54 protein-coding genes and 1 tRNA gene (1 of these 55 running past the window's edge) are annotated in these 55,886 nt (G+C 72.0%); 26 read left to right on the forward strand and 29 right to left on the reverse strand.

Features of this window, described 5'->3' with window-relative positions; genetic code table 11:
* Positions 1 to 37: 37 nt before the first annotated feature.
* Positions 38 to 1,279, reverse strand: a complete 1,242-nt coding sequence (locus tag ARTHRO9V_RS08440; RefSeq protein ID WP_159826608.1) for a glucose-1-phosphate adenylyltransferase — start codon at positions 1,277 to 1,279, stop codon at positions 38 to 40.
* A 47-nt stretch (positions 1,280 to 1,326) separates the two neighbouring features.
* Between ARTHRO9V_RS08440 and glgA the strand changes: the two genes are divergently transcribed.
* The 3 genes from glgA (at position 1,327) to ARTHRO9V_RS08455 (ending at position 3,674) form a co-directional block, all read left to right on the forward strand.
* Positions 1,327 to 2,511, forward strand: coding sequence for a glycogen synthase (glgA, locus tag ARTHRO9V_RS08445; protein WP_159826610.1), 1,185 nt, complete (start codon positions 1,327 to 1,329; stop codon positions 2,509 to 2,511).
* Positions 2,512 to 2,521: 10 nt separating this feature from the next.
* Positions 2,522 to 3,307, forward strand: a complete 786-nt coding sequence (locus ARTHRO9V_RS08450; protein ID WP_056045184.1) for an ABC transporter ATP-binding protein — start codon at positions 2,522 to 2,524, stop codon at positions 3,305 to 3,307.
* A gap of 118 nt (positions 3,308 to 3,425) precedes the next feature.
* Positions 3,426 to 3,674: a type B 50S ribosomal protein L31 gene (locus tag ARTHRO9V_RS08455; RefSeq protein ID WP_043594989.1), complete on the forward strand. Its 249-nt coding sequence runs from the start codon at positions 3,426 to 3,428 to the stop codon at positions 3,672 to 3,674.
* Between the two features lie 182 nt (positions 3,675 to 3,856).
* Here ARTHRO9V_RS08455 and ARTHRO9V_RS08460 read toward each other — a convergent pair whose 3' ends face one another.
* Together ARTHRO9V_RS08460 and treS are read right to left on the reverse strand one after the other, a co-directional pair.
* Complete coding sequence (locus tag ARTHRO9V_RS08460) at positions 3,857 to 4,579, reverse strand: 3'-5' exonuclease (protein ID WP_052505248.1); 723 nt, start codon at positions 4,577 to 4,579, stop codon at positions 3,857 to 3,859.
* A 54-nt stretch (positions 4,580 to 4,633) separates the two neighbouring features.
* Positions 4,634 to 6,373: a maltose alpha-D-glucosyltransferase gene (gene treS / locus ARTHRO9V_RS08465; protein ID WP_159826612.1), complete on the reverse strand. Its 1,740-nt coding sequence runs from the start codon at positions 6,371 to 6,373 to the stop codon at positions 4,634 to 4,636.
* Between the two features lie 70 nt (positions 6,374 to 6,443).
* On the opposite strand from treS, the gene ARTHRO9V_RS08470 reads away from it, so the two are divergent.
* Together ARTHRO9V_RS08470 and ARTHRO9V_RS08475 are read left to right on the forward strand one after the other, a co-directional pair.
* A complete protein-coding gene (locus ARTHRO9V_RS08470; protein WP_236556972.1) occupies positions 6,444 to 7,349 on the forward strand; it encodes an alpha/beta fold hydrolase in 906 nt (301 codons plus the stop codon).
* The gene (locus tag ARTHRO9V_RS08475; RefSeq protein ID WP_159826614.1) at positions 7,346 to 8,434 is read left to right on the forward strand and encodes a glycosyltransferase family 1 protein; all 1,089 of its coding nucleotides are present in this window, start codon (positions 7,346 to 7,348) and stop codon (positions 8,432 to 8,434) included. Before ARTHRO9V_RS08470 ends, ARTHRO9V_RS08475 begins: the two co-directional genes overlap by 4 nt.
* 48 nt (positions 8,435 to 8,482) lie before the next feature.
* Here ARTHRO9V_RS08475 and ARTHRO9V_RS08480 read toward each other — a convergent pair whose 3' ends face one another.
* Together ARTHRO9V_RS08480 and ARTHRO9V_RS08485 are read right to left on the reverse strand one after the other, a co-directional pair.
* A complete protein-coding gene (locus tag ARTHRO9V_RS08480) occupies positions 8,483 to 9,130 on the reverse strand; it encodes a histidine phosphatase family protein (protein WP_159826616.1) in 648 nt (215 codons plus the stop codon).
* 28 nt (positions 9,131 to 9,158) lie between these two features.
* A complete protein-coding gene (locus ARTHRO9V_RS08485; protein WP_056045171.1) occupies positions 9,159 to 10,001 on the reverse strand; it encodes an NAD-dependent protein deacetylase in 843 nt (280 codons plus the stop codon).
* A gap of 103 nt (positions 10,002 to 10,104) precedes the next feature.
* Between ARTHRO9V_RS08485 and ARTHRO9V_RS08490 the strand changes: the two genes are divergently transcribed.
* Entirely contained in the window at positions 10,105 to 10,932 is an 828-nt protein-coding gene (locus ARTHRO9V_RS08490; protein ID WP_159826618.1) for an RNA methyltransferase, read from the forward strand.
* Between the two features lie 8 nt (positions 10,933 to 10,940).
* Positions 10,941 to 12,173 carry a D-alanyl-D-alanine carboxypeptidase family protein gene (locus ARTHRO9V_RS08495; protein WP_158612832.1) on the forward strand — a complete coding sequence of 411 codons (1,233 nt, stop codon included), beginning with the start codon at positions 10,941 to 10,943 and terminating at the stop codon, positions 12,171 to 12,173.
* 8 nt (positions 12,174 to 12,181) lie between these two features.
* Here the strand turns inward: ARTHRO9V_RS08495 and ARTHRO9V_RS08500 are convergent, their stop codons facing one another.
* Entirely contained in the window at positions 12,182 to 12,970 is a 789-nt protein-coding gene (locus tag ARTHRO9V_RS08500; RefSeq protein WP_056045163.1) for an SGNH/GDSL hydrolase family protein, read from the reverse strand.
* A 22-nt stretch (positions 12,971 to 12,992) separates the two neighbouring features.
* Here ARTHRO9V_RS08500 and ARTHRO9V_RS08505 point away from each other — a divergent pair, with 22 nt between their 5' ends.
* The 4 genes from ARTHRO9V_RS08505 to ARTHRO9V_RS08520 all read left to right on the forward strand — a co-directional run bounded on the left by ARTHRO9V_RS08505 (position 12,993) and on the right by ARTHRO9V_RS08520 (position 17,698).
* Positions 12,993 to 14,195, forward strand: coding sequence for an acyl-CoA dehydrogenase family protein (locus tag ARTHRO9V_RS08505; RefSeq protein WP_236556974.1), 1,203 nt, complete (start codon positions 12,993 to 12,995; stop codon positions 14,193 to 14,195).
* 78 nt (positions 14,196 to 14,273) lie between these two features.
* The gene (gene dinB, locus ARTHRO9V_RS08510) at positions 14,274 to 15,557 is read left to right on the forward strand and encodes a DNA polymerase IV (RefSeq protein WP_159826622.1); all 1,284 of its coding nucleotides are present in this window, start codon (positions 14,274 to 14,276) and stop codon (positions 15,555 to 15,557) included.
* An 11-nt stretch (positions 15,558 to 15,568) separates the two neighbouring features.
* Positions 15,569 to 17,425 (forward strand): DEAD/DEAH box helicase, encoded by a 1,857-nt coding sequence (locus ARTHRO9V_RS08515; protein ID WP_159826624.1) that lies wholly within the window; start codon positions 15,569 to 15,571, stop codon positions 17,423 to 17,425.
* 18 nt (positions 17,426 to 17,443) lie between these two features.
* Positions 17,444 to 17,698, forward strand: a complete 255-nt coding sequence (locus ARTHRO9V_RS08520) for a hypothetical protein (protein WP_056045153.1) — start codon at positions 17,444 to 17,446, stop codon at positions 17,696 to 17,698.
* Here the strand turns inward: ARTHRO9V_RS08520 and ARTHRO9V_RS08525 are convergent.
* The 11 genes from ARTHRO9V_RS08525 to ARTHRO9V_RS08575 all read right to left on the reverse strand — a co-directional run bounded on the left by ARTHRO9V_RS08525 (position 17,647) and on the right by ARTHRO9V_RS08575 (position 30,060).
* Positions 17,647 to 18,210 (reverse strand): hypothetical protein, encoded by a 564-nt coding sequence (locus tag ARTHRO9V_RS08525; RefSeq protein WP_159826625.1) that lies wholly within the window; start codon positions 18,208 to 18,210, stop codon positions 17,647 to 17,649. The genes ARTHRO9V_RS08520 and ARTHRO9V_RS08525 overlap by 52 nt on opposite strands.
* 91 nt (positions 18,211 to 18,301) lie before the next feature.
* Positions 18,302 to 18,742: an adenylyltransferase/cytidyltransferase family protein gene (locus tag ARTHRO9V_RS08530; protein ID WP_056047412.1), complete on the reverse strand. Its 441-nt coding sequence runs from the start codon at positions 18,740 to 18,742 to the stop codon at positions 18,302 to 18,304.
* A 146-nt stretch (positions 18,743 to 18,888) separates the two neighbouring features.
* Positions 18,889 to 20,337 (reverse strand): hypothetical protein, encoded by a 1,449-nt coding sequence (locus ARTHRO9V_RS08535; protein ID WP_159826627.1) that lies wholly within the window; start codon positions 20,335 to 20,337, stop codon positions 18,889 to 18,891.
* A complete protein-coding gene (locus ARTHRO9V_RS08540) occupies positions 20,334 to 21,131 on the reverse strand; it encodes a CDP-alcohol phosphatidyltransferase family protein (protein WP_233568318.1) in 798 nt (265 codons plus the stop codon). Before ARTHRO9V_RS08540 ends, ARTHRO9V_RS08535 begins: the two co-directional genes overlap by 4 nt.
* Entirely contained in the window at positions 21,128 to 22,390 is a 1,263-nt protein-coding gene (locus ARTHRO9V_RS08545) for a glycosyltransferase family 4 protein (protein WP_056045142.1), read from the reverse strand. The genes ARTHRO9V_RS08540 and ARTHRO9V_RS08545 overlap by 4 nt, the downstream gene beginning before the upstream one ends.
* A gap of 77 nt (positions 22,391 to 22,467) precedes the next feature.
* Positions 22,468 to 24,039, reverse strand: a complete 1,572-nt coding sequence (locus ARTHRO9V_RS08550) for a sugar transferase (RefSeq protein ID WP_056045139.1) — start codon at positions 24,037 to 24,039, stop codon at positions 22,468 to 22,470.
* Between the two features lie 695 nt (positions 24,040 to 24,734).
* A complete protein-coding gene (locus ARTHRO9V_RS08555) occupies positions 24,735 to 25,748 on the reverse strand; it encodes a glycine betaine ABC transporter substrate-binding protein (protein WP_123570057.1) in 1,014 nt (337 codons plus the stop codon).
* The gene (locus tag ARTHRO9V_RS08560; protein WP_159826629.1) at positions 25,745 to 26,533 is read right to left on the reverse strand and encodes an ABC transporter permease; all 789 of its coding nucleotides are present in this window, start codon (positions 26,531 to 26,533) and stop codon (positions 25,745 to 25,747) included. The genes ARTHRO9V_RS08555 and ARTHRO9V_RS08560 overlap by 4 nt, the downstream gene beginning before the upstream one ends.
* Entirely contained in the window at positions 26,530 to 27,792 is a 1,263-nt protein-coding gene (locus ARTHRO9V_RS08565) for an ABC transporter ATP-binding protein (RefSeq protein WP_159826631.1), read from the reverse strand. Before ARTHRO9V_RS08565 ends, ARTHRO9V_RS08560 begins: the two co-directional genes overlap by 4 nt.
* Positions 27,779 to 28,429 (reverse strand): ABC transporter permease, encoded by a 651-nt coding sequence (locus ARTHRO9V_RS08570; protein WP_233568317.1) that lies wholly within the window; start codon positions 28,427 to 28,429, stop codon positions 27,779 to 27,781. The genes ARTHRO9V_RS08565 and ARTHRO9V_RS08570 overlap by 14 nt, the downstream gene beginning before the upstream one ends.
* Before the next feature lie 242 nt (positions 28,430 to 28,671).
* On the reverse strand, positions 28,672 to 30,060 hold the full coding sequence (locus ARTHRO9V_RS08575) for an LLM class flavin-dependent oxidoreductase (RefSeq protein ID WP_159826633.1): 1,389 nt from the start codon (positions 30,058 to 30,060) through the stop codon (positions 28,672 to 28,674).
* 82 nt (positions 30,061 to 30,142) lie between these two features.
* Between ARTHRO9V_RS08575 and ARTHRO9V_RS08580 the strand changes: the two genes are divergently transcribed.
* Positions 30,143 to 31,354 carry an MFS transporter gene (locus ARTHRO9V_RS08580; protein WP_233568316.1) on the forward strand — a complete coding sequence of 404 codons (1,212 nt, stop codon included), beginning with the start codon at positions 30,143 to 30,145 and terminating at the stop codon, positions 31,352 to 31,354.
* Here ARTHRO9V_RS08580 and ARTHRO9V_RS08585 read toward each other — a convergent pair whose 3' ends face one another.
* Positions 31,355 to 32,812: an MFS transporter gene (locus ARTHRO9V_RS08585; protein WP_201298925.1), complete on the reverse strand. Its 1,458-nt coding sequence runs from the start codon at positions 32,810 to 32,812 to the stop codon at positions 31,355 to 31,357.
* 80 nt (positions 32,813 to 32,892) lie between these two features.
* Here ARTHRO9V_RS08585 and ARTHRO9V_RS08590 point away from each other — a divergent pair, with 80 nt between their 5' ends.
* Entirely contained in the window at positions 32,893 to 33,465 is a 573-nt protein-coding gene (locus ARTHRO9V_RS08590) for a TetR/AcrR family transcriptional regulator (RefSeq protein ID WP_159826635.1), read from the forward strand.
* Between the two features lie 90 nt (positions 33,466 to 33,555).
* On the opposite strand, the gene ARTHRO9V_RS08595 is transcribed toward ARTHRO9V_RS08590, so the two are convergent.
* From ARTHRO9V_RS08595 to ARTHRO9V_RS08610, 4 genes are all read right to left on the reverse strand, one after another.
* Positions 33,556 to 34,887: an NAD(P)/FAD-dependent oxidoreductase gene (locus tag ARTHRO9V_RS08595; protein ID WP_056045118.1), complete on the reverse strand. Its 1,332-nt coding sequence runs from the start codon at positions 34,885 to 34,887 to the stop codon at positions 33,556 to 33,558.
* A gap of 120 nt (positions 34,888 to 35,007) precedes the next feature.
* Complete coding sequence (locus ARTHRO9V_RS08600; protein ID WP_043594967.1) at positions 35,008 to 35,295, reverse strand: hypothetical protein; 288 nt, start codon at positions 35,293 to 35,295, stop codon at positions 35,008 to 35,010.
* A gap of 97 nt (positions 35,296 to 35,392) precedes the next feature.
* A complete protein-coding gene (locus ARTHRO9V_RS08605; protein ID WP_056045111.1) occupies positions 35,393 to 36,370 on the reverse strand; it encodes an aldo/keto reductase in 978 nt (325 codons plus the stop codon).
* Positions 36,371 to 36,425: 55 nt separating this feature from the next.
* Positions 36,426 to 37,355, reverse strand: coding sequence for an alpha/beta hydrolase fold domain-containing protein (locus tag ARTHRO9V_RS08610; protein ID WP_159826637.1), 930 nt, complete (start codon positions 37,353 to 37,355; stop codon positions 36,426 to 36,428).
* Between the two features lie 177 nt (positions 37,356 to 37,532).
* On the opposite strand from ARTHRO9V_RS08610, the gene ARTHRO9V_RS08615 reads away from it, so the two are divergent.
* Positions 37,533 to 38,483 carry a ferritin-like domain-containing protein gene (locus tag ARTHRO9V_RS08615; RefSeq protein WP_043594964.1) on the forward strand — a complete coding sequence of 317 codons (951 nt, stop codon included), beginning with the start codon at positions 37,533 to 37,535 and terminating at the stop codon, positions 38,481 to 38,483.
* Positions 38,484 to 38,612: 129 nt separating this feature from the next.
* On the opposite strand, the gene ARTHRO9V_RS08620 is transcribed toward ARTHRO9V_RS08615, so the two are convergent.
* A tRNA-Leu gene (locus ARTHRO9V_RS08620) sits at positions 38,613 to 38,697 on the reverse strand.
* Between the two features lie 109 nt (positions 38,698 to 38,806).
* On the opposite strand from ARTHRO9V_RS08620, the gene ARTHRO9V_RS08625 reads away from it, so the two are divergent.
* The 5 genes from ARTHRO9V_RS08625 to ARTHRO9V_RS08645 all read left to right on the forward strand — a co-directional run bounded on the left by ARTHRO9V_RS08625 (position 38,807) and on the right by ARTHRO9V_RS08645 (position 44,434).
* Positions 38,807 to 40,135 (forward strand): M20/M25/M40 family metallo-hydrolase, encoded by a 1,329-nt coding sequence (locus ARTHRO9V_RS08625; RefSeq protein WP_159826639.1) that lies wholly within the window; start codon positions 38,807 to 38,809, stop codon positions 40,133 to 40,135.
* Positions 40,136 to 40,163: 28 nt separating this feature from the next.
* On the forward strand, positions 40,164 to 41,006 hold the full coding sequence (locus ARTHRO9V_RS08630; RefSeq protein WP_056045103.1) for an undecaprenyl-diphosphate phosphatase: 843 nt from the start codon (positions 40,164 to 40,166) through the stop codon (positions 41,004 to 41,006).
* Positions 41,003 to 42,265, forward strand: a complete 1,263-nt coding sequence (mshC, locus tag ARTHRO9V_RS08635) for a cysteine--1-D-myo-inosityl 2-amino-2-deoxy-alpha-D-glucopyranoside ligase (protein ID WP_159826641.1) — start codon at positions 41,003 to 41,005, stop codon at positions 42,263 to 42,265. Before ARTHRO9V_RS08630 ends, mshC begins: the two co-directional genes overlap by 4 nt.
* Positions 42,266 to 42,395: 130 nt before the next feature.
* Positions 42,396 to 43,742: a sensor histidine kinase gene (locus ARTHRO9V_RS08640; RefSeq protein WP_159826643.1), complete on the forward strand. Its 1,347-nt coding sequence runs from the start codon at positions 42,396 to 42,398 to the stop codon at positions 43,740 to 43,742.
* Positions 43,739 to 44,434 (forward strand): response regulator transcription factor, encoded by a 696-nt coding sequence (locus tag ARTHRO9V_RS08645; RefSeq protein ID WP_056045093.1) that lies wholly within the window; start codon positions 43,739 to 43,741, stop codon positions 44,432 to 44,434. Before ARTHRO9V_RS08640 ends, ARTHRO9V_RS08645 begins: the two co-directional genes overlap by 4 nt.
* Positions 44,435 to 44,492: 58 nt before the next feature.
* Here the strand turns inward: ARTHRO9V_RS08645 and ARTHRO9V_RS08650 are convergent, their stop codons facing one another.
* On the reverse strand, positions 44,493 to 45,404 hold the full coding sequence (locus tag ARTHRO9V_RS08650; protein ID WP_056045092.1) for a proteasome assembly chaperone family protein: 912 nt from the start codon (positions 45,402 to 45,404) through the stop codon (positions 44,493 to 44,495).
* Positions 45,405 to 45,525: 121 nt separating this feature from the next.
* Here ARTHRO9V_RS08650 and ARTHRO9V_RS08655 point away from each other — a divergent pair, with 121 nt between their 5' ends.
* The gene (locus ARTHRO9V_RS08655) at positions 45,526 to 46,218 is read left to right on the forward strand and encodes an HAD family phosphatase (RefSeq protein WP_236556976.1); all 693 of its coding nucleotides are present in this window, start codon (positions 45,526 to 45,528) and stop codon (positions 46,216 to 46,218) included.
* 67 nt (positions 46,219 to 46,285) lie between these two features.
* Positions 46,286 to 47,335 (forward strand): tRNA (adenine-N1)-methyltransferase, encoded by a 1,050-nt coding sequence (locus tag ARTHRO9V_RS08660; protein ID WP_159826645.1) that lies wholly within the window; start codon positions 46,286 to 46,288, stop codon positions 47,333 to 47,335.
* Positions 47,336 to 47,417: 82 nt separating this feature from the next.
* On the opposite strand, the gene ARTHRO9V_RS08665 is transcribed toward ARTHRO9V_RS08660, so the two are convergent.
* On the reverse strand, positions 47,418 to 48,263 hold the full coding sequence (locus ARTHRO9V_RS08665) for a tryptophan-rich sensory protein (protein WP_159826647.1): 846 nt from the start codon (positions 48,261 to 48,263) through the stop codon (positions 47,418 to 47,420).
* A gap of 115 nt (positions 48,264 to 48,378) precedes the next feature.
* Entirely contained in the window at positions 48,379 to 48,840 is a 462-nt protein-coding gene (locus tag ARTHRO9V_RS08670) for a DUF3817 domain-containing protein (protein ID WP_236556980.1), read from the reverse strand.
* Positions 48,841 to 49,047: 207 nt separating this feature from the next.
* Between ARTHRO9V_RS08670 and ARTHRO9V_RS08675 the strand changes: the two genes are divergently transcribed.
* A complete protein-coding gene (locus ARTHRO9V_RS08675; protein ID WP_159826651.1) occupies positions 49,048 to 49,725 on the forward strand; it encodes an SDR family NAD(P)-dependent oxidoreductase in 678 nt (225 codons plus the stop codon).
* A gap of 50 nt (positions 49,726 to 49,775) precedes the next feature.
* On the opposite strand, the gene ARTHRO9V_RS08680 is transcribed toward ARTHRO9V_RS08675, so the two are convergent.
* Both ARTHRO9V_RS08680 and ARTHRO9V_RS08685 read right to left on the reverse strand, forming a co-directional pair.
* On the reverse strand, positions 49,776 to 50,690 hold the full coding sequence (locus ARTHRO9V_RS08680) for an oxidoreductase (protein WP_236556982.1): 915 nt from the start codon (positions 50,688 to 50,690) through the stop codon (positions 49,776 to 49,778).
* Complete coding sequence (locus tag ARTHRO9V_RS08685; protein WP_056044367.1) at positions 50,687 to 51,265, reverse strand: molybdopterin-dependent oxidoreductase; 579 nt, start codon at positions 51,263 to 51,265, stop codon at positions 50,687 to 50,689. The genes ARTHRO9V_RS08680 and ARTHRO9V_RS08685 overlap by 4 nt, the downstream gene beginning before the upstream one ends.
* A 175-nt stretch (positions 51,266 to 51,440) precedes the next feature.
* Between ARTHRO9V_RS08685 and ARTHRO9V_RS08690 the strand changes: the two genes are divergently transcribed.
* The 4 genes from ARTHRO9V_RS08690 (at position 51,441) to ARTHRO9V_RS08705 (ending at position 55,183) form a co-directional block, all read left to right on the forward strand.
* The gene (locus ARTHRO9V_RS08690) at positions 51,441 to 52,061 is read left to right on the forward strand and encodes a superoxide dismutase (protein ID WP_055976080.1); all 621 of its coding nucleotides are present in this window, start codon (positions 51,441 to 51,443) and stop codon (positions 52,059 to 52,061) included.
* 166 nt (positions 52,062 to 52,227) lie between these two features.
* Positions 52,228 to 53,487, forward strand: a complete 1,260-nt coding sequence (locus ARTHRO9V_RS08695) for a sensor histidine kinase (protein WP_159826653.1) — start codon at positions 52,228 to 52,230, stop codon at positions 53,485 to 53,487.
* Positions 53,484 to 54,221, forward strand: a complete 738-nt coding sequence (locus ARTHRO9V_RS08700) for a response regulator transcription factor (protein ID WP_159826655.1) — start codon at positions 53,484 to 53,486, stop codon at positions 54,219 to 54,221. Before ARTHRO9V_RS08695 ends, ARTHRO9V_RS08700 begins: the two co-directional genes overlap by 4 nt.
* A complete protein-coding gene (locus ARTHRO9V_RS08705; protein WP_159826657.1) occupies positions 54,218 to 55,183 on the forward strand; it encodes a hypothetical protein in 966 nt (321 codons plus the stop codon). Before ARTHRO9V_RS08700 ends, ARTHRO9V_RS08705 begins: the two co-directional genes overlap by 4 nt.
* Positions 55,184 to 55,226: 43 nt before the next feature.
* On the opposite strand, the gene ARTHRO9V_RS08710 is transcribed toward ARTHRO9V_RS08705, so the two are convergent.
* Positions 55,227 to 55,886, reverse strand: the 3' portion of a protein-coding gene (locus ARTHRO9V_RS08710) for a ScbR family autoregulator-binding transcription factor (protein WP_158612885.1). 18 nt of this gene lie beyond the right edge of the window; the window shows 660 of its 678 coding nt (coding positions 19–678); its start codon lies off the right edge, out of view; the stop codon is at positions 55,227 to 55,229.

Here is a 55,886-nt window from a genome sequence, read left to right on the forward strand (position 1 = left end):
CGCCGACGCACCGCGCCGCTCGTGTGACTCCGGGCGTCTACTGGTCGACCCGGACGCCCTTGCCGACCACCGTGATGCCGGAGGGCGTGACGGTGAACCCGCGGGCCCGGTCGGCCTCGGGATCGACGCCGACGGAGGCGCCGGCCGCGATGACGACGTCCTTGTCGAGGATCGCCCGGTTGACGACGGCGTTCGGGCCGACGTGGGCCCGCTCGAAGACCACCGAGTCGACGACCCGCGAGCCGCTGTCGAGGGTGCACCATGGCCCCAGGACGCTGCGCTCCACGTGCGCTCCCGAGAGCAACGAACCGAGCGACACGATCGAGTCGATCGTCGTGCCGAGGTTGCCGTGGCCGTCGCGGACGAACTTCGCGGGGGGCGAGTTGAGCTGCTGGCTGAAGATCGGCCAGTCGGTGTTGTAGAGGTTGAAGATCGGCAGGGCCGAGATCAGGTCGCGGTGCGCGTCGTAGAACGAGTCGATGGTGCCGACGTCGCGCCAGTAGTAGCGGTCGCGCTCGGTCGACCCGGGCACCTCGTTGCGGTTGAGGTCGTACACCGCCGCGTCGCCCCGGGAGACGAAGTCGGGGACGATGTCCCCGCCCATGTCGTGGTTGGAGTCGGGCTTCTCACCGTCGCGCAGCACGGCGTCGATCAGGACGTCCGCATCGAAGACGTAGTTGCCCATCGACGCGAGGATCTCGTCGGGGGAGTCCGGCAGGCCCGTGGCGTCGGTCGGCTTCTCGAGGAACCGGCCGATGCGGGTCGGGTCGTCCGAGTCGACCTCGATCACGCCGAACTGGTCGGCCAGCGAGATGGGCTGACGGATGGCGGCGACGGTGACCCCGGCGCCCGAGGCGATGTGCGCCTCGATCATCTGCGAGAAGTCCATGCGGTAGACGTGGTCGGCACCCACCACGACGACGATGTCGGGCTTCTCGTCACGCAGGAGGTTCAGGCTCTGCAGGATCGCGTCTGCGCTGCCGGCGAACCATCGCTTGCCGAGCCGCTGCTGGGCCGGGACCGAGGCGACGTAGGCACCCAGCAGGCCCTCGATGCTCCAGGTCTGCGACACGTGGCGGTCGAGGCTGTGCGACTTGTACTGGGTCAGGACGACGACCTGCCGGAGACCCGAATTGATCAGGTTCGACAGGGCGAAGTCGATGAGACGGTAGTTGCCACCGAACGGGACAGCGGGTTTCGCGCGGTCGGCGGTCAGCGGCATCAGGCGTTTGCCCTCGCCACCAGCCAGGACGATGCCGAAGATCTTCTTTGATGCCATGGGGCCAGAATGGCACGATTCGCGGTCGCACGACTACGGTGAACCACGTGCGAGTCGATGTCATCACCAAGGAATACCCGCCCAACGTCTACGGGGGAGCGGGCGTCCACGTCGTCGAACTCGTCAAGGCCCTGCGTCAGGGCGTCGAGGTGCAGGTCCGTGCCTTCGGCGAGGTCGACCCCGAACCCGACACGACCGGGTACCCCGACCTGCCCCAGCTCGACCAGGCCAACGCCACGCTGCGCACCCTCGGCGTGGACGTCAGCATGGCCCAGGACGTGGCCGGAGCCGACGTCGTCCACAGCCACACCTGGTACGCGAACGCGGCCGGCCAGTTGGCCCAGATGCTGCACGGGGTCCCGCACGTCCTGACGGCCCACAGCCTCGAACCGCTCCGACCCTGGAAGGCCGAACAGCTCGGAGGCGGTTACCGCGTCTCGAGCTGGATCGAGCGTCAGGCCTACGAGACCGCCGACCGCGTCATCGCGGTCAGCGACGGGATGCGCCGCGACATCCTGCGCTCCTACCCGTCGATCGACGAGTCGAAGGTCCAGGTCGTGTACAACGGGATCGACCTCGAGGGCTGGAAGCGCGTCGACGACGCCGAGCTGGTCCGCAGCCTGGGCATCGATCCCGACCGCCCCTCCGTCGTCTTCGTCGGTCGCATCACCCGCCAGAAGGGCCTGCCGTACCTGCTGCGCGCGGCCAAGCTGCTGCCGGCCGACGTGCAGCTCGTGCTCTGCGCCGGCGCGCCGGACACCCCCGAGATCATGGCCGAGGTCACGGGTCTCGTCCGAGAGTTGCAAGAGGAGCGCACCGGTGTCGTGTGGATCGACACCGTGCTGCCCCGTCACCAGCTCAGTGCGGTGCTGAGCGCCGCCACCACCTTCGTCTGCCCCTCGGTGTACGAACCCCTCGGCATCGTCAACCTCGAGGCGATGGCCTGTGGCGTCCCCGTCGTCGGGTCCGACACTGGCGGCATCCCCGAGGTCGTCGCGGACGGTCTGACGGGCCGGATCGTGCCCCTCGACCAGGTGCAGGACGGCACCGGCACCCCGGTCGACCCCGACCGCTTCGTGGCCGACCTGGCGGCCACCCTCACCGAGGTCGTCTCCGACCCGGCACTCGCCCGCCTCATGGGACGAGCCGGCCGCATGAGGGCCGAAGAAGAGTTCTCGTGGGCGCGGATCGCCGAGCAGACGCTGGGGATCTACGAGGGCCTGCTCAACTAGGCTGAGGACCATGCCTACCGTCCTGCAGCTCACCGATGTCTCGATCGTCCGAGGCGGCACAGCCGTCGTCGACAAACTGACCTGGACGGTCGACTCCGACGAGCGCTGGGTCGTGCTCGGCCCGAACGGTGCCGGCAAGACGAGCCTGCTGCAGGTCGCCGCCGCGCAGAGCCACCCGTCCTCGGGCGAGGCCAGCATCCTCGGCTCCGACCTCGGCTCCGTCGACCTGTTCGACCTGCGGCCACGCATCGGCTTCGCCTCGACGGCCATCGCCCGGCGCATCCCGGCGAAGGAGAAGGTCGTCGACGTCGTCCTGACGGCCGCCTACTCGGTCACCGGGCGCTGGAACGAAGAGTACGAGGGCGTCGACGTCCGTCGGGCGCACCGCGTTCTCGACGAGTGGAAGCTCGACCACCTCTCGGACCGTACCTTCGGCGAGCTGAGCGACGGCGAGCAGAAGCGCGTCCAGATCGCCCGCTCGGTCATGACCGACCCCGAGTTGCTGCTGCTCGACGAGCCGGCCGCGAGCCTCGACCTCGGCGCCCGCGAAGAGCTGCTTCAGATGCTCTCGGGCTACGCCTCGTCCGAGGGCGCTCCGGCCATCGTCATGGTGACCCACCACGTCGAGGAGATCCCCAAGGGATTCACGCACGCCCTGCTGCTCGACCACGGCTCCGTCGTGGCCGCCGGCCCCCTCGACGAGGTCATCACGGCCGAGACCCTCGGCGCCACGTTCGGCGTCGAACTGCGGGTCGAGTCCGACGGGGGCCGGTACTCGGCCCGCGCCGCGGGCTGAACCGCGCCTCCTACGATCCGGGCCGTCGGTCTGGTATCGTTGACAGCTGGCCCGCAGCGATGCTGCACGCGCCTCCTGAACTCACCATCATCACTCGTTCGCTAGACCTAGGACAATCATGAAGACCGACATCCACCCCGAGTACAAGCAGATCGTCTTCCGGGACCTCGCGTCGGGCGCCACGTTCCTCACGCGCTCCACGACGACCAGCGACAAGACCATCGAGCTCGACGGTGAGACCTACCCGGTCATCGACGTCGAGATCTCGTCCGAGTCGCACCCGTTCTACACGGGCAAGCAGCGCATCCTCGACTCGGCCGGTCGCGTCGAGAAGTTCAACTCGCGCTACAAGAACTTCGGCAAGTAGGCCACAGCCCACACGCCCGAAAGAGGCGGTCCACTTCGGTGGGCCGCCTCTTTCGTGCGCCCGGGTGAGGGTGCCCGACCGAGAGGGTGGACGCCGACAGGACACCGCACCGCAGGAGGCCCGAGCGAGCCCAGGAGGCGGAGGCGCGGGTGAGCCCAGGAGGCGCGGTGCCGCGTTCGTGCTCAGGCGAACGGCAGGGGGCGGTGCGGCCAGTCACCGTGGGCGGTGAAGGTGGGGTCTTTCGCACGGCGCATGTACTGCTGGAAACTCTCGGCCTGGGTCGAGCACCACCCGACCTGGAGGTCGTGCAACTCGGTCACGGGCACGTCGAGGCGATCGGGATACCGCTTGGCCATCGCCTGGGCGACACGGCCGGCGGCGATGGCGTCGGCCCCGGCGTCGTGGGCGTCGTCGAGCGAGACGCCGTAGACGGCCGCGGCGGCCTCGAGGGTGCGTTTGCCCTTGCGGTAGGTGTCGACGGCCTTGTCGATGACGAGCGGATCGACGACGCAGCCGATCTCGCCCACCTCGCCGAGAGGTTCGACACCGTGGCGGCGGGCCTCACGATCGAGCAGCGTGAGGTCGTAGGGCGCGTTGTAGACGACCAACGGCACGCCGCGGGCGAAGACGGCACGGATGGCCGCGACGATCTCGGCCACGACCTCGGCGGCCGGTCGCCCCTCGGCTCGGGCCCGCTCGGTCGAGATGCCGTGGACGGCGCTGGCCTGCTCGGGGATCTCGACGCCCGGATCGGCCAACCACTCGCCGTGTGCGACCGTCGCACCGGTGGCGTCGATCAGGCCGACGTGCGCGGTGACGATCCGGGCCGTCTCGACGTCGATGCCCGTCGTCTCGAGGTCGAAGACGCCGAGGGCCTGCCACCAGGCGGCCGGCGGCTCGCCCACGGCCGCGAGGTCGGGGGCGGTGCCGGTCGTGTCGGTGTCAGTCACCCTGTGAGCTTAGGAGGCGCCACCGACAGCGGGTGCCACCGCCACGGGCACGTCGCCGACGTGCAGCCAGAAGAACGCCTGCGTGCCGAGGGTCAGGGTGACCTTGCCCTCGTCGTCGAACGAGGGGAACTGCGCTCCGCCGAAGAGGTCGACCAACGTGCGCCCGGCGAACTGCGGGGCCACGATGTCGACCGAGGTCGGGTTGTGACCGAACGAGAAGACGCAGAGGATGTCCTCGGCCGAGTCGCCGAACTGCGTGCCGGCCCCCTCGTAGGACCGGACGAACGACAGGACGGACTCCTGGTTCGTCTCGAGCACCTCGAGGGTGCCGAGGCCGAAGGTCGGGTGGGCCTTGCGCACGTGGATGACGTTGCGGACCCAGTGCAGCAGCGACCGCGACTGCGCCAGCTGGCTCTCGACGTTGACCAGGTTGTAGTTGTAGACGAGCGACTGGACGACGGGCAGGAAGAGCTTGCCCGGGTCGGCGGTCGAGAAGCCGGCGTTGCGGTCGGGCGTCCACTGCATCGGCGTGCGGGACGAGTCGCGGTCCGGCAGCCAGATGTTGTCGCCCATGCCGATCTCGTCGCCGTAGTACAGGAACGGACTGCCGGGCAGCGAGAAGAGCAGCGCGTGGACGAGTTCGAGTTCGGCGCGCGAGTTGTCGAGCAGAGGAGCGAGGCGACGACGGATGCCGATGTTCGAGCGCATGCGGGGGTCGTACGCGTACCAGCCGTACATCGCCTGCCGGTACTCCTCGCTGACCATCTCGAGGGTGAGCTCGTCGTGGTTGCGGAGGAAGACGGCCCAGGCCGCGCCCGGGGGCACCTCGGTCGTCTCGGAGAGGATGCGCTTGAGCTCGTCGGCGCTCTGGGCGCGCAGCGAGTAGAAGATGCGGGGCATGACCGGGAAGTCGAAGGCCATGTGGCACTCCGGCTCGTCCTCGGTGCCGAAGAACGCCGCCGTCTCGGCGGGCCACTGGTTCGCCTCGGCGATGAGCACGCGACCCGGGAACTCCTCGTCGACCATGGCGCGCAGACGCTTGATGAACTCGTGCGTGGCCGGTTCGCCCTCGCCGTTGCCCTCTTCGGTCTCGAACAGGTACGGGATCGCGTCGAGGCGGAGCCCGTCGACGCCCATCGCCAGCCAGTGACGGACGACGTCGAAGACCGCTTCCTGGACGGCGGGGTTCTCGAAGTTGAGGTCGGGCTGGTGCGAGAAGAAGCGGTGGAAGAAGAACTGACGACGCACCGGGTCGAACGTCCAGTTCGACTCTTCGGTGTCGACGAAGATGACGCGGATGTTCGAGTACTCGTCGTCGGTGTCGCGCCAGACGTAGAAGTCGCCGTAGGGGCCCTCGGGGTCTTCGCGGCTCTGCTGGAACCACTCGTGCTGGTCGCTGGTGTGGTTCAGCACCATGTCGATGACGATGCGCATGTTGCGCTCGTGCGACTTCGTGACCAGGTCGCGGAACTCGTCGAGTGTGCCGAACTCGGGCAGGATCGCCTTGTAGTCCTGGATGTCGTACCCGCCGTCGCGCAGGGGCGACTGGAAGAACGGCGGCAGCCAGAGGGCGTCGACGCCGAGCCACTGCAGGTAGTCGAGGCGGGTGAGCAGACCCTGGAGGTCGCCCGCCCCGTCCCCGTTGCTGTCGACGAACGACCGCACCATCACCTCGTAGAACACCGCACGGCGGTGCCAGTTGGGGTCGAGGGTCAGTCCGGGCTGCTGGATCGGGGCAGTGAAGCTCACCCGCCCACCCTACGGGCGCGCGCCCCGGGACGCGCACTCCGACCAGCGCGTCGCTCGTAGACTCGGGCTCGTGATCGTCCGACCCCCGCGCGTGAAGTCGCCCTACCGTGCCCGCCTCGACGCCCGACCGGTGCGCGACGACGCCGTCGAGGTCGCCGGCAGCCTCACCCGCTACTGGACGTACGAGCCGCCCGAGGGGCAGGAGGCGCGGGTCACCGTCGTCGCGGTGCACGGCTTCCGGGGCGACCACCACGGTCTCGAACCGGTCGTGGCGCACCTCGACCACGCGAGGGTGGTCATGCCCGACCTGCCGGGCTTCGGCGAGTCGACCCCGCTCGACGGCGAGCACAGCGTCGCGGCGTACGCGCGCTGGCTGACCGCGTTCGTGGCGACCCTCTCGCTCGGTGACGACGTCGTGGTGCTGGGGCACTCGTTCGGCTCGATCGTCACGGCGGCCGCGGTGGCCGACGGGCTCCGCGCCTCCCGGTTGATCCTGGTCAACCCGATCGCCGCCCCCGCCCTGCAGGGCCCGCGCGGCGTGGTCACGCGTCTGGCCGTCTTCTACTACTGGGCCGGCGCGGCCCTGCCCGAACGTGCCGGTCGGCAGGTGCTGCAGAACGCGGCCGTGACGAGGTTCACCAGCCTCGCCATGGTCAAGACCCACGACCGGGCCCTGCGCCGGTGGATCCACGACCAGCACGACAGCTTCTTCTCGCGGTTCTCGGACCGTCGCGTGGTGCTCGACGCGTTCCGCGCATCGGTCTCGAGCGACGTGAGCACGTACGCCGCCCGCGTCACCGTCCCCACCCTGCTCGTCGCCGCCGACCGCGACGACATCACCGCCCTGCCCGCCCAGCACCGACTGCAGGCGCTCTTCCCCGACGCCACGCTCGACGTGATCGAGGGCGTGGGCCACCTGATCCACTACGAGAAGCCGCGCCAGGCCGCCGCCGCGATCGAGGCCTTCGTCCGATGAGGATCGTCGTCGACTGCCGCTACGTCCGCGTCGGACGCCACGACGGCATCAGCCGCTTCAGCGCCGGCGTGGTGTCGGCGCTGGCCGAGCGCCACGAGGTGACGATGTTGGTCAGCGACCCCCGCCAGCTCCACGCGTTGCCCGACGCACCCCACCTGCTCGTCAGCGCGCCCACGAGCGTCCTCGAGCCGCTCGTGGCCCGGCAGGTGAACACGCTGCGCCCCGACGTCGTCTGGTCGCCCATGCAGACCATGGGTTCCGCCGGACGCCGGTACCCGCTCGTCCTGACCCTGCACGACCTGATCTACTACACGAACCGCACGCCGCCACCCGAGTTCGCCTGGCCGATCAAGCTGCTCTGGCGGCTGTACCACCTGGCCTGGTGGCCGCAGCGGGTGCTCCTGAACCGGGCCGACGCCGTCGTCACCGTGAGCCGCACGACGCGGGACGAGATGCGTCGCCACCGTCTGACCCGGCGTCCCGTGACGGTGGTGTACAACGCGGCCGACCCGGTCGACCCCGTCGATCCCCGCACCGCGCCGGTGAGCCGCGACCTCGTCTACATGGGGTCGTTCATGCCGTACAAGAACGTGGCCGCGCTGGCCAGGGCACTGCCGTTGCTCGACGGGTACCGACTGCACCTGATGAGCCGGGTGTCCGGGGCCGAGCGCGCCTCCTTGACGGCCCTGGCACCCGTCGGGTCGTTGGTCTTCCACGACGGGGCGAGCGACGACGAGTACCGCGAGACCCTGCTCGGGGCGACGGCCGTCGTGACGGCCTCGCGTGCCGAGGGCTTCGGCATCCCGCTCGTCGAGGGCATGGCCCTCGGCACGCCGGCCGTGGTCAGCGACATCCCGATCTTCCGCGAGATCGGCGGAGACGCGGCGCTCTACTTCGACCCGTCGTCGCCCGCGTCGATCGCCGCCGCCGTCCGACGACTCGAGGGCGAGTGGGAGGCGCGCTCGGCCGCGTCGGTCGAGCAGGCCGCCCGGTTCAGCTGGCGTGACTCGGCCGACGTGCTGCTGCGCCTGCTGGCCGACGTCGCCGCAGCGGGCGGCCACCGGCGTCGTCGCCCGGGACGCTGACCCACCGGCGCCCGGGACGCTGACCCGTCGGCGGCCGGGGCCGGCGGCTCAGGCCGGTTCGGCCGCATCGCGCTCGAGCGGGTTCTGGTACTCGAACGAGTAGGTGCCGGCACGTTCGGACTCGACCTCGATCGGGTCGTCGAACTCCCGCAGCGTCAGGGCGTCGCCCGTGAACTCGAACGAGTGGACGGACCCGTTGCGGATGGGCACTCCCAGGTGCGCGTCGGTGTCGGGGGAGACGTGGTTCACGACCGCCCGGATGACCGCGCCGTGCGTCGCGACGACCACGGACGAGCCGTCGCCGTGCCGTGCCGCGATCGCGGCGAGGGCGGGCAGCACCCGTGCGACGAGGGCCCCGCGGCTCTCACGACCGGGCACCGGGGTGCCGTGGGGGAACCGTGCCTCGACCTGCTCGCCGGTCAGCCCCTCGGCGTCGCCGTAGCGACGCTCGGCGACCTCGGGGACGAGCTCGGGCGCGCCCAGGCCCAGGCGCTCGGCGATGATGGACCCGGTCTCGGCCGCGCGCGACAGAGGGCTGGCGACGACGGCGTCGAACCGACGCCGGGCGAGCAGGTCGCCGGTCTCTCGGGCCTGCGACCGACCGAGGTCGTTCAGGGGGATGTCGGTGGAGCCCTGGATGCGTCGGGCGCGGTTCCAGTCGGTCTCGCCGTGGCGGACCAGGTACAAGAGCGTCATCGTTCCTCCGGTGGGCACGGCCCGGGGGTCAGGCGCCCAGGTGCTCGGCCAGGGCCGCCAGGGTCTCCGACGTGCCGGCGTCCAGCTTAACCGTGGCCCGCGAGTCGCCCTTGGTGACGCCGCGGTTCAGGACGACCACGGGCAGCTTCCGGCGCGTCGCCTGGTCGAGCAGGCGGATGCCGCTGTTGACGACGAGCGAGGAGCCGGCGACGAGCAGCGCCTCGGCGCCGACGACCATCGAGCGCGCCTCGGCGAACCGCTCGGTGGGCACGAACTCGCCGAAGAACACGACGTCGGGTTTGAGCAGGCCGCCGCACACCGTGCAGGTCGGCACGACGAACGCGTCGATGTCGTGCACCTCGACGTCGCCGTCCGGGGCGAGCCGCACCTGGTCGGGCTCGTCGATCCAGGGGTTCTCGGCGGCGAGGCGGGCCGCCACCATGTCGCGGGCGAACGCCTGCCCGCAGGTGAGGCAGACGACGCGGTCGACGGTGCCGTGCAGGTCGACGACCCGGCGCGACCCGGCGCGGACGTGCAGGTTGTCGACGTTCTGGGTGATGACGCCGTTCGTGACGCCGGCGGCCTCGAGCCGGGCCAGCGCCCGGTGCCCCTCGTTGGGCCCGGCGGCACGGAAGGACTTCCAGCCGAGGTGGCTGCCGGCCCAGTAGCGCTTGCGGTAGCTCTCGCTCGAGAGGAACTGCTGGAAGGTCATGGGGTTGCGGGGCGGAGCGCCCTCGCCCCGGTAGTCGGGGATGCCCGAGTCGGTGCTGACCCCCGCCCCGGTGAGCACGGCCACGCGGCGCCCGCGGAGGGCCTCGACCGCGGCCTCGAGGGCCTGCTCGTCGGTGGGGGCCGCGGGGGCGTTCGACACGGGTGGGGCTCCTTCGGGTGCGGTGACGCTAGCCTAAACGCGTCCCCCTCCGATTCGATTCCAGCGGTCGCCCGTCCGCCGGGGCCGTCCCCCGTGGAGCACCGTGCACGTCACCCGCATCACCGACCTCGACCACGAGGCACTCGCCGACTACAACCGGCTCACCGACGTCGCGCTGCGGCGCGTGTCCGAGCCGGAGGGCGGCCTCTACATCGCCGAGTCGACCAAGGTCATCGAGCGGGCGCTGCGGGCGGGCCACGTGCCCCGGTCGGTGTTGATGACCGACCGGTGGTTGCCCGACATCGAACCCCTCGTGGCCGACCACGAGGGCGAGATCTTCGTCGGCGACGCGGCCCTGCTCGAGACGCTGACCGGCTACCACCTGCACCGCGGGGCCCTCGCCGCCATGCACCGTCCCGAGCTGCCCACGGTCGTGTCGGTGCTCGAGGGCGCTCGGCGCGTCGTCGTGCTCGAGGACATCGTCGACCACACGAACGTGGGCGCGATCTTCCGGGCCGTCGCCGGCCTGGGGGCGGACGCCGTCCTGATCACCCCGCGCTGCGCCGACCCGCTCTATCGGCGGAGCGTCCGCGTCAGCATGGGCACCGTGCTGCAGGTCCCGTGGACGCGCCTCCCCGAGTGGCCGGCCGGTGCCGGGCTGCTCCGCGAGGCGGGGTTCGAGGTGGCCGCCCTGGCGCTGAGCGACGACGCGGTGACCCTCGACGCCTACGCGGCCGCGCCTTCGGACCGCGTCGCCCTGCTGCTCGGCACCGAGGGCGACGGGCTCAGCCGGGCCGCCCTGCGGGCCGCCGACACGGTGGTGACCATCCCGATGCTGCACGGCGTCGACAGCCTCAACGTGGCCGCCGCCTCGGCCGTGGCCCTCTGGGCCCTGCGTCTGCCGGCGGACGGGTCGGCGGCGGTCGCGTGACCGGTCGCGTGACCGGAGTCGACGGGCGTCGTCGACCCGGCGTGGTCCGGAGGCGCGTGGGCGTGGTCGCGCTGCTCGCCCTGGTCGTCGCGGTCGGCGGCTACGTCCCCCTGGCACTGCTCAGCCCGCTGGCGCCCGCCGCGGCGGACGTCGCCTCGTACGCCGCACCGGCCGAGGAGGCTCCCGACCTGACCTTCCCCGCCTACGGCGCGACGGCGGTCGAGGCGATCGGCTGGGACGACAGCCTGACGACGAGCGGCGACGAACGACCCCGTCCGATCGCGAGCATCAGCAAGGTGGTCACGGCCCTCGTCGTCCTCGACGAGAAACCCCTCGACGGCGGTGACGGCCCGTCCCTCACCTTCGGCCCGGCCGAGGCGGCCCTGGTCGACGCGTACCGCGCACGGAACGGCAAGGTGGCACCGATGGCGGCCGGGCAGGTCCTCACCGAGCGGCAGGTGCTCGAGGTCATGCTGATCGAGTCCGCCAACAACTACGCCGAGGTGCTGGCCCGGTGGGCGTTCGGCAGCGACCAGGCCTTCGTCGACGCGGCGCGGTCCTGGCTCGACGGCCACGGCCTCTCGTCGACCACGCTCGTCGAACCCACCGGGTTGTCGCCGCAGAACACGAGCACCTCGACCGACCTGATCGCACTCGGCCGACTGGCCCTGGCCGACCCCGACGTCGCCCGCACGGTCGGCACGGCGACGACGTCCGTGCCCGGCATCGGCGAGATCAGCAACAGCAACGAACTGCTCGGGCTGGACGGCGTCGTCGGCATCAAGACGGGGACGCTCGACGAGGCCGGCGCCTGCCTGCTGTTCGCGGCGGACTACACGATCGGCGGGCGACGGGTCACGGTCGTGGGCGCCATGCTCGGCGGCGTCGACCACGACCAGCTGGACCGCGACGTGCAGGCCCTGCTCGCGAGCGTCGCGGAGGGCTTCCGGACCATCACGCTGACCAGCCGCGGCGACGCCTTCGCCGACTACGAACTGCCCTGGGGCGACGAGGCCCGAGCGGTGGCCGCGGAGGACGCCACCGTCCTCGTCTGGGGCGACGAGACCGTGCAGGCGTCGGTCGAGACCGACGACGTGGGCGCGGCCCCGGTCGGGACGCGCGTGGGCGACGTCACCTTCACCGTCGACGGAGAACGGCACGTCGTGCCCCTCGAACTCGACGCGGGCATCGGCGAGCCGGGCGCCTGGTGGCGCTTGACGCATCCCGACGAGGTGTTCTGACCCGAGCGTCAGTCGTCGGTGCGGTGGACCACGGTGACGGCGTCCGGTCGCTTGGCCCGGACCAGGTCGCCCGACGACTGGTGCCGGATGCGCCGTACCACCCAGGGCACGAGGTACTCGCGGGCCCAGCCCATGTCGTCGGCCCGTGCGTTGCGCCAGGGGCGACGCTCGAGCGGCTCGGGCTCGTAGGGCGCGAGGTCGTTCTCGACCGCGAGGGCCTGCAGGACCATCCGCGCGATCGTGTGGTGGCCGAGGGGACTGAAGTGCAACCGGTCGGGCGCCCACATCCGTGGGTCGACGAGCTGACGCAACGCCCACATGTCCGCGACCACCGCGTCGTGTCGCAGCGCGATGGCGTGGACGTGCTCGTTGTAGATCGCGACCTTTCCGCGGAGACGACCGAGGACCGGGGTGAGGCCGATGTCGGGCCCGGTGAAGACCACGACCGTGGCACCGTCGGACCGCAGTCGTGCGACCAGTCCCTCGAAGCCCGCGGCGACCTCGTCGGGGTCGGTGCCGGGACGGATGATGTCGTTGCCCCCGGCCGAGACCGAGATGAGGTCGGGCCGCAGGGCGAGCGCGGCCTCGGACTGCTCGTCGATGATCTGCTTCAGCAGGCGGCCCCGGACGGCGAGGTTGGCGTAGGCGAAGTCCTCGGTCGAGGAGCCCAGCACCTCGGCGACGCGGTCGGCCCAGCCCCGGTGCCCCCCGGGGGAGCGCTCCTCGGGGTCGCCGATCCCCTCGGTGAACGAGTCGCCGAGGGCGACGTAACGGGACCACGGGTGTTGCTGACTCATGCCACCAAACTACTCTCGACGCGTGCCCGCACCGAAGCCCGCCCCTCCGTCCGACCCGACCCGTGCCTCCTGGTCGCCCGGCGAGCTGCTGCCCGACGAGCTGCTCGAGCGCTTCCGGGGGCGGGCCGCCGACCACGACCGCGAGAACACGTTCCCCCACGACGACCTCGCCGAACTGCGCGAGCGCGGCTACCTGAGGGCGTTCGTCCCGGAGCACCGAGGAGGCGCGGGTCTCGGACTCGAGCAGGTCGCGTCCCTGCAGTCACGCCTCGCGGCGGCGGCCCCGGCCACGGCGCTGGCGGTCAACATGCACCTGGTCTGGACCGGGTGCGCGGCCGTGCTGCACGCCCGGGGCGACGACTCGCTCGACCTCGTCCTCGAGGACGCCGCGCACGACGAGGTCTTCGCCTTCGGGGTGAGCGAGCCCGGCAACGACCTCGTCCTGTCCGACTCGGTGACCTCGGCCGAACCCACGGGCGACGGCGGCTACCGGTTCACCGGCACCAAGGTCTCCACGTCGCTCTCGCCGGTCTGGACGCGCCTCGGCGTCTTCGGACGGGACGACTCCGACCCGGAGGCGCCGGCCCTCGTCCACGGGTTCGTCCACCGCGAGCAGCCGGGCCACGCCTCGCTCGAGGACTGGGACACCATCGGCATGCGCGCCACGCAGAGCCACACGACCCGGCTGACCGGGGTCGAGGTGCCCGCCTCACGCATCGTCCGTCGACTGCCCGTCGGCCCGAGCGCCGACCCGTTCGTCTTCGCGGTCTTCGCCGTCTTCGAGACGACCGTCGCCGCCGTGTACCGGGGCATCGCCCGCCGGGCCCTCGAGCTCGCCGTCGAGTCGGCACTCGGGACGACCTCGCGGCGTGCCGGGGGAGCGGCCAGGGCGCTCGACCCCGTGGTCCGTTGGCGCGTCGCCGACGCCGGGCTGGCGGTCGACGGACTCGAGCCACAGGTCGACCGGGTCGCCCGCGACGTCGACGAACTCGTCGACCACGGGGCCGACTGGCCGCGGCTCGTCGTCGGGCTCAAGACGCGCGCCACCGGGACGGCCCGCGCGGTGGTCGAGCAGGCGGTCACGGTGGCCGGGGGGTCCTCGTACCGGGCGTCGTCCGAGCTCGGGCGCCTGCAACGCGACGTCCTCGCCGGACGCTTCCACCCGTCGAACACCGACTCGGCGCACGCGACCATCGCGGCGGCGCTCCTCGGGCCGGGTTCCTGACGGGTCGACGCACGCGGCCGCATCGGGGGCCGCGCCCCGGGCGACGACGATGTCGGTGGCGCGTGTGAGGATGCTCCGGTGAGCAAACAAGACGGCAGCGGGCGGATCGTCACGACGGTGCCGACCGACGACGCGACCGCGCCGATCTTCCACGTCGACATGGACGCCTTCTTCGCGTCCGTCGAGTTGCTCGACCACCCCGAGCTCCGGGGCCGACCCGTGGTCATCGGGCACCGCTCCGACCGGTCGGTCGTCACGGCCGCCACCTACGAGGCCCGCAAGTACGGCGTCAACTCGGCGATGCCCATGGCGATCGCGTTGCGTCGCTGCCCGCAGGCCGTCGTGCTCGAACCGCACTTCGAGAAGTACCAGCACTGGTCCTCACGAGTCATGTCGATGTTCGACGACGTCACGCCCCTGGTCGAGCGCCTCGGCATCGACGAGGCGTTCCTCGACGTCAGCGGGTCGATCCGCCTGATGGGTTCGCCGTTCGAGATCGCCACGGCACTGCGTCGTCGGGTCCACGCCGAGACCGGGCTGCACTGCAGCATCGGGGCCGCGTCGACCAAGTTCGTCGCCAAGCTCGCGTCGAGCGTCGCCAAGCCCGACGGGCTCCTGCTCGTACCGCACCGCCACACCCTGGCCTTCTTGCACCCGCGGCCGATCAGCGCGCTCTGGGGCGTGGGCGGCAAGACCGAACAGGTGCTGCTCGACCGCGGCCTCCGAACGGTCGGCGACGTCGCCTCGGCCCCTCTCGACATGCTCGTCCATGCGGTCGGGCCGGCCGCGGGCGCGAAGCTGCACGACCTGGCGTGGGGTCGCGATCCCCGCAGCGTCCACACCGAGACGGCCGAGAAGAGCGTCGGCAACGAGAACACGTTCGGCACCGACGTCGTCGACCCCGTCGTCGTCCGACGTGAACTCCTCCGCCTGAGCGACAAGGTCGGCACCCGTCTGCGGGCCGCAGGCGTGAGCGGTCGCACGGTCGTGCTCAAGTTGCGGACGACCGACTTCGTGACGATCACGCGGTCCCGGACGCTCGCCGACCCGACCGACCTCGGGCGACGAATCTACGACGAGGTCGTGTCCCTCTACGAGACCACGGGCAAGCAGCACGAACGAATCCGGCTCGTCGGCGTGCGCGTCGAGCAGCTCAGCGAGGGGACGGGCGGTGACTCGCTCGGCCTGTGGGACGACGACGCCGACTGGCGCGAGGCGGAGTCGACCATGGACGCCCTCCGGGCCAAGTTCGGCTCGGCCATGCTGACGCCGGCCTCGCTGCTCGGCACCTCGCGGCGTCGACCCGGCACCTCCGGTCGAGATGCGGGTGCCGCGTCCGTCGACGACGCCGGTCGAGGGTAAACTCGGTTCGAGTGAGCACCGCCAACGCATCCGACCCCGCCGGGGGTGAGCAGCACCTCGACGGCCTCTCGTCCGACCCTCTCGACGTCGGCGTCTCGGCAGGCAACTCGGCCGCCGAACACCTCTCGCCCGCGTTCCCCGAGCGGGCCGCCTGGGGCACCGCCAGCAAGTTGCGCGCGTGGCAGGCCGACGCCCTCGAGCTCTACTTCTCGACGATGCCGAGGGACTTCCTCGCGGCGGCCACACCGGGCGCCGGCAAGACGACGTTCGCCCTCCGCCTCGCCACCGAACTCCTGTCCCGCGGCGAGGTCGACCGCGTCGTGGTCGTCGCCCCCACCGAGCACCTGAAGCGCCAGTGGGCCGACGCCGCCGACCGGGTCAACCTCCGCCTCGATCCGATGTTCAAGAACGCCGACGGCACCTTCGGACGGCACTACCACGGCATCGCCGTCACCTACGCCCAGGTCGGCATGAAACCCGAGGTGCACAAGGCCATCACGACGGCCGGTCGCACCCTCGTGATCCTCGACGAGGTGCACCACGGCGGCGACGCGCTCAGTTGGGGCGACGGCATCCGCGAGGCCTACACCGGTGCCACCCGTCGTCTCTCGCTGACGGGCACCCCGTTCCGGTCCGACACGGCGCCGATCCCGTTCGTGCAGTACGCCCCGGACGAGCACGGCATCCGCACCTCGAGGGCCGACTACTCGTACGGCTACGGCCGCGCCCTCGCCGACGGCGTGGTGCGACCCGTCCTCTTCATGGCGTACGCCGGCCAGATGCGCTGGCGCACCCGGATGGGCGACGAGATGAGCGCGTCCCTCGGCGAAGCCGTGACGAAAGACATCACGGCCCAGGCCTGGCGTACGGCGCTGTCGCCGCAGGGCGACTGGATCCCGGCCGTGCTCTCGGCGGCCGACAAGCGCCTCACCGAGGTGCGCCGGGGCGTGCCCGACGCGGGGGGTCTCGTCATCGCCACCGACCACACCGCGGCTCGGCAGTACGCAGCCGTGTTGCAGAAGCTCACGGGTGAACGCCCCACCGTCGTCCTGAGCGACGAGAAGGCCGCCTCCGACCGCATCCAGGCCTTCTCCGACGGCGACAGCCGCTGGATGGTCGCGGTCCGGATGGTCTCCGAGGGCGTCGACGTCCCGCGTCTCGCCGTCGGCGTGTACGCCACCTCGGCGTCGACGCCGCTCTTCTTCGCCCAGGTCGTGGGACGGTTCGTCCGAGCCCGCCGACGGGGCGAGACCGCGTCGATCTTCCTGCCGAGCGTGCCCAGCCTGATGGCCCTGGCCAACCAGCTCGAACTGCAGCGCGACCACGCGCTCGACCGACCCACCGACGCCGACGACGGCCTGTTCGCCCCCGAAGAAGACATGATGGCCGCGGCCAACCGCGACGAGAAGGCGTCGAGCCTCCTCGAGCAGCAACCGTTCGAGGCCCTGGACTCGCAGGCCTCGTTCGACCGGGTGCTCTACGACGGCGGCGAGTTCGGCACCGGAGGCGAGATCGGCAGCCTCGAAGAACTCGACTTCATCGGCATCCCCGGTCTGCTCGAGCCCGACCAGGTCCGCGACCTGCTGCGGCAGCGGCAGGCCACCCAGGCGCGACGGGCTCCGAAGACCGGGTTGCCCACGACCGCTCCGGTCGCTGAGGCCCGACCCCTCTACCAGACCATCAAAGAGCAGCGGCAAGAGCTCAGCCGGCTCGTGTCGATCTGGTCGCGGCACTCGAACGAACCGCACGGGCTGATCCACGCGGACCTCAGGCGCATCAGCGGGGGCCCGTCCGTCGCTCAGGCCAGCACCGAACAGATCCAGAAGCGCATCGACGTGTTGCGCGGCCGCCTCGGCCAGCGCGCCTGACCCGGGTACGATCGACCGATGCTCGACGAGAACGTCCCCGACCGGTGGACCGTGCGCGCCGACCCCGAGGGGGCACCCGAGGCGGTCGTCGAGCGCTTCGGCGGCGGCTACCGACTGAGCCGGTGGAGCCCGACCGACGCCGAGCCGGCCCGCCTGGGCGTCTACACGTCCCCCGAGCTCGCCGAGACCGCCTGGTGGCGACTCGTCGACCGCGAGCGGGGTCAGGGCAGGCGGACGATGTCGACCAGGCGGACGGGCCTCGAGGACGCCTGAGGGACGCCGTCCGGGGACGGGCGCACCCTGGTGCCCCCGCTCGGTCCGAGCGTCGAGACACCCTCGTCGCCGCACAGCAGCACCGGTCTGACCTCGAAGGCCCGTCCTCGTCCGAGCGCCCGGAGGCCGTCACCCCACCGGCGGTCCGAGGGATGGGCCGACGCGGCGCCGACCCTCTCGAGGACGAACGCCACGGTCGCGGCGCCGAACTCGGTGGCGACGGCGGCCAGGGCATCGCCGTAGTGGTCGAGCGCGGCGGTGTCGGGCACCTCGGGGATGCCCTCCAGGGGCACCATGAGGGGGAGGGGGACGTCGTCGTCGTCGAAGAACAACGTCCAGAGCTGGCGACGCACCGCCGACGGGACGATGGCCTCGACGTGCCGGACGAGGTCGTCGACGTCGTGGACGGGGGCGTGCGGATCGGGGACGCGTCCCGGATCGGACGCGATGGCCGCGACCGGGTCGGCGGGAGGGCGGTCGAGGGTGGTGTCGAGGACCGAGGTGAGTGTCATGGGTCGAGCCTCTCGGGCCGCCCCCGCTCCCGGACGGTTCTCCCCAGCCGCATCGATCGACGAGGGTCGATGCGAGGCTGGGGAGGACCGATCAGCCTTGGAGTCGCACGGAGTCGCCGACGGCGACCGTCTCGCCGCCCTGGCCCGGTGCTCCGGACAGTGCCCGGAGCGCCCTGCGGAGCACCGTGCTGGACGTGCTCATGGTGTACGGGAAGTAGACGACCTCGACCCCGACCGCCCCGAACTCGCGCTCGAGCCGGAGGCCCTTCTCGGTGCCCCGCCAGTCGTCGCCCTTGAAGAAGACGTCGAAGCGGAGCTCGCGCCAGACGTCCATCTTGTCGGGCACGGTCTCGGCGTGGACGCCGTCCACGACGTCGATGTGGCGGACGATCTCGAGCCGTTCGGCGAGCGGGACGACGGGCGAGATGCCCTTGGTCACCTGCAACATCTCGTCGGACACGACGCCGGCGATGAGGTGGTCGCACTGCGCGGACGCGTGCCGCAGCAGGTTCAGGTGACCGATGTGGAACAGGTCGAAGGCGCCGGCCGCGTAGCCGACCCGGCCCGCGCCTCCTCGTCCGCTCCCGCCGTCGACGGGGTCGAGGGCGAGGCCGGTGGCGGGGGTGGGGATGACGTCCACGGGTGTGGTCCTCTCGTCGGGGTGGTGCTCGGAGGTGCTCACGACAGGGCACCGGGCCGGCGTCGGAGGCGGGGGAGGTCCTGCAGCGGGCGGGCGGCGCCCGCGTGGTCCACGAGGTCGGCGATGCTGAACGAGGGCGCGGGTTCCTCGACGGGGTGACGGACGTCGTCGTCGAGCCAGGTGGCACGCACCAGGACCCGGCGCCACGGGGGCACCCCGGTCAGCACGACGCCCACGGGTTGCACGTCCAGGCTGACGAGCTCGGCGCTCAGGCTCCGGAGGGACTCGACCGTCGTGACCCCGGACCGGACGACCAGCAGCACGCCGTCCACCTCGTCGGTCACGCTGCGCAGCGCGAGCGGGTGCGAGTCGCTGGAGGCCTGGACGACGGAGACGTCGTAGTCCTCGCGCAGAGCGGTGAAGAAGGCGTGGGTTCCCGAACGGACCAGGTGACGGGACGACGCGACGACCCCGTCGGACACCGGCACGCGGTCGTAGCCGTGCCGATCGGCCTCGACCTCCTCGGGCACGGCGCCCACGGGCACCGTCGAGGGACGGGACAGCGTGCGGGTGTCGAAGTCGGACTGGACCAGGGCGCACGTGGCGCCGAGCTCGACGACGGCGCGCGCGAGGCCGCCGTCGACGCCGACCGCCTCGCGGACCGAGTCCGTCCGGGCCAGCAGGAGCGTGGCGGGCAGCGAGCCACCCCGGAGGGCCCTCGTGTTCTGCACGACCTCGCGCAGGGCCGTGCGGGTCCGGGCGGACGAGGCTCCGGTCACCGGGTCGTCGCCCTGCCGGAGGGCCCCCGGGAGCTGTCCCACGACCGGCAGCCCCGTGATGCGGCGCACGTCGTCGACCGTGTCGACCGTGGGCCGGGCACGGGCCAGGACGAGCGCGCCGGCGAGACCGACCGCCAGGCCGGCGAGGAGACCCGAGAGGACCGTCAGCGCGAGGCCCGGTTCGTCGGGCGTCGTCGGGACGGCCGCGGGGGAGGTGAGGTCGAGCGCGACGGTCTGACCGTCCGTCCCGGCGTCCGATTCGGCGCGATCCACGACCGCCGAGAGGCTCTCGGCGACGTCGTCGGCGAGCGAGGCGGCCCCGTCGGGCGTTCCGGCCGTCGTCTGCACGCGGAGGACCGCGGTGCCGTCCGGGTTGACCACCGAGACCCGCTCGGCGAGCTCGTCGACGGGCAGGCCGAGGTCGGCCGCGACCGGTCCGAGGACTTCCGGGCTCGTGCCGAGCTCGGCGTAGGACGCCACGCGCTGCTGGGCGAACTGCCCGCGGGCCGCGAGGCCCGAGCCCGGGGACTCGACCCGGACGAGGAGCGTCGCCTCGGCGCGCCAGCCGGCCGGAGCGAGCTGAGACCCGCCGACGCCCGCGGCCACCCCGAGGAGCGCCGCCACGCCGATGAGCGCGGCATGGCGCGAGACGGCCCGACCGAGACCCCCCGCGACGGCACGACGGGCCGGGGCGACCTCGTGGCTCACGACCTCGAACCGATCGACGGGGGAGTCAGGGACTTCAGCTCGCGGAACCACTTCGGCAGGGCGAGGACGAGGTAGCCGGCGTTCGCGACGAGGAGCGCCAGGTAGACCACCGTGAACGCCGGCGGCCAGGCCAGCAGGACGAACGCGAGGCACATCAGGCCGTAGTCCGTCGGGACGACCGCCAGCGAGTAGAGCAGTCCCGTGCGACGTCCGACGGGCGCGGCGACGCCGGTCCGGGCCGCCTCCGCCCGGCGGAGCTGGTCGGTCAGCACGATGGCGAAGAACGCCACCGTCGCCACGACCTGGTAGACGAGCGGCGCGGCCAGCAGGGCTTCGCGACCCTCCGGTTCACGGAGCCACGACGCGAAGACCGCCAGGTGCAGCACCGCGATCTTGGTCGCGTCGATGACGTGGTCGAGCCACTCGCCCGCGGGGCTGCCGCCGCCCCGGAGGCGCGCGACCTGTCCGTCGGCCGAGTCGAGGGCGTAACCCACGACGAGCAGCAGGACGACGGCCAGGGCCGTCCCGATGCCGGACGGCGCGAAGGCGAGGACCGCTATGCCGGCGAAGGTGCACGCGGCGCTGAGTGCCGTGACCTGGTTCGGAGTGGCACCCACGGTGTAGGCCACCGCGGCGGCCCATCGACCGAGTCGGCGGTTGACGAAGCGCGAATAGGCGGGCGCACCCGTGGACGGCTTCTGGGCCGACGCGAGCGCGGCGAGGGCGGGACGCACGGCGCGGGGCACGGCGGGTCGGGCCGAGGTCGCCTCGGCGGTCGCGGGGGCGTCGGTCACGAGGCCACCGCCAGGGAGTCGACGTCGGCCGTGTGCAGCTCGCGGGTGACCACCGCGCCGATCCGGCGACGCATGCGTTCCGGTGTGAACCGCTGGAGGTAGGCCTCGCGGGCGTGGCGCCCGGCGACGGCCAGGGTGGAGACGTCCATCGACGCCAGGATCTCGGTCAGGCCGTCGACGTCGCGACGGTCGAAGAGCCAGCCCGTGTGCCCCTCGTCGACGACTTCTTCCGGGCCGCCGGAGCGGCTGGCGATGACGGGACGCCCCTGGCTGAACGCCTCGAGCGTGACGAGTCCGAAGCCCTCGAGGGTGTCGGTCGGCAGGATGACCGCGTCGGCGTCGCGGAGGTAGGGCGACGCGTCGTCGACCTCTCCCACGACGGTGACCGTCTCGGGTCGCGAGACGATCGCCGCGACCAGACCGGGCACGTCGACGGAGGAGCCGACGGCCGGCGGGCCGCCCAGGATGACGAGCTGCCCGGGGCAGCCTGCCGCGTTCCAGGCCGTCAGGAGCGTCGCGTGGCCTTTGTGGCCGTTCCAGCGACTCGCGACCACGTACTGGGGCGCGCGACCCTCGGCACGGTCGGTGACGGCGATCGAGCGGTCCGACACGCCGTTGTGGACCACGACGGCGCGCGAGTCCTCCGAGAGGCCGGACGAGTCGAGCACCGACCGAGACACGGCGACCAACGAGGTGCAGGCGCGGGCCAGGGGACGGAGACCTCGACGGTCCCCGTCGCTCCAGGGCTCCTGCAGGTGCCCCACGACGCGGCGGACGCCCATGGCCCGGGCGACGGGCGCGACGATCAGGCAGGCGCTCGTGGCGCAGTAGACGAGGTCGAAGTGGCGCCCGGACAGTCTCAGCGCCGTGCGCGCCGCGTCGCGGGCCAGGCGGACGAGTCCGAGCGGTCCGAGCCGGGTCCGGCGCAGGATCGGGAGGGGCGTGCGCTCGACGCGCGCCCCGAGCTCGCGCAGCCTCGGCCCCAGGGGCCCGACGGAGACGTCGGAGGGCAGCCAGACCGTCACGTCGAGGTCGTCGCGGGCGGCGAGCTCACCGACCACCTCGAGGACGATCCGGTCCGAGCCGTACATCTCGTCGGACGAGTGCACCAGCAGCACCCGGCTGCGCCGCGATCCCCTCCGGCGGCGGGGGAGTTCGGGCAGGTCGACGCCCGTCCGGGCGTCCTCCCGCAGGATCGGTGCGGCGGTCGTCGCCGGTGCGGACTCGCGGTCCCGGTAGTGCCTGATGTCGACGGACATGCTCTCTCCCCTGTCGTCGTGAGCGTGGTCCGGGCCCGTGAACGGCCCGCGGTGGTCTCGGATGCTGCTGGTGGGGGTCAATACGCTCCCCGGTGCTCGAAGAGGACCCGGACGGTGCGCCACATGATGACGAAGTCGACCGTCAGCGACCAGTTCTCGACGTAGTAGAGGTCGAGGCGGACGCTCTCCTCCCAGCTGAGGTCGCTGCGTCCGTTCACCTGCCACATGCCCGTGAGTCCGGGCTTGATGTACAGGCGTCGGTGGACGTGGTCCTCGTACCCCTCGACCTCGCGAGGGAGGGGCGGCCGGGGCCCGACGACGCTCATGTCGCCTCGGACGATGTTCCACAGTTGGGGCAGCTCGTCGAGCGACCACCGACGGAGGACGGCACCCACGCGGGTGACCCGCGGGTCGGACTTCATCTTGAAGAGCAGGCCGGCTCCCTCGTCCGCCTGCGCGAGGCCGGCGAGCCGGCTCTCGGCGTCGACGACCATGGAGCGGAACTTCAGCATCTCGAAGGTGCGCCCGTCACGGCCGACCCTGCGCTGACGGAACAGCACCGGGCCGGGACCGTCGAGCCGCACCGCGAGGGCGACGACGGCGAACACCGGCGCGAGGACGACGAGCGCGGCGGACGCCAGTGCGAGGTCGGACAGACGCTTGAGGGCGTGTCGCGGGCCGTCGAACTGCGGCAGCTCGACGTGCATGAGGGGGAGACCCTCGACCGGGCGGTAGTGGATGCGGGGCCCGGCGACGTTCGTCAGTCGCGAGGCGATGACGAGCTCCGTCGCTCGTCCTTCGAGCGACCATCCGAGGTCGCGCAGGTACTCCCGGCCACGACCCGGTTCGCCGGCGACGATCACGCTCTCGGCGCCCAGGCGCCAGACCGCACGCGGAACGCCGTCGAGGTCCGCCACCACGGGGACGGTGCGGCCTCCGACCACGATGCCCCTCGGGTCGGCGTCCGGGACGGCCGCCCCGACGACGTCGTACACGGCACCGCTCGTCTTGTCGATGCGACGGACGACGTCGGCGATGTCGTCGCGCGATCCCACGATGACGGCTCTCGACAGGTAGTGGCCCTTGGCCCGCTGGCGTTCGAGCCAGCGCCGCATGGTCCACCGGCCGACGACCAGGCCGGCACCGCCGACGGGCAGCGCCACCAGGAAGTAGCCCTCGCCGCCGATGTGGCCGACCGAGGCGAACCCGATCGCCACGACGGCGAAGGCCCAGACGCTCGCCGTGAGGAGGCGCTTGTACTCGACGACGCCGCTGCCGACGACCGCGAGGTCGCGGGTGCGGTGCAGCGTGAGGCAGAAGGTCCAGACCAGCCCGACGACGACGGGGAGCACGGGAGAACCCACCGACTCGATCAGGGTGGACGCGTCCGAGCCCCGACCGGCGGCGATGGCCCTCGCGGCGTCCACCACGACGGCACCGACGATGCTCAGGGTCAGGACGGCCGTGTCGACGAGGCGGAGCCGGCGCCGGTAGCGGCGAGCCCAGGCGGCGCCGGACTCGGCGTCGTGCGTCGCGGCGGGCGCCGCGAGGGGGCCGTCCGACTCGGTCAGGTCGAACGGGGGATCGATCCGTCGGGGTGACGACGGTCCGACCAGGAGTGAGCGGAGTTCGCTCTGCGTGCTGGACATCGGGTCTCGGGTTCGGGTAGGCGACGGCGCGCCCACGTCGGTGGTGACGACGGGGGCGGTGGCGGGCGGTCGATCGAGGTTCGGGTTCGATCGACCGCCCAGGCGTCGCGCCGGAGCACGGACGTCACGAGGGTGCGCGACGTCGGCCGGGCGGCGACGGGCGCGCCGGGCAGCGGGTCTGCTCGACGCACGATTCGGGTCGGTGCGGTGACGGGAGCAGATGCTCCCGGTGGAGAGGGTCGGGTTTCTCGGTTCCTGGCGATTTCGGGTCGACCAGGAGGATGCTGTGACTCTAGTTCGGGGGGCACCCGCCATAGGAGTCTAACAAGACCCCCCGTTCGGGGGCGATCGTGTCCCCCCTGTTGCCGACACCCGAACGGGTGACCCTCGGACCCCGCGATGTCACCCGTGCGGGGGTGACAAGAAGCCGTGAAAAGCGCGGCCACGGCGCGTCCCGTTCCAGGCGGAGGGTGGCCCGCGGCGTGAGACACGCAAAAGGCCTGTTCAGGCCGGTGACACGACGTCCGGACCGAGGGTCGACACGCCGCCGTCCGTGCCGTTCATCACCCCGACAGGTGTCGTTCATCTCTCGTCGCCCCTGGTGTCTGCAGCGCAGGTGGGGTACAGACGGACAGTGCCCCCCGGCCCTTCGGCCGGGGGGCGCATCACCCGTCACAATCACCCTCGTCCGCGTGTCACGGACGGGTGACGAATCCTTGCTCGACCATCCAGTCGAAGGCCACGTCGGCGGGCTCTTCGCCCTCGACGTCGACCGCCAGGTTGAGTCGTCGCATCTCGGTGTCCGTGAGGGCCGGCGAGATCTCGTCGTACACCTCGGCCAGCTGCGGGTACTCCTCGAGGGTGGCCGTCGAGAGGACGGGTGCCGCGTTGTAGGCGGGGAAGAAGCCCTGGTCGTCCTCCAGCACGGCGAGGTCGAGCGAGTCGATCCGGCCGTCCGTCGTGAAGACCTCGCCGAAGTTGCAGCTGCCCCGGTCGGTCGCGGTGTAGACCGTGCCCGTGTCCAGGATGCTCACGTTGCTCGTCGGCACACCGTCGGCGGCGCCGAGTTCGAGCCCGTACGCCGCGAGCATGGGGGCGAACCCGTCGGCCCTCGAGTTGAACTCGGCCTCGACGCAGAAGGTGCGCTGCTCGACCGGCAGGTCGGCGATCTGGGAGAGCGACGTGATGTCGCCGAGCTCGGGAACGGCCTCGGCCCGGACCGCCATGGCGTAGGTGTTGTTGAGGGGCGCGGGCTCGAGCCAGGTCAGGCCGTTGTCGGCGTCCGCGTCGCGGACGGCCTCGTACTGCTCCTGCTGGTCGGGGATGCCCTCCGCCTCGGCAAGGTAGGTCAGCCAGGCGGTGCCGGTGTACTCGTAGGTCATGTCGGCCGTCCCGTCGAGCATCAGCTGTCGCACCGCCACCGACCCCGGCACGTTCGTCATGTCGGTGACCTCGAAGCCCGCGGCCTGCGCGGCGAGCACGGCGATCTTCCCGAGGATCAACTGCTCGGTGAAGTTCTTCGCCGTCACGGTGATCGCCGCGTCGTCGGGCAACCCCTCGACGGCTCGGATCGAGCCGGGCGCCACGGCGGGCACGAACGCCGTCGCCGGCTGCAGGCCGCACCCGGTCAGAGCGAGCGTCGCGGCGCCGACCACGGCGAGGGACGAGGAGGCGCGACGCAGTCGTCGGGGGAGGCGGGAGACGGTCATGCGCGGAGTCCCTTCGGACGGGCGACGTACTCGACCACACGGCCCAGCCAGTCGATCAAGAGGGCGAGCAGGGCGATGAGCAGGGCCCCGGAGACGAGGACCCGCGGCAGGAACAGGTTGACCCCGGTGGTGATCAGCAGCCCCAGGCCGCCGGCACCGATGAACGTGGCGAGGGCCGCCGACCCCACGAGCAGCACGAGGGCCGTACGGATGCCGGAGAGCATCACGGGGACGGCCAGCGGCAGCTCGACCTTCAGCAGGACGGACGACGCACTCATCCCCATGCCCCGACCGGCCTCGACGAGGCGGGCGTCGACGCTCTGCAGTCCGATCATGGTGTTGCGCAGCACCGGAAGCGCCGCGTAGAGCACGAGGGCGACGACAGCAGCCCAGAACGTGAAGCCGAGCCAGAACGCGAGCAGCACGATGAGTCCGATGGCCGGCGCGGCCTGGCCGAAGTTCGCGAGGAGCAGGACGGGACCGCTGATGCGCACGAACGGCCGCCGGGTGAGCAGCACGCCGAGGGGGATGGCGAGGACGAGGACGATCGCCGCGGAGACGAAGGTCAACGCCAGGTGCTCGCCCGTGTAGGCCAGCAGGTCGGAGGGGTTGAGGGTGGTCCGTTCGGCCGTCGTCAGGTCGGCCGTGGTCAGCCACACGACGAATGCCGCGAACACGGCGAACACGGCCACGGGTTGCACGAGCAGTCCGAGCCACGCCGGGCGGGGCCCTTGCCGGCCGGACGAGCGTCCGTCGACCGAGGCCGGGGCGACCGAGGCGGTCACGCCGCGTCCTTCTCGTCGACGGGGGCTCCCGGCACGACGTCGAACGAGCCCGTGTTGGTGCCCACCGGAGCGTCGTGGTGGGCCTCCGCGGCCGACGCGCGCGCCCGCGTGATGGCCTCCATGACGACCTCGACCGTGATGACGCCGATGAAGGCGTCGCGTCGACCGGTGACCAGGGCCGCACCCGCACTCGAGACGAGCATCGTGTCCAGGGCGTCGTTGAGGGTGGCGCCGCTGCCGATGACCGGCAGGTCGGCGTCGGGTGACGAGCCCAGCACGTCGAGACGGCCGAGCTGGCGGCGCGAGGGCCACGAGACGGGGCGCTCCCGGTCGTCGACGACGACCGCGTGGCCGTGGCCGGCCGCCTCGACCCGGGCGAGGACGTCGGCGGCCGAGTCGCCCGCTCGGGCGACGATGGCCTCGGCGAGGTCGACGTCACGGACGCGCGTCAGCGTCAGCTGCTTGAGGCCGGCCCCCGACCCGATGAAGTTCTCGACGAACTCGTTCGCCGGCTCGGCGAGGATGCGCTCCGGGGTGTCGTACTGCACGATGTGCGCGCCCTCGGAGAAGATGACGATCCAGTCGCCGAGCTTCACGGCCTCGTCGAAGTCGTGGGTGACGATGACGATGGTCTTCTGCAGCTCGTGCTGGATGTTGATCAGCTCGTCCTGCAGGCGCTGGCGGGTGATGGGGTCGACGGCACCGAAGGGCTCGTCCATCAGCAACACGGGCGGGTCCGCCGCCAGTGCCCGCGCGACGCCGACGCGCTGCTGCTGACCACCCGAGAGCTCACGCGGGTAACGGTCGCGGTACGTGGCCGGATCGAGCGACACGAGTTCGAGCAGCTCGTCGACGCGGGCGGCGATGCGCTCCTTCGACCAACCGAGCATCTTCGGGACGATGGCGATGTTCGCCCCGACGGTCATGTGCGGGAACAATCCACCGGCCTGGATCACGTAGCCGATGCGGCGGCGCAACTCGTCGCCGTCGATCGAGGTGACGTCGTCGCCGTCCAGGACGATCCGCCCCTCGGTGGGCTCGATCAGCCGGTTGATCATCTTGAGGGTCGTGGTCTTGCCGCACCCCGACGGTCCGACGAGCATGACGATCTTGCCGGCCGGGATCTCGAGCGTGATGCCGTCGACGGCCGGCTCGGCCTGGCCGGGGTACCGCTTGGTGACCTGGTCGAGGGTGATGCTGCGGCCCGAGACCTCGTCCGAGGGGGACGAGGAGGCGCGGGTGGGGTCAGTTCTGGACACGGATGCCTCTCGAGATGGTCAGGCGGCCGAGGCCGACGAGGAGGAGGTCGAGGACGAGGGCGAGGAGGACCACGCCCACCACGCCCGTGACCACGGAGGCGAGCGCGTTCGCGCCGCCCAGTCGGGACAGGCCCGAGAAGATGAAGCCGCCGAGGCCCGGGCCGAGCGCGTACGCCGCGACCGCGGCGATGCCCATAACCATCTGCGCGCTGACGCGCACGCCGGTGAGGATGATCGGCCAGGCGAGGGGCATCTGGACGGTCGCCAGGGTCCGGAAGCGCCCCATGCCGATGCCGCGAGCCGACTCGACGAGCGAACCGTCGACCTCGTGCAGGCCGACGACGGCGTTCCGCAGGATCGGCAGTGCGGCGAAGAACGTGACGACGATGACCGACGGCGCCACGCCGAACCCCGCGAAGGGGATGAGCAGGCCGACCAGCGCGAACGACGGAAGGGTCAGCCCCACGGCCGACACCCCGTTGGCCAGCGCGTAGAGCGTCGGGTTGCGGTGCACCAGGGCGGCGAGGCCGACCGAGACGACGACCGCCAGGACGAGGCACTGCACCACGAGGGAGAAGTGCTGCCATGAGGCGAACCAGATCTGGCTCCACCGGTCCACCACGAAATCCCACGCCAAGCAGACCATCTCCTCTGAGCAACGACCATCAGTCCGAATCGTCGCTTCCCCGAGAGGCGACCGGCGTCCACACTAACCACGGCCCCCACGCCGCGTCATGTCGCCGACCACCCTTCCGGGAGCCTTAGAGTCGCCTGCCGTTATCGAATCCGACGAACGAAAGCCCCGATGGGAACGGCGTGTCGGCTTTCGCCGACACGCCGTTGTAACGATCCTCAGATCCTCGCCCCGCAGGGCCTCCGTCAGCCGACGCGGGCTCCGGTCGAGATCTTGTACCGCGCCCCGTGGTGCTCGTCCGGCAACCGGTCTCCGCGCCCGAACAGCTTCTGCCGCAGCGTGCCCGGTTCGTACTCGGTGGGATAGACGCCCCGGGCCTGGAGCACGGGGATCACGTGCTCGACGACGTCCTCGAACGTGCCCGGAGTGATGGCGTAGGCGAGGTTGAACCCGTCGACGTCGGTCTCGTCGACCCACTCCTGGAGCTGGTCGGCGATCTCCTCGCCGGACCCGACGATGCGGGGCCCGAGACCGCCGATCCCGGCCGCCTCGGCGATGTCGCGGATCGTCCACTCCGCGCCCGTGTCACCCGCCTGCGCCTGGAAGTTCGCGAGGGCCGACTGGATGGCGTTGCTCTCGACGTCACCCACGGGGTCGTCGAGCGAGTAGGTCGAGAGGTCGACGCCCATCCACCCCGACATGAGCGTCAGGGCGCCCTCGTGCGAGGCGTATCGCCGGTACTCGTCGTGCTTGGCCCGGGCGGCCTCGGGGGTGGCGTCGGTGATGATGGTCAGCAACGTGTAGATGCGCGCCGAGTAGCGGTCGCGGCCCGCGGCCTCGAGCGCGTCCCGGATCTTGCCGACCGTCGCGGCCAGGCGTTCCTTGGTCGGGGCCGCCACGAAGATCGACTCGGCGTTGCCGGCGGCGAAGCGGATGCCCCGCGGCGAGGCACCCGCCTGGTAGATCACGGGGGTGCGCTGAGGGCTGGGCTCGGCGATGTGGATGCCGGGCACCTTGTAGTAGGTGCCGTCGTGCCCGATCTCGTGCACCTTCGCCGGGTCGGTGAAGACGCCGGACTCACGGTCGCGGACGACCGCGTCGTCCTCCCACGACCCCTCCCACAGCTTGTACAGGACCTCGAGGTACTCGTCGGCCTGGTCGTACCGGGTGTCGTGGTCGAGCTGGTCGTCGGCCCCCATGTTGCGGGCGGCGCTCGGCAGGTAGCCGGTGACGACGTTCCAGCCGATCCGCCCCTCCGTCAGGTGGTCGAGCGTCGACATGCGCCGGGCGAACGGGTAGGGGTGCTCGTAGGCCGTGCCGGCGGTGATGCCGAAGCCCAGGTGCTCGGTCGCGGCGGCCATGGCCGAGACGAGCAGCACCGGGTCGCCGACCGGGGTCTGGGTGCCGTTGCGCAACGCCGCGTCGTGGTTGCCGCCGTAGACGTCGTACGTGCCGAGCACGTCGGCGATGAAGAGCCCGTCGAAGACGCCCTTCTCGAGGAGGCGCGCGAGGGAGGTCCAGTAGCTCAGCTTCGTGTAGTCGGCCGAGCGGTCGTCGGGGTGCCGCCAGAGACCGGGGGACTGGTGCCCCACGCAGTTCATGTCGAAGGCGTTGAACCGGATTCGTCGAGTCATGAGGCCATCATCACGACCCGGGCCCGTGCTGTCGTCCTCGCCGACACACGAGGTCACACTCCGCGCCCCGTAGCCTGTGTCGGTGCTCCCGTTCCGCCGCCACGTCACCGACGTCGACCGCCCCCGTCTCACCCGCGACGTCTACGTCCTCGGCGTGATCGCCTTCTTCGTCATGGTCGGCTTCGGGGTGGTCGTCCCGGTCCTGCCGGTCTACGCCCGCAGCTTCGGCGTCGACCACGCCCTGGTGGGTGCCGTCCTCTCGGCCTTCGCCCTCATGCGCCTCGTGGCGAGCCCGTTCGTGGGTCGACTCATCGACCTGATGGGCGAGCGGGTCGTGCTCTCGGTGGGCATCGGCATCGTGGCGCTGTCGAGCGGACTCGCCGGGCTCGCCCAGACCTATCCGCAGCTCCTCCTGCTCCGGGGGGCGGGTGGCATCGGCTCGGCCATGTTCAGCATCGCGGCGATGACGTTGCTGCTCGGCGCGACCGACCCGTCGCTCCGGGCCCGGGCCGTCGGCTTCTACCAGGGCGGGTTCCTCGTCGGCGGCATGGCGGGTCCTGCCCTCGGCGGGCTGCTCGCGACCATCTCGTTGACGGCGCCGTTCTTCTTCTACGCGGGCACGCTCGCCGTGGCCGGCCTGGTCGGCGTCGTGCTCCTGCGCCGGGCACCGCAGCACTCCTCGACGACCGTCACCGCGCCTCCGGTGCCCCTCGGGGTCGTGCTGCGCGACGTGCGGTTCCGGACCGCGTGCGTGGCCAACTTCGCACAGGGTTGGTCGTCGCTGGGGGTGCGCAGCGCCCTCGTCCCCGTCCTGGTGGTGGAGGTCCTGCGCGGACCGACGGCCTGGACGGGGTTGCTCTTCGCCGCGTCGGCGGTGGCACAGACCATCGCGCTGGCACCGGCTGCGCGCTTCGTCGACACGGTCGGCCGTCGACCGGCCGTGATCGGCTCGTTCGCGGTGGCGGCCGTGACCCTGTTCGCGGTGTCCCTCGCCCCGGACGTCTGGACGCTCGGCGCCCTGCTCTGCGTCTACGGCGTGGCGACGGCGTTCATGGGCACCGCGCCCGCGGCACTCGTCGGCGACGCCGCGGGGGCCCGCGGTGGTCGTCCCGTCGCGATCTTCTCGATGTGCTCGGACGTGGGGGCGATCGCCGGGCCGCTCGTCGCGGGCCTGCTCGTCGACACGGTCTCGTACCCCGCGGCGTTCGGCGTCGCGGCCGTCCTGCTGGCCGTGGCGGCCGGGGCGGCGATCCGCCTGCCCCGGACCGCCACCGGCACGCCGACCCCGGCCTGATCAGCCGAGGTGCACGGGCGCCTCGGTGGGCAGCAGGTCCTCCTTGCGGCCGCGGATGAGGAAGAACGAGATCGGCGCGGCGAGCAGCATGGCGACCGCGGCGGCGAGGAAGGCCACCGAGTAGCCGTCGACCAGCGGACCGAGCGGCCCGCCCACCGTCGACGTCGAGGACGCGACGGCCCCGGCGTAGAGGTTCGTGAAGACGGCGAGACCAATCGATCCGCCGATCTGCATCATGGCGTTCGAGGTCGCGCTGGCGGCACCGGCGTCGTGCGGGGCGACCCGGCTGAGCGCCAGGTTCTGCATGGGCACGAAGACGCCGGCGAGGCCGACGCCCATGACGAGCAGGGCCGGCAGCACCTGGACGGCGTACGAGCCGTCGGCCGTGATCTGCGTGGCGAGCCAGAGCAGCCCGGCCCCCGCGACGAGCGGCCCGACGATCATCATCGGGCGGGGGCCGACGATCGGCAGCGCCTTCGTCAGCAGGGGGGCGCAGACCATGATGACCAGCGTCATCGGCAGGCTGGCGAGCCCCGCCTCGAGCGGGCCGAAGCCGAGCACGATCTGCAGGTGGAAGGTCAGGTAGAGCAGGGCGCCGATCATGACGCTCCCGACGATCAACTGCACCAGGAAGGCTCCGCCACGGACGCGGTCGGCGAGCACGCGCATCGGCAGCAGCGGGTGGTCGCTCCGTCGCTCGACGACGACGAACAGGGCGAGCAGACCGGCCCCCAGGGCGATGAAGCCGATGACGACGGCCGAGCCCCAGCCGTCCTCGGCCCGGGTGAAGCCGTAGACGAGGCTGGCGAGGCCGGCCGCGACGACGATCGTGCCGACGACGTCGAGGCGGTTCCGCCCCTCGGCCCGGCTCTCGCTCACGACGAAGGCGGCGGCGACGATGGCGACGAGCACGATCGGCACGTTGACGAGCAGGCACCAGCGCCAGCTGACGAACTCGGTCAGCACGCCGCCGAGCACGAGCCCGACGGCCGCGCCGGCGCCCGAGATGGCGCCGAAGACGGCGAAGGCGGTGTTCCGGTCGCGACCCGACGCGAAGGTGGTGGTGAGCACGGCCAGGGCCGCGGGGGCGAGCAGGGCCGCGAACACGCCCTGCAGGCCGCGGGCGAGGATCAGCTCACCACCGGTCTGCACGAGCCCGCCGAACGCGGAGGCGGCTCCGAAGCCGACCATCCCGACGATGAAGGTGCGCTTGCGGCCCCAGAAGTCGGCGATCCGACCGCCGAGCAGCAGCAGCGCGCCGAAGGCGAGCGCGTAGGCCGTCACGACCCACTGGCGGTTCTCGTCGCTGAGGCCGAGGTCGGCCTGGGCGTCGGGCAGGGCGATGTTGACGATGGTGCCGTCGAGGACGACGACGAGTTGCGCGAGGGCGACGATGACGAGCACCCACCAACGGCGCGACGAACGCGTCTCGGTGGGGGCGGGGGCGACGGTGGTCACTGCGGTACCTGTTTCTCTGGGGGACGACGAACTACCCTACCTACTAGTTGGTTGGTCCGTAAGTCGGCTACGGTGATCCGATGCGAACCGATGCCGCCGAGACCCGTCGAGCCATCCTCGAGGCCGCGACCGCGGAGTTCTCGCGACACGGGTTGGCCGGGGCGCGCGTCGACCGCATCGCGGCCGAGGCCGGCTGCAGCAAGGAGCGTCTCTACGCGAACTTCGGTGACAAGCGGTCGCTCTTCACGACCGTCCTGAACGGCACCTTCGAGACCATGGGCGAGGCCGCGTCCCGCCCTGCCGCGAGCGTCGAGGAGTTCGCCCTCGCCGTCTTCGACCACATGCAGGCCCACCCCGACCACAACCGGCTGCTCGCCTGGGCCCGGCTCGAGGGCGAGCACGACTGGGAGGCCTCGGTCCCCACCCTGCGCTCGGTCCAGGACGCCGCCCTGTCGCAGCTCGACCGCCTTCGCGGCGACCCCGCCGTGACGGTGTCCTGGAGCAGCGACGACATCTTCGCCCTCGTCATGTCGCTCGCCTGCGCCTGGCAGAACCTGCCCGGTCTCGGCGAGGCGCATCCGGGCGTGGTGCTCGACCCCGCCCTGCAACGCGAGATCGTGCACGAGGCCGTGCGGCGCCTCACCACGGCCTGAGCCGGGCCCCGGGCCGCTCCACCGCACCGACGACGAAGGAGGCGCGCCCCGGTCACCCGGGACGCGCCTCCTTCTCGAGATCGGTCGCGACTACTTCTTCGCGTCGACCTTCGGGGTCACCTTGAGGAATCCCGCGCGCGGATCGCCGAGACCCACCAGCGGGGTCGTGTCGCGGCCGCCGACGAAGTTCGTCACCCAGCCCGACAGGATGCGGAACTTCCGGTTCAGCGTCGGCATCGCGTACAGGTGGTAGCCACGGTGGGCCATCCAGGCCGGCACGTTCTTCAGCTGGAGGCCGAACATGCTGGCCGCGCCCTTGCCGATGCCGTAGCTCGCCACGGTGCCGAGCGACTCGTGGCGGTACTCCTTGACGGGCTCGCCCGACAGGGTCGCGATGACGTTGTCGGCCACGGTGACCGCCTGGCGCACGGCATTCTGTGCGTTCGGCGGGTAGTACGCCGGCTGCTTCTCGGCCAGCAGGTCGGGGACCTGCGCGCCGTCGCCGAGGGCCCAGACGCCGTCGAGCTTGTGGCCGTCCTCGGTCTGGACCTGCAGGGTCGCGCTGACGTTCACGTGTCCCTTCGGGCCGAGGGGGAGGCCCATGTCGCCGAGCACCGGGTTCGGCTTGACGCCGGCCGTCCAGACGATCGTGCCGGCGGGGATGGTCTCGCCGTCGCTCAGCACGACGTCGCCGTCGACGCACGAGGGCATCGTCGTCTTGAGGCGGATGTCGATGCCTCGACCGCGCAGCTGGCCCAGGGTCCACTTCGAGAGCTCGGGACCGACCTCGGGGGCGACGCGGTCCAGGGCCTCGACGAGCACGAAGCGCAGTTCGTCGCGCGACAGGTTCGGGAACGTGTCGACGGCGGAGTTCGCGGCGTCGGACAATTCGGCGAGGGCCTCGACGCCCGTGTAGCCGCCACCGACGAAGACGACGGTGAGGAGCTTGCGGCGGACGGCCGGGTCCTTGACGCTCGCCGCCTCGGCGATGTTGCCGAGGATGCGGTCACGGACGTACTGAGCCTCTTCGACGCTCTTGAAGCCCACGCCGTTCTCGGCCAGGCCCGGGGTCGGGAAGGTCCGGGTGACGGCGCCGAGGGCGACGACCAACTGGTCGTAGGCGATGTCGCTGGACTCGCCGTCCGCACTCGTGACGGTGACCTTCTTGGCCTCGCTGTCGAGCCCGGTGACCGACGCCTCGACGACCTTCGTGCGCTTGAGCGTCTTGCGCAGCGGCACGGTGACGTCGCGCGCGGCGATGTGGCCACCGGCGACCTCGGGCAAGAACGGCTGGTAGGTGAAGTACGGGGCCTGGTCGACGAGGGTGATGCTCGCCGCCTGGGGTGGGTGTCGCTTCTGCAGTTCGAGTGCAGTGGTGAGCCCGGCGGAACCGCCGCCGAGAATTACGATTCGCTTGGTCATGTATGTGTTCCTCCCTCAGACGACCGTACCCCCGGGGCCGCCTGCCGGAACGCCACACGCCGAACGGCCCGGCACCCCTCGGGGGCCGGGCCGGGCACGGCCACGCGTCGGCCGGTGGGGTCAGCGACCGCCGTCGAGGTCGCTCTGCGTGAACGACCCGTCCGGTTCGCCGTCGTGGGGACCGCCGTCGGCGGCCGGCTCGTCCGGGACCTGCGCGTCCACGTACGACCCGTCGCCCTCGCTCGTGCCGGCCTCTTCGGTGTAGGTGCCGTCGGCCTCGCCGTCGTGCGGCCCGCGCGTGCGGGCGCCGCCGTCGAGGTCGTCGTCGACGTACGAGCCGTCCTCGCCCGAGGTGGGTCCGCCGGTGCTCGGCCGGTCGTGCTCGTGGTGGTTGGCGTCGCTGCCCATGGGTGCTGCCCTTCGTCGAGGTCGGTCGGCGTCGTCGCCGCCCGTGCGGCTCACCCTAGACCGACGTGGTGCCGGTCGACCGGGCGGGACCGTGTCGTCAGAACCCCTCGTTCTCGCGGGTCACGTAGGGCGACTCCAGCGCGTCGAGCTCGTCGTCGGTGAGCCACAGGTCGACCGAGGCCACGGCGTCGTCGAGGTGCTGCATCTTCGTGGCGCCGACGATGGGGGACGTGACCGCGTCCTGCTGCCGCACCCAGGCCAACGCGACCTGTGCGCGAGGCACGCCCCGCGCCTCCGCGACGTCGGCGACGGCCTGCGCCACGAGGCGGTCACCGTCCTCGCGCTGCTTGTAGAGCGTCTGACCGAAGCGGTCGGTCTCGGTCCGGGCCGTGGTGGCGTCCCAGTCCCGGGTCAGCTTCCCGCGGGCCAGGGGCGACCAGGGCAGCACGCCGACCCCCTGGTCCAGGCAATAGGGGTGCATCTCACGCTCTTCCTCGCGTTGGATCAGGCTGTACTGGTCCTGCATCGAGACGAAACGCGTCCAGCCCCCGAGGTCGGCCGCGTGCTGCATCGAGGCGAACTGCCAGGCCCACATGCTCGAGGCGCCGATGTAGCGGGCCTTGCCGGCCTTGACGACGTCGTGGAGCGCCTCCATCGTCTCCTCCACGGGCACCTCGGGGTCGAAGCGGTGGATCTGGTACAGGTCGACGTAGTCGGTGCCGAGCCGGCGCAGGCTGTCGTCGATCGCGCTCATGACGTGCCCCCGGCTGAGCCCGGCCCCGTTCGGACCGGGACGCATCCGGCCGTGCACCTTGGTCGCCAGGACGACCTCCTCGCGGGTCGCGAAGTCCCGCAGTGCCCGTCCGACGATCTCCTCGCTGGTGCCGTCCGAGTAGACGTCGGCGGTGTCGAAGGTCGTGATGCCGAGCTCGAGCGCCCGCGAGATGAACGGGCGGCTCTCGTCCTCGGGCAGGCTCCACTCGTGCGTCCCGCGGTCGGGCACGCCGTAGCTCATGCACCCCAGGGTCACCGCCGAGACGGTCAGGCCGCTCGTGCCCAGTCGTGCGTACTCCATGTGTGGCACCTCTCGTCGTCGAGGCGGGGCACCGACGCCCGCGCCGACTGCGACCCTACGCGCGGGGCGGCGCGGTCCGGCCCGCGATCGACGGGTCCCCGCGGATCACCGAGGCGGCGTGTCGGAGCGCCCGCCGCGCCTCCGGGGTCCAGGGAGCGCCGACGAAGTCGTGGAAGGCACCGCGGTACAGCCGCAGCTCGACGCGTCCACCCGCCGCGGTCACGCCCGCGGCCAGCCGCTTCACGTCGGGCGTCAGCAGGTCGCGATCGCCGGCGTAGGCGAACACGGGCGGGAGACCCGAGAGGTCGCCGCGCACCGGGCTGACGACGGGGTCGGCCGGATCACGGTCGCCGGCCCACCACCGACCCGCGGCGACGAGACCGTCGCGGGCGAGCATCGGGTCGAGCGGTGCGACCTCGTCGATCGCGGGGGAGTCGAGCAGGGCGTCCACCCACGGCGAGAAGAGCACGAGCGCGTCGGGTGCCGGTCGGCCGGCGTCGCGTCCCCGCATGGCCGCGACGAGGGCGAGCGCCCCGCCCGCCGAGTCGCCGGCCACGACGACGCGGGACGGGGAGGCGCGGCGCACGTCCGCGAGGACGGCGTCCAGCAGCGGCAGCGCGTCGTCCACGTCGTGGGCCGGGGCGAGACCGTAGAGGGGCACCGTGACGACGGCCCCGGAGGCGCGGACGAGACCCGCGAGCAGGTTCCAGTGCGTGGCCAGGACGGGGTGCACGTAGGCACCGCCGTGCAGGTAGACCACGTGGACGCCGCTCGGGGCCCGACGCGGACGGAGCGTGACGACGCGCTCACCACCGACCCGCGCCTCCTCGACGGTCGCGACGCGGTGCACCGCTCGCGTGACCGGCGCGGCGGAGCCCTGACGGGCGACCGAGCGGACGAGCGAGTCCTCGGACTCGGTCGAGCGGGGGCGGAGGCGGAGCCGGAGGCGCAGAAGAGCACGCGTGGCGGCCATCGAGAGCGACATGACCCGACCCTACGGGCGCCGGGGACGACCAGGGGAGGCGGGGGCTACCGGACGGGAGGCGAGGGGGCTAGCTTGTCCCCCGAACGGGTCACCCGACCCCGACGTCGCCGGTGCCGTCATCTGGGAGCGCGCACCGACGGCACACCTCGCTGCACGAACACACCCGAAGGAACGACGATGTTCGACACACGCTTCATCAGCAGTGCCATCTCCCGGAGCGCCGAGACCCCGATCGATCGACGACGGCTGCTCGCCGCCGCCGGCGTCACCGGCCTCGGCACGGGGCTCGCCGCGGTCGCCGCGACGCTGCCCGCCCAGTCCGCGGCCGCCGTCTCGCCCTCCGACGAGGTGATCAGTGATGCGACGATCCTGAACTTCGCACTCAACCTCGAGTACCTCGAGGCGGAGTTCTACCTCCGGGCCGTCACCGGCTCGGGGCTGCCCGCCGACCAGATCACGGGCATCGACCCCCAGGGCGGCGTCGTCGGCGGCGCACCCGTGCCGTTCAAGACCACGATCGTCAAGCGCATCGCGCAGGAGATCGCGGCGGACGAGAAGGCGCACGTCTCCTTCTTGCGGTCGGCACTCGGCGGCGCGAAGGTGTCGCGACCGGCGATCGACCTGCAGAGCAGCTTCACGGCGGCGGCCCTCGCGGCAGGGGTCATCACGCCGGGCCAGACCTTCGACCCGTTCGCCTCGGAGGAGAACTTCCTGCTCGGGGCGTTCATCTTCGAGGACGTCGGCGTGACCGCCTACAAGGGGGCCGCACCCCTGATCTACAACAAGACGTACCTCGGCGCGGCCGCCGGCATCCTCGCGGTCGAGGCCTACCACGCGGGCATCATCCGCACCACGCTGAACGCCAAGGGACTGCAGGTGCCCGCGACGAAGATCTCGGACGCCCGCGACTCCCTCGACGGGTCGACGGACGACGACCAGGGTCTGACCCTCGGTGGCGTCCAGAACCTCGTGCCGACCGACGCCAACGCCATCGTCTACGGACGGACCGCCGAGCGCGTGCTCAACGTCGTGTACCTCACGCCGAACCAGATCGACAAGGGCGGGTTCTTCCCGCAGGGCATCAACGGCTCGATCGTCGCCAGCGGCAACCCCGGCAGCGCGGTCTGACGACCGACGAAGGCCGGAGAACCAAGGAAGGCCCGCACACCGGGGTGTGCGGGCCTTCCGTCGCTTGCGAACAAGCATCTGTCTCAACACAGATCTGGTGAAACGCCTCTCGAGAGAGAGTGTTTCGAGTGTCCGAGGGGGGACTTGAACCCCCACGCCCTATACGGGCACTAGCACCTCAAGCTAGCGCGTCTGCCATTTCCGCCACCCGGACTGGATGGTGCCGACCGAAGCCGACACGAAAGATTAGCACGGCTCGGAGGGCCCTCGTGACCACGGCCACGTCCGTCGGCGTGAGCGGCGCGGCAGGTAGCGTGGGGCGCATGACGACGACCCCCACGAGCACCGGACAGACCGAGCCCGAGCTCGACGAGACGGCCCGCATCGCCCGCGACCTCATCCGGTTCGACACGTCGAACTACGGCGGTGGGCGGTCGAACGGCGAGGCCGAAGCCGCCGAGTACGTCGAGGCGGCCCTCCGCGACCTCGGCCTCGAGCCGCAGCTGTTCGAGTCCGAACCCGGCCGGGTCAGCGTGATCGCCCGGGTCGAGGGCGCCGAGCCGGCGAAGCCCGGACTGGTGGTGCACGGCCACCTCGACGTCGTGCCCGCCGACCCCGCGAACTGGTCGGTCGACCCGTTCGGCGGCGTCGTCCGCGACGGCATGCTCTGGGGGCGCGGCGCCGTCGACATGAAGAACATGGACGCCATGATGCTGACGGCCGTCGGCGACATCCTGCGGGCGGGCGAACGACCGGCCCGCGACCTCGTGCTGGGCTTCCTCGCCGACGAGGAGGCCGGGGGAGTCCTCGGCTCGCACTTCCTGGTGAAGGAACACCCCGGGTTGTTCGACGGCGCCACCGAGGCGATCAGCGAGGTCGGTGGCTACTCGACCTTCATCGACGGTCGACGCTCGTACCTGCTGCAGACGGGCGAGAAGGCCCTGATCTGGATCAAGCTCAGGGCTCGGGGCACCGCCGGCCACGGCTCGCAGATGATCGAGGCGAACGCCGTGACGCGCCTGGCCGAGGCGGTGGCCGTCCTCGGCCGCCAGCAGTGGCCGATCGTGCTGACGGACACGACGACCGCCCTGCTGGGCGAGGTGGCCCGCATCCTCGACGTCGACGTGCACGAGGTCGCACCCGACGAACTGGTCCTGCGCACCGGCACCGCCAAGGGCTTCATCCGCGGCTCGCTGCGCACGACGACCAACCCCACGATGCTGACGGCGGGCTACAAGCACAACGTCGTGCCCGACACGGCCGAGGCCCTGGTCGACATCCGGTGCATGCCGGGGCAGGAGGCGGCGGTGCTCGCCGAGGTCCGGGCCCTGATCGGCGATGACGTCGAGATCGAGACGATGCACACCGACATCGGGCTCGAGACGCCCTTCTCGGGGCCCCTGGTGGACGCCATCACCGCCACCCTCGACCGGCACGACCCGGGAGCACCCGTCCTGCCCTACCTGCTCTCGGGCGGCACCGACAACAAGGCCCTCAGCCTGCTCGGCATCGCCGGGTACGGCTTCGCCCCGCTCCGGCTCGACGAGGGCATGGACTTCCCGGCCATGTTCCACGGCGTCGACGAACGGGTCCCGCTCGACGCACTATCCTTTGGCAGTCGCGTCCTGCGGGACTTGTTGTCGACGTACTAGCAACCCCCGCACCAGAAGGGTCACCCGCGTGGAGCATCTCCTCCAGGCACTCCTGCTCGGCCTCGTCCAGGGCCTCACGGAGTTCCTCCCCGTCTCGTCGAGCGCCCACCTGCGGCTCGTCGGCCTGTTCTTCAGCGATCCCGGGGCGGCGGCCGAGTTCGACCCGGGCGCCACCTTCACGGCGATCACGCAGCTCGGCACCGAGCTCGCGGTCGTCATCTACTTCCGGCGCGACATCACCCGCATCGTCTCGCGCTGGTTCGCGGGCGTGACCGGCAAGATCCCCCGCACCGACCCCGACGTCCGCATGGGCTGGCTCGTCATCATCGGCACCGTCCCGATCGTGCTCGTGGGGTACGTCGCGCAGGAGTACATCCGCACGGTGTTCCGCTCGCTCTGGATCGTGGCGATCGTCCTGATCGTGTTCGGCGTCCTTCTCGGACTGGCCGATCGTCTCGGCAAGAAGACCGAGCGCTTCGAGGACATGCGCTACGGCCACGGCATCGCCGTCGGCGTCGCCCAGGTGCTGGCGCTCTTCCCCGGCGTCTCGCGGTCGGGTGCCACGACGACCACGGCACTCGCGCTCGGCTACACGCGTCCCGCCGCCGCCCGGTTCTCGTTCCTGCTCGCCGTGCCCGCCGTCTTCGGCAGCGGTCTCTACGAACTCGTCCAGAGCTTCAGCGACCCCGGGCCCTACTCTCTGGGCGAGACCCTGGCCGCCACGGTCGTCGCGTTCGTCGTCGGCTTCGTCGTCATCGCGTTCTTCATGAACTACATCTCGCGCCGCAGCTTCGCCCCGTTCGTGGCCTACCGCATCGTGCTCGGCGTCGTCCTGCTCGTCCTGCTCGGCACGGGCGTGGTGGCCGCATGAGGTCCTGGGCAGAACCCGACGTCCCGCGCCTCCCGGGCCTGGGCGACCTCCCGTCGCTCCACGACACGTCGACCGGCACGGTGCACCCGACCGAGGTCGACGGGTCGCGGGCCGGTCTCTACGTGTGCGGCATCACTCCGTACGACGCCACCCACCTGGGTCACGCGTCGACCTACCTGGCCTTCGACACCCTGCTGCGCGTCTGGCGCGACGCCGGGGTCGAGGTGGTCTACGCGCAGAACACGACCGACGTCGACGACCCGCTGCTCGAGCGGGCGACGGCCACCGGCGTCGACTGGCGAGAGCTCGCGGACGGCCAGACCGACCTCTTCCGCAGCGACATGCAGCACCTGGCCGTGGTGCCGCCGACGCACTACGTCGCGGTGACCGAGGTGGTGACCGACGTCGCCGACGCCGTGGCGCGCCTCCTCGACCGGGGTCTCGCGTACCCCGTGCCCACCGATGCCTCGACCGCCGGCGACGACCTGTACTTCGACGTCCGAGCCGCCGAACGCGACACCGACTGGCACCTGGGGCTCGAGAGTCGCTACGACGCCGAGACGATGGCCCGGTTCTTCGCCGAGCGCGGCGGTGACCCCGATCGCGCCGGCAAGCGCGACCCCCTCGACCCGCTGCTCTGGCGCGCGGCCCGCGACGACGAGCCGTCGTGGCCCACCACCGTGGGCGCCGGCCGACCCGGTTGGCACATCGAGTGCACCGTCATCGCCCAGCAGCACCTCGACGTGCCCGTCACCGTCAATGGCGGCGGGAGCGACCTGGTGTTCCCGCACCACGAGATGAGCACGGCGCACGGCACGGCCCTCACCGGCCGCCCCTACGCCGTCCACCACACGCACACCGGGATGGTCGGCTACCAGGGCGAGAAGATGAGCAAGTCGCTCGGCAACCTCGTGAAGGTCAGCGAGCTCGTCGCCGCGGGCCGCGACCCCCGCGCCGTCCGGCTCGCCCTCCTGGCGCACCACTACCGCTCCGACTGGGAGTGGTTCGACGCCGACCTCGTCACCGCCGAAGGACGGCTCGAGCGCTGGCTCGCCTGGGCCGCCACGAGAGCAGGAGGCGCGGTGCCGGTCCCGGCCCCCACCCCGTTGGTCGTCGGCCTGCGCTCGTCGCTGGCGGACGACCTCGACACGCCCTCGGCCCTCGACTCCGTCGACGCCGTCGTGGCCCGGGGAACGGCCCCGTCCGAGGTCGACGTCGACGCCGTGCAGGCGCTGTTGGGCATCGACCTGCGCGTCTGAACGCCGCCGACGGCGCCGAGGCGACCGGTCCGCCCCGGCACCCGGACGAAACGGGTCGTCCATCCCGTTCTCCATGCGCATGCATGAGTGTTCCTCAATCAGCACGCCCGTCTGCCCTACGATGGTCGGCGTGGAGACGTCGACGACCGCCCCGGCCCCGGCCGCGACGCCGGGCGACGCCCGCCGGCCGCTCACCCGACGCGACACCCGCGTCGACCTCTGGATCACCGCCCTCACCGCGGCGCTCGGCCTCGTCACGCTCTGGCTCAGCGCCGTCATCGTCGAGGACGCCGACGGGGCGGGTTCGCCCTCGACCCTCGAGAGCGTGCTGTGGCTCCTGGGCCTCTGCGCCCCGCTCGCCTTCCGACGGCAGCGTCCCGTGGCCGTCCTCGTCGTCGTGTCGGCCGTGTTCCTGGCCGCCCAGCTGCGGGGCTACCCCGACACCCTCACCCCGTCGATCGTCGAGTTCGTGGTCATCTTCACCGCGAACGCCTGGGCCGCCCGGCGCGCCCGTGCGCTCGTCGTCAGCGTCGTCGTGACCGCGGTCATGTTCGTCTGGCTCGGCGTGTGGCTGCACTCCGTCTACGTGTCCGACGCCGAGGCACCCGACCCCGTGACCCTCGCCACGATCGCCTACACGCTCGTGTCGAACGGCATCGTCCTCGTCACGGCCATCGCGTTCGGCCGGGCGGCCCGCGTGTCGGCCACCCGGCTGCACGCCCTCGAACGCACGGGGGTCGAGTTGCGCGCCGCCCACGAGCTCGTCGCCGATCGGGCCATCAACGAAGAACGCACCCGCCTCGCCCGCGAGCTGCACGACGTGGTCGCCCATCACGTCGCCGTCATCGGCATCCAGGCGGGCGCCGCCCGGCGGACGCTCGACCGGCCCGACATCGCGCGAGGCGCCCTCTCGGCCGTCGAGGGCACGGCGCGGACGACCATCGACGAGTTGGACCGCCTACTGTCCGTCCTGCGGTCGCGGGACGGCGAGGCCGGGTCCGGCCCCTCGGGCCTCGGTGCCCTGCCCGAACTCATGGCCGACACGCGAGCCCTGGGCCTCGAGGTCCGGTTCTCGGTGCACGGCGACGCCCGCGACGTCCCCGAGAGCATCGGGGTCACCCTGTACCGCATCACCCAGGAGGCCCTGACCAACACCCTCAAGCACGGCAACGCCTCCCTCGCCGAGGTGCACCTCCGCTACGGCGACCGGACGATCGAGGTCGAGGTCGTCGACGACGGTCGTCCCGGCCCCATGCCCTATCCCGGCGCGGGAATCCCGCTGGGATCGACGGCGACCGGCCCCGGACTGGGCCAGCGGGGCATGCGCGAGAGGGTCGACCTGCACGGGGGCGAGCTCCAGCTCGGCCCCCGCCCGCGCGGGGGCTACCGGGTGTGCGCGGTCCTGCCCGTGAACGCCTGCGCCGACGCCCGCCCCCTCGACCACGTCACCGCCGCCGACCCCTCCGAGAGACCATGACCGACACGACCGCCCCCGTCTCCGTCCTGCTCGTCGACGACCAGGACCTCGTCCGCACGGGTTTCCGCATCATCCTCGACACCGCACCCGACGTCCGCGTCGTCGGCGAGGCCTGCGACGGGCTCGAGGCCGTCGACCTCGTCCGGCGGCTCCGCCCCGACGTCGTCGTCATGGACATCGAGATGCCCGTCCTCGACGGACTCGAGGCCACGCGTCGCATCCTCGCGCAGTCACCCGGGGGCGGCCCGGCGGTCCTCGTTCTGACGACGTTCGGCCGGGACGACTACGTCTTCCGGGCCCTGCAGGCGGGGGCGAGCGGCTTCCTGCTCAAGACGGCCACGCCCGAGGACCTGATCGAGGCGATCGCCGTCGTCCACCGCGGAGACGCCTTGCTCTCGCCCCAACTCACCCGTGCCGTGGTCGAACGCGCCGTGGGCGACCCCGCGACGACGCGCGTCGTCGTCCCCAGCCCCGCACTGGCGACCCTCACCGAACGCGAACGCGAGGTGCTCGACCGGTTGGCATCGGGGGCCTCCAACGCCGAGATCGCCCGCCGGCTGTTCCTGGGCGAGGCCACGGTCAAGACGCACGTCTCCAACGTGCTCGGCAAGCTCGGCCTCCGCGACCGGACGGCGGCCGTGGTGTTCGCCTACGAGAACGGCGTCGCGGTCCCGGGCGGGCCCGCCACCTGACCGGGGCCCTCGTACCGGGCCCCACCCCGCCCCTCCTGACGGGTCGCCGGCGGACCGGTCAGGGGACCGGGGGGTACCGCGGGTCGTCCGGTCGTCCGTCCCCGCCCTTGCCGTCGCGCCGACGGAGGTACCGTTCGAACTCCTGCGCGATGGCCTCACCGCTCGCCTCGGGGCTGTCCACCGTGTCGCGGGCCTGCTCGAGCTGCTCGATGTAGCCCGCCATGTCCTCGTCGTCGGCGGCGAGTGCGTCGATGCCGGACTCCCAGGCCGTCGACTCGGCGGCGAGCTCGCCGCGGGGGATCGTCACGCCCGAGAGCTCGTCGAGCTTCTCGATGAGCGCGAGCGTCGCCTTGGGCGACGGGGCGTTGTGGACGTAGTGGGGGACGGAGGCCCAGATCGACAGGGTCGGCACGCCCGCGGCCTCGACGGCGTCGGCGAGGACCGACAAGATGCCCACCGGCCCCTCGTAGGTGCTGCGCTCGAGGGTGTACTCGTCGCGGACGGCCTCGTTCTCGCTGCTGACGAAGACCGAGATGGGCCGCGTGTGGGGGACGTCGGCGAGCATGGCTCCGAGGAACACCACGCCCGTGACGTCGTGCACGTCGATCAGGTCGACGATCTCGGCGGCGAAGCCGCGCCAGCTCCGCGACGGTTCGGCACCGAGCAGCACGAGCACCTCGGTGGTGGGCGACGACGGGTCGCGGGGGAGGACCGTCGCGGCGTCGGCGGCCGCGTGCAGCTGGATGCGCGGCCACACGAGGGTTCGCACGCCGTCGTCGTCGAGCCCCACCTGCGGGCGGTTGAACTGGTAGTCGATGTACCGTTCGCCGTCGAGTTCGGCCACCGGTTCGAGCGAGAGGGTCTCGACCAGGCTGCGCGCGACGCCGCTGGCGGCCTCGCCGGCGTCGTTCCAGCCCTCGAAGGCGACCACCAGCAGGCGTCCCGCAGCGAAATCCGACGTGTTCGTCAACCTGAGTCCTCACCGTGCCGGAAGGGCGTCCGGCGCTTGACCCTCCACGATAGACCGTGACCGCCACCAGGAGGCGCGGGCCGGGAGGCCACGTCGACCAGGCCCGGTAGACTCGTCCGCCGTGACCGAAACCCTGCCTGCCGCCGTCCTGTGGGACATGGACGGAACCCTCGTCGACACCGAACCGTACTGGTTCCTCTGCCAGGTCGAACTGGTCGAGTCGTTCGGCGGCACCTGGAGCCGCGAGGACGGCGACGCCATGATCGGGAGCGGCCTGTGGCAGTCCGCCCGGGTCCTGCAGTCCCACGGGGTCGACCTGACCGAGGACGAGATCATCGACCGCCTGACCACCGCGGTCCTCGAGCGGGCCGCGGTCGAGATCCCGTGGCGTCCCGGGGCGAAGGAACTCCTCGCCGAGCTCCGGCGAGAAGGCGTCCCGACCGCCCTGGTCACCATGTCCATCCGCCGCATGGCCCAGTTCATGGTCGACGCCATCGAGTTCGAGGCATTCGACGCGATCGTCGCCGGCGACGACGTCGAGCACGCCAAGCCGCACCCCGAGGCCTACCTCCGGGGCGCCGCCCTGCTGGGCGTCGACCCCGCCGACTGCATCGCCATCGAGGACAGCACGCCCGGCCTGGCCTCGGCCGTCGCCGCCGGCACCGTCGCGATCGGCGTCGAGCACCACGCACCGCTCGCTGACGACGGCCCCTACATCCGCCGCGACACCCTCGTCGGCACCACGGTCGACGACCTCCGCGCGGTGCACCGGGCCGGCCGTGCCGTCCGCGACCAGGCGACCTCCGACTCCTGACCCCGGTGCGCACGCCGCGCCTCCTGCACCCCTCGGGGTGCGACCCGATCGAAAGCAGCACCCTCGCATGACCGCGTTCCGCCGCCAGTCCGGCCCCTTCGTCGAAGGCGACAAGGTCCAGCTCACGGGCCCCAAGGGCAAGATGAACACCATCGTGCTGACCCCGGGCGCCGTGTTCCACACGCACCGCGGCATGATCGCGCACGACGACGTCGTCGGGTTGCCCGACGGGTCCGTCGTCCCCAGCACGACGGGCGACGAGTACCTCGCCCTCCGTCCGCTGCTGAGCGACTTCGTGATGTCCATGCCCCGGGGCGCGGCCATCGTCTACCCGAAGGACGCCGCCCAGATCGTGGCGTTCGCCGACATCTTCCCCGGCGCGACGGTCGTCGAGGCCGGCGTGGGTTCGGGTGCGCTGTCGCTCTGGCTGCTGCGGGCCGTCGGCCCCGAGGGTCGCCTGGCGTCCTTCGAGCGCCGACGGGAGTTCGCCGACGTCGCCGAGGGCAACGTCGCGAGCTTCTTCGGTGCCGAGCCCGAGAACTGGACGGTCACGGTCGGCGACCTGGCCGACGAGTTGCCCGCGGCGATGCCCGACGGGACGGTCGACCGGGTCGTGCTCGACATGCTCGCGCCGTGGGAGAACGTCGACGTCACGGCCGACGCCCTCAAGCCGGGCGGTCTGGTGATCTGCTACGTCGCCACCGCGACACAGCTCTCGCGCACGGCCGAGGCCCTGCGCGCCTCCGAGGCCTTCACCGAGCCCGACGCGTCCGAGACGCTCGTCCGCGGCTGGCACGTCGAGGGCCTCGCCGTCCGCCCCGACCACCGCATGATCGGGCACACCGGCTTCCTCCTCACCGCCCGCCGGCTGGCACCGGGAGCGGTGCTCCCGCAGCTCAAACGACGCCCCTCGAAGTCCGACTACAGCGATGCCGACGTCGAGGCCTGGACGCCCGGCGCACTCGGCGAGCGGTCGGCCAGCGACAAGAAGCTGCGCAAGACGGCACGCCAGGCCCGGACGGCGGCGGAGGCCGCGTTCGCGGCGACCGAGGCCGTCGACGGCACCACCGACGGAGCCGGCGCCGACGGCACGTCGACCGGTTCCGCCCCGGCCTGAGCATCGTCGAGGGCTCCGACCACCCCCGCTAAGCTGTCCCCGCATCCGAAGTGCGGGCGGTGCAGGGCGGTGCGGCGGGGGCTCAGCGCTGCAGCGAGGCGGTGGCGCCGACGCGACCGCGGGCGACCCGCACGGCGATCGTGACGACCAGCACGACGGCGGCGGCGACGATCGCGGCCACCCCGGCGACGACGTTCTCGGGTTCGCCGGTCAGGCGGCCGACCGCGATCCAGGCGAGTCCCCACGAGAGCGACAGGGCGGGGGCGAGGCGGCCGCGCCCGGCGAAGGCCAGCACGACGCCGACGAATGCGGCCACGGCGAGCACCACCGACGACCAGAACCCGGCCGCGAAGCCGAAGCCGTCGAAGCCCGCGTCGACCAGGCCTGCGGCGATGTTGGCGACCGTCGCGACGCTGACCCAGCCGAGGTAGAGGCCGAGGGTGCCGTCGGTGACGACCGCGTCGACCCACCCGCTCGACGCGGTGTGGAACAGGATGACGAAGATGCGCGCGAGCACCAGCAGCAGCGCGACGATCACGACGGCGCCCAGCCAGACGCTGCCGAGCTGCACGGCGGCGAACAGCCAGGCGGCGTTGAGCAGCAGCGAGGCCGCGACCCAGTAGCCGAGCCGACGGTGTCGGGTCACGGCGCGCTGACCGGGCAGGGCCTGGTAGATCGCGTAGGCGACGAGGCCGAGGTAGATGACGCTCCAGATGCTGAAGGCCGTGGTCGCCGGGGCTACCGTCGTGGCCGTCGCGCTGAGGGCCCCGCCCGCCGCGTCGGACACCGCGACGCCGCCGAACGCGCCCGATCCGTAGGCGGCCAGCACGATCGCGAGGACCGCGGTCACGACCACGACGATCTGGCGGACGACGTCACGCGACGTCGCGGTCTCGGCAGGGGGTCGGGTGCTCGTGTCGGTGCTCATGAGGGGGACGCTAGTCGTGCCCGCCGGTCGATCTCTTAGTTGCTAAGAGGATTGTCAGGGAAGGGGCGGCGAGGGAGGGGCGGCACAGCCGAGGAGGCGCGGTGCGGTCGGGCGGTCAGCCCACCTGCACGGGCGGCCCCGCGATCAGCAGCACCACGAAGACGACCACCACGGCGACGACCAGCAGCACGACGGCGAGGACGAGGTGCCCGAGCATCCAGCGCAACAGGCGGTCGAGGGGGCGTCGGTCGCGCGGGTCGTCGGTCGCCGTGCGGCGCCAGGCACCGGCGAGGAGGCCGCGGCGGTCGATCCAGCGCTCGACGGGCAACGAGGCGAACGGCACGACGGCGCTGGCGAGGGCGGCCAGGGTCACCCCGCCCGACCAGCGCTGGTTCACCGCGACGACGACGCCCGCGACGAGGTACGCGAGGAACACGAAACCGTGGATCGGCCCGGCCACGCTGACCGGCCAGTCGCCGACCCCCACCGCGTACTTGAGGATCATGCCCGCGATGAGCAGCGACCAGGTCACCACCTCGGCGACGGCGAACGAGCGGAAGAGGGTGCGAGGCGACACGAGCTGCTCCTGGTGAGGGGCCGACGGGGACGCGCCCATGCTCGCAGCCCCCTGCTGAGCGCCGGCCCTGCCCGCTCGCCCCGGTGACTCGGCCACGCGGCCCTGCCCGCTCTACGCGGCCACCCGGCCACGCGGCCACGCGGCCACGCGGCCCGCGTACCCCTCCGGCTGGGTGCCGCCCCGCGCCTCCTCGGTTGGATGGGTCCCATGACGACACTCGCGATCATCGGTGCAGGCAAGGGGCTCGGCGCTGCCGTGGCCCGACGATTCGGCGCGGAGGGCTTCAGCGTGGCCCTCATCTCCCGCCACCAGGGCAGGCTCGACGCCCTCGCGGCCGAACTCGAGGCCGACGGCGTCACGGCCCAGGGCTTCACCGCCGACGTGCGCGACCCGGCGAGCATCGCCGCCGCGCTCGAGCAGGCGACCGAGCAGCTCGGACCGATCCAGGTCATGCAGTACAGCCCGCTGCCGCAGAAGGACTTCATGCGTCCCGTGCTCGAGACCATGCCCGCCGACCTGGTCGGTCCGGTCGAGTTCTCGATCTACGGGCCGGTCGCAGCCGTGCACCAGGTGCTGCCCGACATGCGGTTCCTGCCCGACGGCGGCGGCACCATCCTCTTCGTCAACGGCGGCTCGGCCGTCACGCCCGGCGCGAAGGTGACGGGCACCTCCATCGCCTTCGCCGGGCTGACCGCCTACGCGCAGCTGCTCCACGACGAGCTCGCCGGCGAGGGCATCCACGTCGGTCAGCTGATCATCCCCGGCGGCATCGAGCCCGAGAGCAGCGACAAGAGCCCGGAGGCGCTGGCCGAGTTGCTCTGGCAGCAGCACGTCACGCGCGGCGACTTCCGGACCACGGCGCCCGAGAAGGGCACGCCCGCCTGACGCCCGGCGTTCGGGTGGGGGCTGGTACCTCCGCCGGACGGCCGGCGGCCTCAGACGCCGCCGAAGCGTTCGGTGCGGACGCGGGTCGGCGCGTGCCCGAGCTCGACCAGCCAGCCGGCGACGACCGCCACGAACGAGTTCGCCCCGCAGACGTAGACCAACGGATGCTCGGACGCGGGCAGCACGAGCCGCTCGAGCTCGTCGCGGGTGAGTCGGCCCGCCGGCCGTGCGTGCCCCTCGGGAGCCGTGCGGCTGAAGACCCAGTCGACCACGAGGGGCGCTCGAGACCCCGTCGCGTCGCGAGCCGAGGAGGCGCGCGCGGCCTCGTCCAGCTCGCCGACGTACCACCGCGAACCCGGGTCGCGCACCGAGGCGAGCAGACGCATCGGGGGTGCGTCCCGGCCTCGGGTCCGCACCATCGCCATCAGCGGCGCGACGCCCGAGCCCCCACCGATCAACTGCACGGGGGCCGCCGTCGGCGGGGTCGCCCCCTCGGGCTCGGGCAGCACCGCGTGGACGGCCGAGTCGGGCTCGAACTCGGTCGGCGGCCAGACGAACCAGCCGCCGATCGGGCCGCGCACTTCGATCGGATCGCCGGGTTCGGCCGCGTCGACCAGGTAGGGCGAGACCTCGCCGTCGTCCAGGCGCTCGACGGTGACCTCGATCTGCGGGACCGGGCCCGCCCCTCCTGCGCCCCGCGCCCCGTCGCGGCCACCGGAGGCCCTGACGTCGCTCAGCGAGTACGACCGCACGGCCGTGTACCCGTCGTCCGCGGTCAGCCGCAGGTCGACGTGCTGGCCGGCTCGCGCGGGCCGGAGGCCGGGCACCGCGAGGGTCAGCGACCGGGCCCGCGGCGTCTGCGCGACCGACGACACGATCGTGGCGGGCAGCCAGGCGTACGGATCACCCGCAGGGTCGAGCCCGGTGACGCCGCCGACCCCGGGGTCGGGAACGGGGTCGCTCACGCGTACCGTTCTTCCTTCCACGGGTCGCCGTGCGGGTGGTAGCCCATGCTCTCCCAGAAGCCGCGACGATCAGTGGCCATGGTCTGGATGCCCTGCAGCCACTTCGCGCTCTTCCAGAAGTAGAGGCCGGGCACGAAGAGGCGCGCGGGGCCGCCGTGTTCGGCGTGCAGCGGCTGCCCCTCGTAGGTGTCGACCACCCAGGCCTTGCCCCCGAGCAGCTCGCCGAGCGGCAGGTTGGTCGTGTACCCGCCGTGGCTGGTCGCCATCGCGAACTCGTGCGTGGTCTCGAGGCCGTCGAAGAGGGTGTCGAGCGAGACGCCCCGCCAGTGGGTGCCGAGCTTCGACCAGCTCGTGACGCAGTGGATGTCGGTCTCGATCGCCTCGTGCGGCAGGGCCTGGAAGTCGGCCCAGGTGAGGGAGCGCTGCCCGGTCTCGGTGGCGACCTGGAGCTCCCACCGCTTGATGTTCGGCGTGGGACCGGCCGACAGGACCGGGAACCCGCTCTCGAGGTACTGCCCCGGGGGCAGTCGCGGGTCGGCCGCGCGTCGCCTGCCGAAGCCGGTGAATCCTGCCATGGTGCGCCTCCTCGGGGTGGAGCGGGGTCGTTCGCGGGTGCGTCGTACGCCCGTCAGCCTACGCACGACCCCCGACGGCGCCGGGCCGCGAGGCTGCGTCCGCGCTGGGAGAACGTTGACCCCGGCATGGGTGGAGGTCGTACGGTGGATGCAGGTCAATTCGAAAGGACCCCACATGGCTGAGTACACCCTGCCCGATCTGCCCTACGACTACTCCGCTCTGGCGCCGCACATCAGCGCGAAGATCATGGAGTTGCACCACTCCAAGCACCACAACACCTATGTCACCGGCGCGAACACGGCCAACGCCGCCCTCGCCGAGGCCCGCTCGACGGGTGACCTGGCGAACGTCAACAAGCTCGAGAAGGACCTCGCCTTCAACCTCGGTGGCCACGTCAACCACTCGATCTTCTGGACGAACCTCACCCCCGAGACCAGCGAGCCCACCGGCGACCTGCTCGAGGCCATCGGCCGCGACTTCGGCGACCTCGAGAAGTTCAAGGCCCACTTCACCGCCACCGCGCTCGGCGTGCAGGGCTCGGGTTGGTCCGTGCTCGCGTACGACGTGCTCGGCCAGCGCCTCAGCGTCTTCCAGCTCTTCGACCAGCAGGGCAACGTGCCGTTCGGCCTCGTCCCCCTGCTGATGCTCGACGTGTGGGAGCACGCCTACTACCTCGACTACCAGAACGTGCGCGCCGACTACGTCAAGGCCTTCTGGAACATCGTGAACTGGAGCAACGTCGAGGCCCGCCTCGCCGCCGCGACGACCAAGACCGACGGTCTGATCACGCTCTAGTCCCTCCAGTCCCACCACGCCGACGGCGCGTCCCCACCCGGGGGCGCGCCGTCGCCGCGTCCCCGGGGCCCGACGGCTCGTCCCCACCCCGGCGCGTTCGTCCTCAAGGATGAAAACCCCGCAGGAGGCGCGCGCGGCCGGTCGACGACGCCTTACGGTCGTCGACATGGACACCATCCCCGACGACCTGCGCACCTGGGTGCCGCGCCTCGCGGCCCCCGTCGCCGCCGCGGTCTTCGTGCTGCTGTGGACGATCGCCGAGGCCGGCCGGGGCGAGATCGTCGAGAACGTCGTCCTGTTCGGGCTCTTCGGCCTGGCCGTCGGCCTCGCGGTCTGGATGCCGTGGACGTCGATCGGCCTGATGGTGACGATCCCGGCCCTGCAGCTCGCCGGCTGGGTGCAGCCCCCGACGGACACCACCTGGCCCACGTACCTCGCCCTCGCGTTCGTGTCGTTCTTCGCGGCGTTCGCCCGCTCGGTCGCCGTGCGGCTGGTCCCCCTCGCCGCCGCCGGCCTCGCGTCGGGACTCGCCGCGATCGCGATGGCCGTGCCCACCCTCGCGCGACCGTACGTGTGGTCGTCGTGGGTCGGCGGCGGCCAGGGCACGAAGACCGACGTGATCACCCTGGCGGCCTCGCTCTTCGGTGCCGCGGCCGCGGCCTGGGCGGTCGGCATCTTCCTCTCGAGCGTGCTGCGGGTCCGCCGCATCGGGCAGGTGCTCGAGCGCACCGAGACGCGCTTCCACGAGACGGATTTCGAGCTGCGCCTCGCCCACGACCGTGCCCGGATCTCCCGTGACGTGCACGACGCCCTCGCCCACTCGCTGGCGGTGATCGTGTCGCAGGCGCAGGGCGCCCTCGCCTTGTCGGCGACCCGTCCCGAGGTCGTCGAGCAGGCGCTGCGCACGATCGCCGACGTCGGCCGCACCTCGTTGGTCGACGTGCGGCACCTGGTCGAGCGCATCCAGCAGGACGCCGACGACGTGACGCCCCGCGAGACCCTCGCCGACCTCGACCGACTCGCGACGACGATGCGCGACGTGGGCATGACCGTCACCCTGCGGCACCTCGGCGACGCCTCCGAACTGTTGCCCTCGCAAGAACTCGCGGTCTTCCGCATCGTGCAGGAGAGCCTGACCAACGCCCTCAAGCACTCCGGCTCGTCGAGCACGGTCGACGTCGCCCTCGACTGGCGGGGGCCCGGCCTCGCCCTGCTGGTGACGTCGTCGGGCGACGACCCGCTCGTCGCCGCCCGCCGCGGCACCGGCCGGGGCACCGGCATCGCCAGCATGACCGAACGGGCCCGGCTCGCCGGTGGCTGGCTGACGGCCGAGCTCGGCGACGACGGCGTCTTCGTCGTCACCGCCTTCCTGCCGACTCCCGAACCGATCGGACTCCTGCAGTCCTGGACGGAGCAACCCGCATGACCGACGTGACGACCGCGACGACGCGCACCGCGCCTCCTGCCCTCGTGAGGGTGGTCGTCGTCGACGACCAGCCGCTGTTCGCCTCCGGGCTGCAGATGCTGATCGAGGCGCAGGCCGACCTGGTCTGCGTGGGCACGGCCGTCGACGGGGCGGCCGGGGTCGCCCTGGTCGAGCGTGAGCGGCCCGACGTCGTGCTGATGGACCTGCGCATGCCCGTGATGAACGGCCTCGAGGCCACCACGCGCATCGTGGCGGCGGCCGGCACCGACCCCGACTCGGCCCCGCGCGTCGTCGCCCTGACCACGATCCAGCGCGACGAGGCCGTGTTCAGCGCGTTGAAGGCCGGGGCCTACGCGTTCCTCACGAAGGACGCCACGCCCGACGAGGTGCTGACGACGATCCGCGCGGCGGCGGCCGGCGAGCCCGTCCCGACCACGGCCGCCGCTCTCGACGTCGTGCACGCGTTCGCCGTGCCGACACCGTCGCCGAAGCGGCGGACCGAACCGCTCGAGGTGCTCTCGCCCCGCGAGCGCGAGATCTTCCTGCTCGTGGCACGGGGCCTGAGCAACGCCGAGATCGCCGAGAGCGCGTGGCTGAGCGAGGCGACGGTCAAGAGCCACGTGCGCGCCGTGCTGCAGAAGCTCGGCATGCGCAACCGCGTGCAGATCGTCGTCTTCGCCTACGAGAACGACCTGGTGGGCCCGGCCCGCGACGACGAGGGGGCCACGCGATGACCGACGAGAAGAACGTCCCGACCCGCGACGTCCCGCCCGGCGGCGTCTCGCCTCGACAGCGACGCGCGAAGCGGGTGACGCTCGCAGCCGTGGTCGCGGTGGTGGCCGGCGTCGTCGCCTACGGCATCCCGGCCAACGCCGCCTACGCCCTGCCCGACCTGCCCGAGAAGGACGTCGACGCGTGGACGATGCCGCTCGACCGGTACGTGCCGGTCGGCGAGACCTCGTCGTCCTACGCCCTCCTGCTCGTCGCGCAGCAGTGCATGATCGCGGCCGGTCACGACGACTTCGTGGTGCCGTGGCGGGACGTGGCGGCGGGCGACCGGGCGGGCGAGCTGTCGATGAACGGCTCGCTGCGCCTCCGGGCCTTCGACCTGGCGACGGCCGAGACCCGCGGCTACCACGCCCTGTCGGTCATCGACGCGGGGGCGGCCGCCTGGTCCGAGTTCTCGTCGCAACCCTGGACGGACGAGAGGTCCGCCCGGTTCGACACCTGCGTGCAGCGCGCCCGCGGGACGGTGCCGTCACTGGACGACTACTCGAACCGCACCCAGTCGCTCGTCCGCCTGAACAACGCCGCGTTCGAGGGGGCCCGTGACGACCCCACGGTGACGGCGACCTGGGACGACTGGCGCGGGTGCATGCAGGACGCCCGGGTGGGCGACGTGGCCTCCGACCCGTCGGGCATGCCGACCCTCGAGATGGCCGACCGGTTCGAGACGCTCGACTCGAGCACGTCGCCGACCGACGACGAGATCGAGATCGCGACGGCCGACGCCCGGTGCCGTGAGTCCTCCGGCTACCGCGACGCCCTCTACGAGGCCGAGTGGCAGCGACAACTCACCGTGCCGCACGACGACGGCGAGCTGCTCTCCGCGATCGACACGGCGGCCCTGGCCGCGGACAACGCGGAGATCCGGCGGGTGCTGGCCGAGCTCACCCCACCGCGGCCACCGTCCTGACCCGCCCCCTCCTCGAGGGACTAGGAAACCGGTCGGCCAGTATCTAAACTGGGTCCACAGAGGACACGTCGGGGGACGGGGGAACGTCCGACGGCCTGATCAGCGGGGGCAACGAGCTGGTCAGGCCTTCGTGCCCGGGGGCCACGACCGTCGGCAGCACGAACGCCCACATGTCGCGCAGCCGGTCGAAGAGGTCGGCGCGGGCGGTCAGGGCCTGCGACACGATGTGCACGCCGGCGTACGACCCGACGACGAAGCGGGCGACGCTCTCGACGTCGGTGTCGGCCCGGAAGTCGCCCTCGGCGACCGCGCGCTCGACGAGCCCCGAGATCTGGGCCTGCCAGTCGAGGTACGGGTGCTCGACCCGGAGGTCGCGGCTCGGCGACTGGGTGGTCAGACGGATGCCCGCCGTCACGAGCACCTCGGTGGTGAGCTGCGTGGCGAGCGACGCGCACGAGAGCATGAGCGCCTCGGCACCGCTGCCCGCGGTCTCGGACACCCGGTCGGCGTAGGCGCGCGAGAGCGCGTGCTGCTCGGCGATGACCGCGTTCGCGAGGTCGGCCTTCGAGCGGAAGTGGAAGTAGAGCGCACCCTTGGTCACGGTGGCGGTCTCGGCGACGAGGTCGAGCGAGGCCTCGCTGTAGCCGTGCTCGTCGAAGACGACGGCGGCCCCTCGGATGATGGCGGCGCGGGTCGCCTGGGC

Origin of the sequence: Frigoribacterium sp. 9N (genome assembly GCF_902506305.1) — a bacterium.
In the GTDB taxonomy this organism is placed as follows: Bacteria; Actinomycetota; Actinomycetes; order Actinomycetales; family Microbacteriaceae; genus Frigoribacterium.

What these genes read in the sequence shown, in the direction of transcription:
- ARTHRO9V_RS08545 (WP_056045142.1), bottom strand. Translation starts at nt 22,390, where the DNA reads ATGTCCGTCGACATCAGGCACTACCGGGACCGCGAGTCCGCACCGGCG.
- ARTHRO9V_RS08595 (WP_056045118.1), bottom strand. Translation starts at nt 34,887, where the DNA reads ATGACCAAGCGAATCGTAATTCTCGGCGGCGGTTCCGCCGGGCTCACC.
- ARTHRO9V_RS08705 (WP_159826657.1), top strand. Translation starts at nt 54,218, where the DNA reads ATGACCGACGAGAAGAACGTCCCGACCCGCGACGTCCCGCCCGGCGGC.
- ARTHRO9V_RS08695 (WP_159826653.1), top strand. Translation starts at nt 52,228, where the DNA reads ATGGACACCATCCCCGACGACCTGCGCACCTGGGTGCCGCGCCTCGCG.
- ARTHRO9V_RS08525 (WP_159826625.1), bottom strand. Translation starts at nt 18,210, where the DNA reads ATGACACTCACCTCGGTCCTCGACACCACCCTCGACCGCCCTCCCGCC.
- ARTHRO9V_RS08685 (WP_056044367.1), bottom strand. Translation starts at nt 51,265, where the DNA reads ATGGCAGGATTCACCGGCTTCGGCAGGCGACGCGCGGCCGACCCGCGA.
- ARTHRO9V_RS08605 (WP_056045111.1), bottom strand. Translation starts at nt 36,370, where the DNA reads ATGGAGTACGCACGACTGGGCACGAGCGGCCTGACCGTCTCGGCGGTG.
- ARTHRO9V_RS08500 (WP_056045163.1), bottom strand. Translation starts at nt 12,970, where the DNA reads ATGAGTCAGCAACACCCGTGGTCCCGTTACGTCGCCCTCGGCGACTCG.
- ARTHRO9V_RS08660 (WP_159826645.1), top strand. Translation starts at nt 46,286, where the DNA reads ATGACCGCGTTCCGCCGCCAGTCCGGCCCCTTCGTCGAAGGCGACAAG.
- ARTHRO9V_RS08615 (WP_043594964.1), top strand. Translation starts at nt 37,533, where the DNA reads ATGTTCGACACACGCTTCATCAGCAGTGCCATCTCCCGGAGCGCCGAG.
- ARTHRO9V_RS08455 (WP_043594989.1), top strand. Translation starts at nt 3,426, where the DNA reads ATGAAGACCGACATCCACCCCGAGTACAAGCAGATCGTCTTCCGGGAC.
- ARTHRO9V_RS08675 (WP_159826651.1), top strand. Translation starts at nt 49,048, where the DNA reads ATGACGACACTCGCGATCATCGGTGCAGGCAAGGGGCTCGGCGCTGCC.
- ARTHRO9V_RS08690 (WP_055976080.1), top strand. Translation starts at nt 51,441, where the DNA reads ATGGCTGAGTACACCCTGCCCGATCTGCCCTACGACTACTCCGCTCTG.
- ARTHRO9V_RS08475 (WP_159826614.1), top strand. Translation starts at nt 7,346, where the DNA reads ATGAGGATCGTCGTCGACTGCCGCTACGTCCGCGTCGGACGCCACGAC.
- ARTHRO9V_RS08550 (WP_056045139.1), bottom strand. Translation starts at nt 24,039, where the DNA reads ATGTCCAGCACGCAGAGCGAACTCCGCTCACTCCTGGTCGGACCGTCG.
- ARTHRO9V_RS08645 (WP_056045093.1), top strand. Translation starts at nt 43,739, where the DNA reads ATGACCGACACGACCGCCCCCGTCTCCGTCCTGCTCGTCGACGACCAG.
- ARTHRO9V_RS08575 (WP_159826633.1), bottom strand. Translation starts at nt 30,060, where the DNA reads ATGACTCGACGAATCCGGTTCAACGCCTTCGACATGAACTGCGTGGGG.
- ARTHRO9V_RS08555 (WP_123570057.1), bottom strand. Translation starts at nt 25,748, where the DNA reads ATGACCGTCTCCCGCCTCCCCCGACGACTGCGTCGCGCCTCCTCGTCC.
- ARTHRO9V_RS08700 (WP_159826655.1), top strand. Translation starts at nt 53,484, where the DNA reads ATGACCGACGTGACGACCGCGACGACGCGCACCGCGCCTCCTGCCCTC.
- ARTHRO9V_RS08665 (WP_159826647.1), bottom strand. Translation starts at nt 48,263, where the DNA reads ATGAGCACCGACACGAGCACCCGACCCCCTGCCGAGACCGCGACGTCG.
- ARTHRO9V_RS08625 (WP_159826639.1), top strand. Translation starts at nt 38,807, where the DNA reads ATGACGACGACCCCCACGAGCACCGGACAGACCGAGCCCGAGCTCGAC.
- ARTHRO9V_RS08480 (WP_159826616.1), bottom strand. Translation starts at nt 9,130, where the DNA reads ATGACGCTCTTGTACCTGGTCCGCCACGGCGAGACCGACTGGAACCGC.
- ARTHRO9V_RS08520 (WP_056045153.1), top strand. Translation starts at nt 17,444, where the DNA reads ATGCTCGACGAGAACGTCCCCGACCGGTGGACCGTGCGCGCCGACCCC.
- ARTHRO9V_RS08450 (WP_056045184.1), top strand. Translation starts at nt 2,522, where the DNA reads ATGCCTACCGTCCTGCAGCTCACCGATGTCTCGATCGTCCGAGGCGGC.
- mshC (WP_159826641.1), top strand. Translation starts at nt 41,003, where the DNA reads ATGAGGTCCTGGGCAGAACCCGACGTCCCGCGCCTCCCGGGCCTGGGC.
- ARTHRO9V_RS08610 (WP_159826637.1), bottom strand. Translation starts at nt 37,355, where the DNA reads ATGTCGCTCTCGATGGCCGCCACGCGTGCTCTTCTGCGCCTCCGGCTC.
- ARTHRO9V_RS08600 (WP_043594967.1), bottom strand. Translation starts at nt 35,295, where the DNA reads ATGGGCAGCGACGCCAACCACCACGAGCACGACCGGCCGAGCACCGGC.
- ARTHRO9V_RS08590 (WP_159826635.1), top strand. Translation starts at nt 32,893, where the DNA reads ATGCGAACCGATGCCGCCGAGACCCGTCGAGCCATCCTCGAGGCCGCG.
- ARTHRO9V_RS08440 (WP_159826608.1), bottom strand. Translation starts at nt 1,279, where the DNA reads ATGGCATCAAAGAAGATCTTCGGCATCGTCCTGGCTGGTGGCGAGGGC.